Here is a 56,873-nt window from a genome sequence, read left to right as displayed (position 1 = left end):
CCATCCCGCACGGCGAGCGCCTGTCGGGCACCGCCGAGCTCGCCAGCCGGCACATGGCGTTCGTGCCTGTCATCGGCGGCATCCTGATGGGGCTCACCATCTACTTCGTCCGCCGCGGCAAGCTGCGCCATCCCATCGACCCCATCGAGGCCAACGCGCTTTATGGCGGGCGCATGTCGATGACCGACACGCTGGTCGTTGCCGTGCAGACGATCCTTTCCAGCGGCTTCGGCGCATCCGTTGGGCTGGAAGCGGCCTATACGCAGGTCGGCTCGGGCATCGCCTCCAAGGTTGCCGCCTTCCTCAATCTGCGCCGGGGGGACGTCCGGCTGCTCGTCGGCTGCGGCGCGGGGGGAGCGATCGCCGCGGCCTTCGGCGCGCCCTTGACCGGCGCATTCTACGGCTTCGAACTGATCGTCGGCATCTATACGGTGGCGAATGTGGCTCCGATGATGGCCGCCGCCGTCTCCGCCACGCTGGTGGCCGGATATCTCGGCGCGCCGCCCTTCCCCATCGAGCTGGGCGATTTGCCGCCCATGGAAGCGCGGCAATATGTGCCCTTCCTCATTCTCGGCCTCACCGCCGGCGGGCTCTCCATCGCCATCATGCATCTGGTATCCGTTGTCGAGCGCCTGTTCACCAAGCTTGCGATCAGCAACACCCTGCGCCCCGCCATCGGCGGCTGCCTCCTGGGGCTGCTTGCGCTCCTGACCCCGCAGGTGCTTTCCAGCGGCCATGGCGCATTGCACCGGGAATTGACGATAGATTATGCGCTGCCGGTCATCTTCGCGCTTTTCCTCCTAAAGGTCCTCGCATCTGCCATCTCCCTCGGATCGGGTTTTCGCGGCGGCCTGTTCTTCGCCTCCCTGTTCCTGGGCGCGCTGGCGGGCAAGATTTTCGCCGGGATCATGGCCGTCGTCTTCCCGGCAATGAGCATCGATCCGACCGTCGCGGCGGTCGTCGGCATGACTTCGCTGGCGGTCGGCGTCGTGGGCGGGCCGCTGACCATGGCCTTCCTCGCGCTGGAATCCACCGGCAATCTCGAGCTTACCGGCGTCGTGCTGGCGGCGGCCATCATGTCGGCCATGCTGGTGCGCGAGACCTTCGGCTACTCCTTCTCCACCTGGCGCTTCCATCTTCGCGGCGAGACCATACGCAGCGCGCAGGATATCGGCTGGATGCGCAGCCTGACCGTCGGGCGCATGATGCGCAAGGATATCCGCACGGTGTCGAGCGACCTCACGGTTGCGCAGTTCCGCAAGGAAATACCGCTCGGCTCCGTCCAGCGCGTCATCGCCACGGAGCCGGGCAAGGTCTATGCCGGCATCCTGATCGTGGCCGAGGTCCACGCCCTGCCCCCTTCCCCCGAAGCGCAGGAAAAGCCCGTCTCCGAGATGCTGCGCTACGGTGACATCATGCTGAAGCCGACGATGAACGTGAAGGAAGCCGCCGAGCTCTTTTCCCGGTCCGGAAGCGAAGAGCTTGCCGTCGTAGACGATTTCACCCACCGCAAGGTGCAGGGCCTGCTCACGGAGGGCTATCTTCTGCGCCGCTATGCCGAGGAACTGGACAAGGCCAGAAGGGATATGTCGGGAGAACGCTGAAAATACCCGGTCTGGATAATGGAAAGCGCTCTTCTATATGAGTCCAGATAGAAAATCGCAGCGAGGTAATCATCATGCGGTATTTCAGCAAGGCGCTCACGGCCCTGGTCGTTCTAGGCAGCGTGACGCAGGCGCAAGCCGTCCTGCCTGCTCCAACAGGCGAATATGAGCAATTGCAGCATCGGCTGCTCACAGGCCTGCCAACGGCAGCAATCGTCGACCTCGGCAAATGCCAGATGAAGGGCGGCAAAAAGCCCGAGGCAATCGGGCCGATTGGCGGTCTCCTCATCCGGGATTTCATGATCATGCGCGGCCCCCAACCCAATATCGGGTTTTCCGACGATCATCTGACCGTTATGCCCGACGGGACGCCGGTTCTCGAGGTCATCCAGTACCGTGTCATGCCCGATGATACGGCGACCATCACGGCCAACCGGTTTTCACCGGGCGATTACAAGAAAATCTCCAAGCCGATGGTCTTCAACTGCCATGTGGGCACCGCGCTTCGCTTCGGGCCGAAGCAGCACGGGATTATCCCCGCCGAGAACGGCTGAGAATCAGCTATCATGGGAAGCATCCGGCCTTCGGGCCGGGTGCTCTATAGCATGATCCCGAAAAGTTGCAGACTTTTCGGGATCATGCGTAAAAACAAAGAGTTAGGGCGTGATGCCCGCACGGGTTTAATCGCATCACGCTCTAGTCGTTTCCAAGGGATCACGACATGGATGGCCTTCTGGCGGAAATCATGCGCTCGCTCGGTTTCCTGACCCGCCTGCCCATACCCCCCGCCTGGTTTGAAGGCCATAATGGATCGCTGGCGGAAAATGCCCGCGTGTTCCCACTCGCGGGCGCCCTGATCGCCCTGCCCGCCGCCTTCGTTCTTGTTGTCGCGAGCCAACTCCATCTCCCCCCCACAGTTGCCGCTCTCCTCGCCATCGGTATCCTCACCTCCATCACCGGCGCGCTGCATGAGGATGGCCTTGCCGATGTCGCGGACGGTTTTTTCGGCGGAGCGACAGAGAAACGGCGCCTCGAGATCATGAAGGATTCCCGCATCGGCACCTTCGGCGGCCTTGCGCTCATCCTCTCGGTCGGCTTGCGCACGCTGCTCCTTGCCGCGCTCGCCGAGCGGGCCGGTCCCGGATATGCCGCCCTCGCCCTGATCGGCACCGAAGCGGCAAGCCGCGCGGTCATGGTCGGCATGTGGCATAAGCTGCCTTCGGTGCGCCCCGGCGGCGTCGCCGATGCCGCGGGCGCACCCGACGAAACGGCAGCCTATTCCGCCCTTCTCACCGGCTTCCTCGCCCTTGCGGTGACCTTTGTGCCGACTGGCGGCATCGGCGGGCTGCTAACCGCGATCCTGCTTTGCGGCGCGGCGAGCTTCGCTTTCGTCAATCTCTGCCGCGACAAGATCGGCGGCCAGACCGGCGACACGCTGGGCGCGGCGCAACAGATCGCGGCGGTCGCGCTGTTGATAGGGCTTGTCATGATGGCCTGACGCCATCACATTGATATTTCGGGAAATTGATGAAATCTTCGCGATTTCGTGCGAAGAACAACCGAAGTATTTATTGGACCGCGATGGATTCTATCGAATCGCCCTGCATTCTCGTCTGCTCGATAGACGCCCGCACCGGCTATTGCTTCGGTTGCGGCCGCACGATCGATGAAATCAGCACATGGTCGGCAATGACGGCGCAACAGCGCCGCGAAATCATGGGCACACTTGCCGCCCGGCTCGAAACCGTGGAGCGCAAGCCCCGGCGCGAGACGCGGCGCTCCCGGATGGCGCGATTGAAGCAGGGGCACGAGGCATGAACCGGCTTTTCTGGATCATAGTCGCCGTCATAGGCGCGGTCGTGCTGCTGCTGATGGCGAACAATGATAGCGGCACGACGCTCGGCCTCGCCAATGACGCGTTCGCTCAGGCCGCCTATCTCGGCATATGGGGCATCGTCCTCGCCGCCGCCCTGCTCGGCTCCCGCATCCCCTTGAGCGATTTCGCCCGCTCCATCGCCATCTGGGTGGTTATCCTCCTCGCGCTCGTCGCCGGCTATCAATATCGCTACGAATTGCAGGACGTCGCCAACCGCATCACCGCCGGTCTCGTCCCAGGCAGTCCCATCTCCAGCAAGGACAGCGGCGGCAATTTGACGGTCACGCTGGCAAAATCCCTCAACGGCCATTTCGAGGTCAACGGCCGGGTGAATGGCGCGCGTGTCTCCTTCCTCGTCGATACCGGCGCATCGATGGTGGTGCTGTCCAAGGACGACGCGAGGCGCGCGGGCATCGACACCGCCGACCTCTCCTATTCCGTACCGATCATGACCGCCAATGGCGGCACCCGCGCCGCGATGGCCACCGTAGACACGCTTGAGATAGGCGACATCACCCGCCGCAACGTCCGCGTTCTGGTGACCCAGGACGCAGGGCCCATCGGCAGCCTGCTCGGCATGAATTTCCTCGATACTCTCCGCAGCTTTTCGGTGGAGGGAGACCAGCTGATTTTGACGGATTGAGGCTGGCCTCCTGCCACCTGGAAGTATATTTTCCCTGCAGGCCTTGCAGCCATGAGTCGAAGGCCCGTATCGATTATTTATGGTGGGGGATTTTATGAAGCTGAAGCCGGTACTTTTTATCGTACCTTTTCTGGCCGCAGCCTGCGCCACGAGGAACATGCCGGACGAATTCCGGACGGACATTTTCTACGGTGAAGCGCTGTATTTTCAGTCGCGGTGCCCACAGTACAAATCCGTGAACATGGAGAGCGCGGCTCTAACATACTGTCTTATCAGCAAAACACTGAAGATCAATTGCGATGCAAAGACGCTTTATGAGCGCTTCTTCCTGGAGTCCAACAAAGTCAAAAATCTCAGTACGATAAAGTACGGAATGATGCCAGACCATAAGGTTTGCGAAATTGCTGAAAGCAAGTACGGAAAAAATGGCACTGTCTTCAAGAGACTATTGCAGCCCTGAGTGAGGTTTTAGCTGCCTCCACAGCCCCCACCCCGATCTCCCCAAACGCCTTGCGGATAACCCCGCTGTCGGCGTCAGGACGCGTGGCTTCGCTGGACAATATCTGTCGCCAGCGCCTTGCGCCGGGCATGCCCTGGAACAGCCCGACCATATGCCGCGTCACATGCGAGAGCCTGCCGCCGCCAGCAATATGCCGGTCGGCATAATCGCACATGATTTCGATGAGGTCAGCCATCTCCACGGGCGCGCGTTCATCGCCATAAATCCGCCGGTCCACATCAACAAGCAGGCCGGGATTGTGATAGGCGGCGCGCCCCAGCATCACGCCATCGACATGGGCGAGATGGTCGACCGCTTCGTCAAGCGTGACGATGCCGCCATTGATGCCGACGAACCGGTCCCGATACTCACCCTTCAGCCGGTAGACGCGGTCATAATCGAGCGGCGGAATATCCCGGTTTTCCTTGGGCGATAGTCCCTGCAGCCACGCCTTGCGCGCATGGACCCAGAGCGCATCGGCTCCGGCCTCCGACACCTGCCGCGCCAGCGCATCGAGCGCCACTTCGGGGTCCTGATCGTCCACCCCGATCCGGCATTTGACGGTAACGGGAATAGCGACCGCCTGCTTCATCGCCTCGACACAGGCCGCCACCAGCTCCGGCGTTTTCATCAGGCAGGCCCCGAACGTGCCGGACTGGACACGATCCGAAGGGCAACCAACATTCAGATTGATCTCGTCATACCCGAAATCCGTCCCGATCCGCGCCGCCTCGGCCAGCTTCCCGGGATCCGCCCCACCCAATTGCAGCGCGACCGGATGCTCCTCCTCGGAGAACCCAAGCAGCCGCTCGCGATTGCCATGAATCGCCGCATCCGCCACCACCATCTCGGTATAAAGCAGCGCCTGCCGCGTCATCTGCCGGTGAAAAAAGCGGCAATGGTGGTCAGTCCAGTCCATCATCGGTGCGATGGAGAGTTTGTGGCGCGGGTATGTGGTCATCCGCCTGAGCTAAAGCGGAACCATGGGAAATTCAAGAGCACGCCAGGCGCAATGCCACGCTGCTATTGCACAATCGGCAACTGCTTGAAGGGATTGGCGAATGGCACATCGAGCGGCTTGAAGTGCCGCTCATTGGCCGTCAGGACGATAAATCCGTGCGCCGCAGCGGTCGCCGCTATCGCAATATCCTCGAACCCTGGATCATGAGCGCGCGCCTTGTCGAGGATCAGTCCGGCATAACGCGCCTCATCAATTCCAAACGGCAGGATACGGCTGGCATAAAAATGCTCCACCGCCGCCAGCCAATGGCGCAGTCTCTCCGCCTTGGTTGCAGCTTTTATTCGAACAGCCCGGACAATGCCGGCTTCTATTTCGGCTATGGTCACAGTCGAAAGATAAAGCCGATCACTATATTGCCGCATCCATGCAGCGAACATCTCGCCGCCGGTCTGGCGTTTGAGCGGCGCTTCCGCCGAGACGACATTGGTGTCGAGAAGGAACAAGATCAAAGCCCGTCTTCGCGCAGCGCACGAGAGGGTTTATGCGACCGTTCTTGTATATCTCCGGGCTCACCGGGAAAGGCCAGCAGGAGATCGGCAAAGCTCGGCACCTTGGAAAGGCGTTCCCATTCGTCGAAAGAAAGGAGCACGGCCTCCTTTCGTCCATGACGGGTAATCACGGTCGGCTCACCCGCGACCGCCCGATCGACCGCAGCGGAAAGCGTTGCCTTCACATCCTTGAGCTGGATTTCTTTCATGGCGGGCCTCCATATGACTACCGGTAGTCATATAATAATACTGACACCATGATCAAGCTTTACACTACCATTCAATGGTTCAAATCTGCCCGCACACCGTCGCGAAGGCAGCCGCCTTCTCCAATATCGCGATGAACCTCTCCCCCGCCACCTCCACCGGCCCGGAATTATCAAGCATGATCGCCCCGTCGCGGTGAGCCATGGCCTTGGCGCTGCGCCTGAGCCGTTCCTCGATCGCCGCTGCGTCCTCGCGTCCGCGCTGCGCGAGGCGGCGCGCCAGCACGTCGGGTGAGGCGTGGAGATGCACCACCCGGACATTGGCGTAGATGGAGCCGATCTCGTCGAGGACGCTGCGCGAGACATTGGCGACAACCACCGCACCGTTTTCCACATGGTGGTCGACGGATTTCGGCAGCGCATAGCGCAGGCCATGCGCGTTCCAGGAGAGGCTGAACGCACCCTTCTCCAGCGCCGCGTCGAAGGCCGCCTCGGTGAGCGTATCGTGCTCCTCCGCGTCGCCGACCGAATCCCGCGTCACGATCCGCCGCACGAAATGGAATTCCGGGCGCCCCTGCAGGCGCTCCCGCGCATAAGTCAGGATGGTGTCCTTTCCCGAACCGCTTGGGCCCACCACGGCGATAAAGACGCCATTGCGCAGGGGGCGCATCTCGTCCAGGGCACGCTCAATGCAACCAGCCGCGATCATATCACCCGCTCCCCTTCGCGCCACACCGTGCGGACGACCGGCACATGGTCCATGGCCTTATCTGCCCCGCCCTTAAGCTCCCTGCGGTCGCTGGCGGGTCCCCCTGCCCCGCCCTTAAGCTCCCTGCGGTCGCTGGCGAGGGCCCCTGCTGCCCCGCCCTTAAGCTCCCTGCGGTCGCTGGCGGGGGCCCCTGCTGCCCCGCCCTTAAGCTCCCTGCGGTCGCTGGCGGGGGCCCTCACCCGCACCAGATCGGCGCGCTTGCCCACCGCGATCTCGCCGCGATCATCCAGCCCCACGGCCTCCGCCGGGTTCTTCGAGACAAGCCGCATGGCCTGTGGCAGCGTGATGCCGTCCACCACATCACCAAGGAAAAATGCCGCCTGCATCAGGCTGAACGGAATGTAGTCGGACGAAAGAATGTCGAGGTAGCCCCTCTCCGCCAGTTCGCGGGCGGAAACATTGCCGGAATGCGAGCCGCCGCGCACCACATTGGGCGCGCCCATCAGCACCGCCAGCCCCGCCCCCTTCGAGGCGCTGGCGGCGCTTACCGTGGTCGGGAACTCCGCCACGCGAATGCCCTGCTCCGCCGCCTCCTCCACATGGGCTACGGTCGCGTCGTCATGGCTGGCAAGCACGATGCCGCGTTGATGGCAGGCTTCGGAGATCGCCTTGCGGTTCGCCGCCGAGTTGCGCATCGAATCGGCCATGCGCCTTTCGCAATATTGCCGGAACTCCTCCTCCGAGGCTTTCATCTTGCGCATGTAATAGACGCGGTAGGCCTCCGGGTCGGCGAACTGCCGCTGCCCGGGCGCATGGTCCATCAGCGACGCCATGCGCACCCGCTCATTATCCTTAAGCAGCGAGAAGGCATCGAGGCAGTCGGGTGCCGAAACCTCGCAGCGCAGATGCAGGAAATGGTCGGCGCGCAGCCGCTTTGCCTCGATGCTGTCCAGAATCGCCCCTGCCAGCACGCGCATGTCCTCGACGCCCACCTCCGCCTCCGCATCGAGGCCGACACGCAGCGCGTCGAACACCGTGGTGATACCGGAAGCTGATATCTGCGCGTCATGCGCCTGCACCGCGGCGACGGGGTTCCAGCGCACCTTCGGGCGCGGCGCGTAATGCCCCTCCAGATGGTCGGTGTGGAGCTCGACGAGGCCCGGCGTGAGGAAATCGCCCTCCATATCCTCGCCGGCGGCAATGTTTCCTTCGGAAATGTCGGCAATCCGTCCGTCACGGATCAGGACGGAGCCCGCCAATACCTCGTCGCCGAGGATGATGCGGGCATTTTTCAGTATGAATTCGTGAGACATATCATGCACTTTTCTTTCAGGCGCTCGGTCGAGCGCAAACCCTTGTCAGGCACTCTTCTTGGGCCGCCCTGCTCCGGTCAGCGGCATGGCCAGCGGATGCAGGGAATGAACCTCGAACGGCGCGCCGGGTTCCGCCTCCACGAACAGCGCCAGATGGTTCACCTCCACCGGCTCGCTCAGCACCGGCTCGAAAAACGTATCCAGCATTCGCGCGACGCGAAGTCTATCCTTCTCCGCGACACGCCCCGTCAATGTCATGTGGAAACGGAAGTCATCGAACACATAAGGATAACCCCACCTGTCGAGATTGCTCAACTGGGAAATACTTAAACTTTCAGGTTTGCGCTTGGTGCGCTCCTTTTCAGTCATCGGCGCGCGGAAGCGGTCGAAGGCGACGACGATATCGTTCGCGAGCTGGTCGAGCTCCGGCACCGCTTCCTCGGGCGTAAGCGCGAAGAAGTCCCCAAGCGCCGTGACATGGAGCCGGGGAATGGTGACGGGCGCGACCGACGAGGCGAAGTGCATCAGCGCAGAGAGAAGATCGCGCTCGGTAACAGTCTCGTGAAGCCGGAAAGGCGCCTTCAGCGTGCTGTGGAAACCGTAGCGGCGCGGCTCTTCCGTAAGTTGCCAAACCTCCTCCGGCTCGAAGGAGCGGATTGCCGGTGCCTTGACGGCTTCGCCGCTGAATGCATTGCGGCCAAGCCAGTTGGCGGCCACTTTCGTCAGCGGATCCCCGGCCGGCGGGGTGAAATAGATCGCATAGCGCATGGTCGAATCCTTGTTCCCCTTTTTGTTACATGCCGAATATGACATGCCAACAAAATCCCGTATAAGCCCCATTGTTTGGGTAGACGCGGAGGACAGACAGTGGGCGGATTTGCATCCATCGGCGAGTGCATGATCGAGCTTTCGGGCGCGGCGGGCGATATGTGGCGCATGGGCTTTGCCGGCGATACGTTCAACACAACATGGTATGTCCGCGCGCTATCGGCCTCCGACTACCCGGTCGATTATGTCAGCGCTTTCGGCGATGATCCTTTCTCGGTCAAACAGCGCAATTTCTTTGCCGAAAACGGCATTGGAACCGCCCGCAGCCCGATCATACCGGGTGCCCGCCCCGGCCTTTATGCGATCACGCTCGACGGTGCGGAGCGCTCCTTTACCTACTGGCGAGCCGACGCCGCCGCGCGCAAGCTCGCGAACGATGATCAAACGCTGGCAGCCAGCCTGAATGGCCGCGACATCGTCTATTTCTCCGGCATTACCCTCGCCATCCTCGCCCCGGCGGATCGCGAAACACTGTTCGGCGCCATTGCAAAAGCGCGCGGCAATGGCAGCCGCATCGCCTTCGACCCGAATTACCGCGCCCGGCTGTGGGATGATATCGAAACCGCCCGCACCGTCATCGGCGAGGCCATGCGGCTCACCGACATAGCCCTCCCCACCTTTCCGGATGAGAAGGATCTGTTCGGAGACGCCTCGCCCGAGGCGACGGCCCGGCGCATAGCAGGCCTGGGCGTCAAGGAAATCGTGGTGAAGGACGGCACCAGCCCGGCCCTGCTGCTGACCGAGGCCGGTGAAGAACGGATACCCGCCGTGACGGCCAAGGCGGTGGATACGACCGGCGCGGGCGATAGTTTCAACGGCGCTTACCTCACCGCGCGGCTGCGCGACTTTGCGCCCACCGAAGCCGCCAAACGCGCCCATGCGGTGGCAGCGCGTGTCGTGGAATTCCATGGCGCGCTGGCGCCGATGGAAGAGGCGCGGGAGGCGTTTGAGGCTTAGAGCCCTCGTTTGATGGAAACGATGATATTTCCTGGGACCCTTCATCCTCGTGGTTCGAGGCGAATTCCGCTGCGCTTCATTCGCACCTCACCATGCGGATGAAGGGTACTGGCGCTCCGGTAGCCCTCATCTTGTGGTGCTCGTGCCCTAAGCTTGTCGAAGGGGGAACGAGCCGCGAACGGATAACGATGTCTCGTTTGGAGAATATTCATCATAAAATCCACAATCTCAACGGGTATAATAAACGCGCTTGCATCTGAAAGTTGATATCGATAATGTAAGCTCGATAATGTTAGAGTGTGTCTACCAAAAGCGGGGACCGGTTCTGAGCAAGACATGCTTAAAAAACAAAAGCCTAAAGCGCGCTGCATGGATGCATTAAACGTAACGCGCCTAAGTATACGCCCGATGGTTGAAACGCCGATATTCTTGGGTTTTATAAATATTCAGGGAGGCCAACATGGCTAACAGTAATACCGAAAATTCTTCCGAAGAAAATAGACCGCCTCTTGCTCCGCAAGATGGCACCCGAGCCACCAACTTGCCAAGAGTGAGTATTTTATATCAAACCGGCGGCATTATCGATACTAATTCGCTTAAGTCGGGAGAGGGGCTTGCGGTCAGTCTGCCCTATCTGGTAAATTATCGCGGCCAGCCAGTTACCTTTCTGTTCTATATGAACGGCTATGTAAGAGGCACGTCCGAAAGAAGAGCGGATGGCCCCCCAAACCCGGATTATATCATCAACACCACGCTCGCCAGTTCGATAGTAAAAACCGAAGCCAGATTACCTCGAGAATATGCCGAAGGTTTTGCCGCAATCGCAACAAAAGTTCCCCCCTACTTGCATTCCTATGTCGATTATTTCATTGGCAGTATTCCGGGAGCTTACATCTACGGTCCTTATCCGACAGCTTCCGTCTTGACAAATACCTGATGCAAGACCTCGCGCGCGGGGACCACGACCGGCGCGCTTATTCTTTGCTGAACCGATACTGCGTCGTCTGCGAATAAACCTCGCCCGGCCTCAGCACCGCCTGCGGGAAGTACGGGAAGCTCGGCGAATCCGGCCATATCTGCGGCTCGAAGCATAGCCCGGCGTAATTCTCATACGGTTTGCCGGTCAGCCCCACCGCAGGCCGCGCCACGGTGTTGCCCGCATAGAACTGCACCCCCGGCTCGGTAGTCGACACATCGAGGCGGATGCCCGATTTCGCGCCCTTCGCCGCCGCGCACCACCTGAGCGGGCCGCGCGCTGCTGCCAGGCAGAAATTATTGTCATAGACCACCTGCGCGCCGTCCCGCTCCCTCCGCACGGCACGGAACTGACGGAAATCATAGTCCGTGCCCTCGACAGGCAACACGCGTCCATCAGGCATCAGCGCTTCGTTGGCAGGCAGATAGGCCTCAGCCCCTATCATTACCTGATGATCCAGAATATCCGCCTCGCCGCCATCGTCGAGGTTGAAATAGCTGTGGTGGATCAGATTGCAGATCGTCGGCTTGTCGGTCACCGCCTCGAGCCGCACCACCAGCGTCCCCTCGGGGCTCAGCATATAGGTGCAGTGGACGTTGAGATTGCCGGGAAAGCCCATCTCGCCGTCTGCGGCGCGGATCGCGAGGGTGACGAAATCCCGCCCCTCGCCCGTCACCCGCCAGACGCGCTTGCCGAGGCCCTTGCGCCCGCCATGCAGATTGTGCTGGCCGAGGAAATTGCGGTCCACCTCGTAAGTCTGGTCGTCGATGGTGAATGTGCCGTTGCGGATGCGGTTGGCCGAGCGCCCTGCAATCGCCCCCATATGCGGAGAATGCGCCGGATAGTCGGCGAAGTCCTCATAGCCAAGCACCAGCGACGGCTCATGGCCCTCCAGCCGCAAATCCTGAACCGCCGCGCCATAGGTAAGCACCTTCGCGGTCAATCCCCCGCCGGTAAGGGTGATGCGATGCACCACCTCGCCATCCGGCGTCTCTCCGAAAATCTCTGATGTCACGATGAGAAAATCCTTTGCAGTGAGATAGTGAGTAGTGAACTGTGAGATAGATGAAGCCTGCTACTTACTATCTCACTATTCCCTATCTCACTTACATCCCCAGCCCGCCAATGCAGACATATTTGGTGTCGAGATAGTCCTCGATGCCCTGATGCCCGCCTTCGCGGCCAAGGCCCGATTCCTTCACGCCGCCGAACGGTGCCTCGACTGTCGTGATGACCCCTTCGTTGACGCCGACCATCCCGTATTTCAGCCCCTCCAGCACCCGGAAGGCGCGGCCGAGATCCTGCGTATAGAAGAAGCTGGCAAGACCATATTCGGTGCTGTTGGCGAGGCCGATCGCCTCCTGCTCGGTCTCGAACTTATAGACCGGCGCGACCGGGCCGAAGATTTCTTCTTTCGAAAAGCGCATATCCTGCTTGGCGTCGGCAATCACTGTCGGCTCGAAATAGGTATGTCCAAGGTCAGACCGCTTGCCGCCGGTCACGATCCGCGCGCCCTTGGCCTTGGCATCCTCGATCAACTCCTCCACTTTCTCGACCGCAACTTCATTGATGAGCGGCCCCTGCTGCGTATCCTTGTCCATGCCGTTGCCAAGCTTCAGCTTTTTGCTCGCAAGCGCGAGCTTTTCGACGAAGGCATCGTAAACCCCGGCCTGCACATAGAAGCGGTTGGTGCAGACGCAGGTCTGGCCGGAATTACGGTATTTCGCCACCATCGCGCCTTCCACCGCCTTGTCGAGATCGGCGTCGTCAAAGACAAGGAACGGCGCGTTGCCGCCCAGTTCCATCGACACTTTCTTGACCGTATCGGCGGCTTGGCGGAGAAGCAGTTTGCCCACTCTGGTGGAGCCGGTGAAGGTGATCTTGCGCACCAGCGGACTGCGCGTCATCTCGCCGCCGATCTCGGACGCGACGCCGGTGAGGATATTGACGACGCCCTTGGGAATGCCCGCCTCCTCGCACAGCACACCCCAGGCAAGCCCGGAATAAGGCGTGTATTCCGCCGGCTTGGTCACGATCGTGCAGCCGGAAGCCAGCGCCGGCGCGATCTTGCGCGCCAGCATCGAGGATGGGAAATTCCACGGCGTAATGGCCGCCACCACGCCCACCGGCGCTTTCGTCACCATGATGCGGCGGTCGGACCAGGGCGATGGGATCGTTTCGCCATAAACCCGCCGCGCTTCTTCCGCGTACCACAGCACATAGGCCGCCGAAGCGCCGACTTCCGCCTTCGCCTCGGCCAGCGGCTTGCCCTGCTCCAGCGTGAGGAGTTCTGCGAGCGCATCCTGATTCTCGATAATCAATGCATGCAGCTTGCGCATCAGCTTCGCCCGCTCGCTGGCGGACGTCTTTTTCCAGCTTTCAAAGGCTGCAGCCGCCGCTTCGATGGCGCGTGCCGTCTCGCCCTTGCCCGATTTCGGCACGGTGCCGATCTTCAGGCCGGTCGCCGGGTTGATAACGTCGATGGTTTCGCCGGAATCCGCCTCCACCCATTCACCGTTGATCAGATTGGCCTGTTTCATGAAATGGCTGGTCTTCTGAAGCATTGCACTTCTCCTTGCGACTTACTTCGAGTCAGGGTGAAACCTCGGAGCGATTCCGGGGATTGTCAAGAAAGGGCCTCGACATAAGAAAAGAGCGGCGCTCACATTCATTTGAAGTGAGAACCGCTCTGATAATTTGTGCTGTATTCAGGATTGTCCAGCCTTTGGGGCGGGATTTTTAGAGCATTTCATGTTTTGATGGAATCGCGAGGCGCCCCCTCTGCCAGCGTTTCTATCAAAAAGTGAAACGCCCTAATAAGTCAGGCCGTAACCCAGATAATAGGGAGCGGCGATGACGCCCTCATTGAGGTTATTGTCATAGCGCCAATAGAGCGGAACGGGCAGTTTGCCCACCGGCTTCAGCTTGCCGATCAGGATTTCCCCCAGTGATTTCATCGATGGGCCGTTCCAGCCGCCATCATCGTAACCCCAGCGGGCATAGGTCAAAAGGCAATTTCTGATCTCATAGTACCAGATGATGTCGTAGGGCGCGAGCAGCGAGACATGCACGACCTTCTTGTTCAACTCATTTTGGGCGCGGAGCATCAGCGCTTTTACCCAACCGATGTCTGCTTCATCCGGGTTCAGACCTTTCGACATCGTGCCCATGACGAATACATCACACCAATTGATATTGGCATTGAGCTCGTTGTCGGTGATGGTATTCCACTTGGCATATTTCACCTGGTATCCGTACGTGTTTAGCGGCTGGGCGATCCCCTCTCCCTGCTCGTGATATGGCGTGTAAATGAAGAACTTCGTCTGGTTGGACCGGAACGGAAGCTCGCCCGTGGCATTGCGCAGGAGCGTGACCGACTTGTCCGCGATCTCCTTTTCGATCCCGGACGGGTCCGCATCGGTCACGGCCGTCTCCACGCCGCCTACGGAGGCGCTGCTGCCGCTGGCAAGGCCGAAGGCGGCTTTGAGGCGGAGAATCCGCTCCACCGATGCGTCGATGTCGGCCTCGCGGAGCGCGCCGCCCCTGACCTTGTCGACCACGGTTTTGATGAACTGGGGGAGACGCGCCATATCCTCTTTTTTGTAGATCCCAATCGGCATCAGCGAAATGTCGACGCCTGCGGCGAACACCCTGTAGATGGCGTCCTCCTCGGTGAAGTAGTTGGTAATCGCGCCCATGTTGAGCGCGTCGGAAACCGTCACGCCGCGGAAACCCAGCTGATTGCGCAAAAGCTCTGTCTGGATGTCACGTGACATGGTAGCCGGGGTGATGATCATCTCGCCGGTCTTGCTCGCCTGGATCGTGCTTTTATCGAGGGCCGGATACTGGATATGCGCCGTCAGCACGAGATCCGGGGCGATACCCTTGTCAATCGCCGCCTTGTAAGGGGCGATATCAATGGTAAAGGCATCTTGCTTATCGCGCGTGATGAGCGGCAGCGTCGTATGCGAATCCGCCCACGCTCCCCCATGCCCCGGAAAATGCTTGTAGGTGGTCATCACCTTTTCGCTGCGTATGCCGGCCGTCAACTGCTCGGCGAGATTTGTTACCGATTCCCAGTTCGCGCCGAATGAGCGCACTTCGATGACCGGGTTATGCGCATTGGTATTGACGTCCACCACAGGGGCGAAAGCCATGTTGATCTGCAGCGACTTCAAGTCCTGCGCCATCCGCTTGCCCTGTTGGTAGGCGAGGCTGGGGCTCGCCCCGCCATAAACCGCCGCGCCAAGCGCCATATTGCCCGAGAAGGACGGATAATAGTGGCGCGGAAGCCGGAACACGTCCCCGCCCTCCTCGTCCGTACCGAGGAAAAGCCGGGTTCCCGTCGGCTTCGTCTGGATCGAAGCAAGCCAGGACGTCAAAGTCTTGCTCTGGGTAGGATCCTTCAGGTTCATCTGGAACAGGATCACCCCACCGATATTGTTGTTGACGAGCAGGGACTGGATATCGCTGTTCGGAGCCGTCAGCTTCTCGCCGTTCCAATACATGAAATCCAGCATGATCTTCTGGCCGATTTTCTCCTCGAGAGTCATCGAGGCGACGATGCGCTTGATATCGTCTGTCGTATTCATGGTCATTCCTCCGTTAGGGCGTCAGGCCGCGGGAGGCAATATAGTCTTCACAACCTTAAAGTGATATTTACGCAGAATATCAATTTATAATTGCATCAACCAAAAATGTGCTCTGCAATTGAAATCCACAGGCCGAGCGTCAGCGCCGAAACGCCTGTCGCGATCACCATGGAAGTGGAGGCGAGCGCCTGCCCCGTTCCGAACCGCGTGGCAATGAGGTAGGAGTTGATCCCCGAGGGAAGCGCGGCGGCGGTGACGGCGATCTTCGCGGTCAGCGGTGGCAGTTGCAGCATATAGGCAACCGCCAGCACGATGGCGGGCATCAGCATGAGCTTCAGTGTCGCGACGAGGCAGGCGGCGCGGACATTGCCGGAAATGCCGAATTTCTTCAGCCCCATGCCCATGGCGAAGAGCGCCAGCGGACCTGCGACGCCCGCCAGCATGTCAATAAGCTTCGCGCCGAATTCCGGCATGGCGAGGCCCGTCAAGCGCCACGCCCAGCCCGCGAGTATGCCGACCACCAGCGGATTGCGCAGCAGGCTCTTGAAAAATGTCGTGACCGTCGCCGCAAGGCTCGTCTCGCCCTGCGCCACCCCGTCGCGCCGCGTGGCCCATTCGTTGAGCGCGATGGAGGCGGCCATCATTGATGGCATGTGGATGGAGATAATGAGCGAGATGGTCGTCACCCCGTCATGCCCGAACACGCCCAGCATCAGCGGCAGGCCGAGATAGACGAGATTGGAGAATGCGCCCGAGACGCCCGCCACCACGCCCGCCCGCCGGTCGCGCCCGAAGAGCGAGCGGACGGCCCCATGCGACACCAGCCACGTTCCCACCACGCCGGAGAAATAGGCGACCCACAATGCCCATGGGGCGCTGCCGTGAAAATCCGCCGTGCTTGTGGTGCGGAAGAGAAGGAGCGGCGTGGAAATGACGAAAACGAATTCCGAAAGCCCGTCCCCCGCCGCCTCGGAAAGCACGCGGAACCGCGCCGCCGCATAGCCGATAAAAATGATGGCGAAGATGATGAATATCGTGCCGGCGAGTCCCATATCCCCGCAATAGAATTTGGCCGGGCCGGATGCAACGGGAAACGAGGGGGAATTTTAGCAAACGCTTTACTCATCGCGCATAGGGTGCGATGCGCGAAGCCCCCTATCGCCTTTCACATCTTTCCCTCAGCCAAGAAAAACGCTAGACACGCGCCGATTGATTACAAAAGACGCCTCTGAAGGGCTTGAGCCAAAAGGATTTGCTATAGTGTCCTCCACCTTCGACAAAGTCGCCGACATCATTTCCGAAACCAGCGAGATCGATCGCGACACGATCACGCCGGAAAGCCATACGATCGATGATCTCGGCATCGACAGCCTCGACTTCCTCGACATCGTCTTCGCCATCGACAAGGCGTTCGGCATCAAGATCCCGCTCGAGAAGTGGACGCAGGAAGTCAACGAAGGCAAGGTTCCGACCGAGGAATATTTCGTCCTCAAGAATCTCTGCGCCAAGATCGATGAGTTGGTCGCCGCCAAGAAGGCCTGACCGGAGCTTGGTCCCGAAAAGTTGCAGACTTTTCGGATAAGATCATGCGACCACTAAAAAGCTCGGGAAACATGCAGAATAACAGAGTCCTCATCACCGGCATCGGCATCGTCTCCTCTCTGGGCGAAGGCCCCGATGCCCACTGGAACGCGCTCACCGGCAAGCCGGAGCCGAAGCTCGATGCCACGCGCTTCGCGCCCTACACCGTGCATCCGCTGGGCGAGGTGGACTGGAACCTGCAGATCCCCAAGCGCAGCGACCAGCGCCAGATGGAAACCTGGCAGCGGCTGGGAACCTATGCGGCGGGCCTCGCGCTCCAGGATGCGGGCATCAAGGACGATGAGGCGCTCTGCGCGACCATGGACATGGTTGTGGCAGCCGGCGGCGGCGAGCGCGACGTCGCCGTCGATACGCTGATCCTCGCCGAGGGCCGCACCAGCAACGACCGCGACGTGATGCTGAACCAGAGGCTCTCCACCGAGCTTCGCCCGACGCTGTTTCTGGCGCAATTGTCCAATCTGGCCGCAGGCAACATCTCCATCGTCCATAAGGTGACGGGTTCGTCCCGCACCTTCATGGGTGAGGAAGCCTCCGGCATTTCCGCTATCGAGACCGCCGCCGCCCGCATCCGCTCCGGCCAGAGCACCCATATGCTGGTAGGCAGTTCCTATAATGCGGAACATTGGAACATGCTGCTGGGCCACGAGCTTGGCGGATACTTGAAATCCGATGGCTGGTCCCCGCTCTGGCAGCGCCAGGGGAGCATGGGCGGCGGGCTCGTCTCGGGATCGGGCGGCGTGTTTCTCGTGTTGGAAAGTGCCGGACATGCCGGCAAGCGCGGCGCGCGCGCCTATGCCGAAATCGAGCAAATTGCCTGCGGGCAGATTCGCCGCGGTCGCGACGACCTGGCTGGGGCCATTGGCGAGATGCTGAAAAAGGTGGCGGGTGGCAGCGAAGCTCCCTTCATCGTTTCCGGCGCATCCGGCGCGCATGAACCGACATCAGCGGAAAAGGCGGCGCTCGACGCCCTCCCCGGCGCCGCCATTCGCGGCATTTCCGGCATCACCGGCCATTTGCGCGAGGCGCAGTTCCCGCTCGCGGTTGCGCTGGCTGCGCTCAGCATTTCCAAAGGCGAGGCCTTCGGCCCGCTGGAGACGAGCGAAAAGCCGCTGGACCAGCCCCTGACCGCCGCCATCGCCACCACCATCGGCGTTACCCGCGCCGAGGGTGCGGCTCGTCTTGTGAAAGCTTGAGGGAGAAAGCAGATGGCGAAATATACCGATCATCTTGGCCGTCCGATCGTTGCCGTAACCGGCATCGGCATTGTCTCCTCGCTCGGGCAGGGCAAGGCAGACAATTGGGCGGCGCTCACCGGCGGGCGCTCCGGCATCCACGAGATCACCCGCTTCCCCACCGAGGGCCTCAACACCCGCATTGCCGGCACGGTCGATTTCCTGCCCGAGAGCAGCGCCGGCGCGGTGCCGCTCTCTGAAAAGCTCGCGGCGCTCGCCGCCGAGGAGGCCATTGCGCAGTCCGGCTTGTCCGTGGGCGATTTTGGCGGCCCCCTCTTCCTCGCCGCTCCGCCGGTCGAGCTCGACTGGAAAGACCGCTTCGCGCTCGACCTCGCCACGGTCGAGGATGGCGAGGCGAGCTATGAACGGATTCTCGCCGCTTGCCGCAAGAATCCGAACCGGGATTTCTTCAACTCCACCCAGTTCGGCTATATTGCCGAGCGCATCGCCGACAAATTCGGCACACGCGGCCTGCCGATCACGCTTTCGACCGCCTGCGCCTCCGGCGCGACGGCCATCCAGCTGGGCGTCGAAGCGATCCGGCGCGGCGAGAGCGACCGCGTGCTCTCCATCGGCACGGACGGCTCGGTTTCCGCCGAGGCGCTGATCCGCTTCTCCCTTCTTTCCGCCCTCTCCACGCAGAACGACCCGGCGCACAAGTCGGCAAAACCCTTCTCCAAGGACCGCGACGGCTTCGTCATGGCCGAGGGCGCGGGTGCGCTGGTGATGGAATCGCTCGAAAGCGCCCTCGCCCGCGGTGCGGATATCCTCGGCTTCCTCACCGGCTGCGGCGAGAAGGCCGACGATTTCCACCGCACCCGTTCCAAGCCCGACGGCTCACCCGCCATTGGGGCGGTGCGGGCGGCGCTCGCCGATGCGGGCCTCACCACCGACGAGATCGACTACATCAACGCCCATGGCACCTCGACGCCCGAAAACGACAAGATGGAATATCTGGCGCTTTCCACCGTCTTCGCCGACCGCATCGGCTCGATCCCCACATCGTCGAACAAATCGATGATCGGCCACACCCTGACGGCGGCAGGCGCGATCGAGGCAGCCTTCTCGCTCCTCACCATCCAGACCGGCACGCTGCCGCCAACCATCAACTATGACCATCCCGACCCGACGATCCTGCTCGACGTGGTGCCGAATGTGAAGCGCGAGCAGCAGGTTTCGACCGTGCTCTCCAGCTCCTTCGGCTTCGGCGGCCAGAACACCTGCCTTGTCATGGGCTCGAAACCGGTCCTTTAGTATCTGTCAGAACTCAACTGAAACGCTGTTAAGAAAAGTGCATAGTCCTGCCGTCATCCTCGGGCTTGTCCCGAGGATCTGCCATAAGGAAAAAGATAAGCGATTACCGTACTGACGAATTAAACCACGGCAGATTCTCGGGACAAGCCCGAGAATGACGGCGAAAGAGGCACTGTTTCAAGCTAGTCCTGACAAACTCTAGGGGCAATAAGGGAATGGCTGAATAGGGAAAACCAACATGCCCCCTACTCCCTTCTCAAATGAAGAAAGACTCATGCGCGCATTACAACTCATCGAAGACCGCCGTCTGGAACTGACCGATATCGCCCCGCCCCCCGCCCCCGGCATTGGCGAGGTGACGGTGCGCATCAAGGCGGTGGCGCTCAATCATATCGATGTCTGGGGCTGGCGCGGCATGGCTTTCGCCAAGCGCAAGATGCCGCTGGTGATCGGCGCGGAAGCCTCCGGCGTGGTGGAATCCATCGGTCCCAACGTGGCGGGCATCCGTCCCGGCCAGCTGGTGTCGATCTACGGCGCGCAGACCTGCGGCCTCTGCCGCCCCTGCCGCGAAGGCCGCGACAATCTCTGCGAGCACGTCTCCGGCGTCCACGGCTTCCATCTCGACGGCTTCGCGCAGGAGAAGGTCAATCTCCCCGCCCGCCTGCTCGTCCCCGCCCCTCCCGGCGTCGATGAGATCGGCGCGGCGGTTGCGCCCGTAACCTTCGGCACGGTCGAACACATGCTGTTCGACAATGCCAAGCTGGAGCCCGGCGAAACGATCCTCATCCAGGCCGGCGGCTCCGGCATCGGCACGGCGGCGATCCAGCTTGCCAAGAAGATGGGCTGCACGGTCATCACCACGGTCGGCTCCGACGACAAGATCGAGAAGGCCAAGGCGCTCGGCGCGGATCACGTCATCAACTATCGCGAGGACCGCTTCGAAGGCGTCGTTCGCAAGCTGACGAAGAAGAAGGGCGTCGACGTGGTATTCGAGCATGTCGGCGCGGACACCTGGGCCGGCTCCATGCTGAGCCTTAAACGCGGCGGCCGCCTCGTCACCTGCGGCTCGACCTCGGGCGTCTCCACCAATATGAACCTGATGATGCTCTTCCAGCAGCAGCTGAAACTGCTCGGCTCCTTCGGCTGCCGCATGGAAAACATGGCAGACGCCATGCAAAAAATGGCGCGCGGCATTGTGCATCCGGTAATCGATACGGTCGTCGGCTTCGACGACATCGACACGGCGCTGAAGCGCATGGAAGGCCGGGATGTGTTCGGCAAGATTATTTTGCGTGTGGATTGAGTGGGGCTTTTCGGTTTGCGTCAAGCGTTGAACACCCCCCTCTGCCCTGCCGGGCATCTCCCCCACAAGGGGGGAGATTGGCTGACATGGCCCGCTGCTCTCCCCTTGCGACGTTTGCGATTGGTGACGCGCGTTCATGAAGGCGTAATCTCCCCCCTTGTGGGGGAGATGCCCGGCAGGGCAGAGGGGGGTGAGCGCCAACGACAGAAAACGCGCACCCCATGCTAAAGCTCAAACTCATCCTCTGGCGCTACTGGCAGAAGCTGCGGCTTGCCAATTACTGGCTATGGGCGCAGGCGGTGTTTGCCGTGCTTGGCCTGCTGCGCCTTCTGCCCGCCCGCAGCGCCATCGAGTTCGCCGCCAGAACGGGCCGGCTGCTCGGCCCTTACGTGCCGCGCCATCGCGTGGCGGTCGAGAATCTGAAAAACGCCTATCCTGAAAAGACACCCGCCGAGATCGAGGCCATCGCCCGCGACATGTGGGACGGCATGGCGCGGCTTTTTGCCGAATATATCTTCCTCGACGCGGTTTTCGACTACGATCCCGACGCCACCGAGCCGGGCCTGATCGAAGTCCAGGGCCGGGAAATATTCGAGCGTCTGCGCGACGAGAAGAAGCCGCACATCTTTTTCACCGCCCACACCGGCAATTTCGAATTGCTGCCCGTCTGCGCCGCGACCTTCGGCCTCAACGTCACCGCCCTCTTCCGCCCGCCCAACAATCCCTTCATCGCGAAGAAGGTCTTGCAGGCGCGGCGCACCAATATGGGCCATCTGGTGCCATCAAAGGCGGGTGCCGCCTGGTCCCTCGCCCATGGGCTCGGCGATGGCGGCAATGTCGGCATGCTGGTGGATCAGAAATTCCGCCGCGGCGTGCCCTCCACCTTCTTTGGCCGTCCGGTGCGGACCAATCCGCTTCTCGCCAAGCTCGCCCGGCAGTTCGATTGCGACGTCTACCCCGCCCGCTGCATCCGGCTCCCCGGCGGACGCTACCGGCTTGAGCTTCACGAACGCATGGAACTGCCCCGCGACGAAAAGGGCCAGATCGACGTCGAAGCCACCGCGCAATTGCTGAACGATACGGTGGAAGGCTGGGTGCGCGAATATCCCGGCCAGTGGATGTGGTTCCACAAGCGCTGGGGATAGGCGCGAGGGTTGAGCCAATCTCCCCCCTCGTGTAAGGCTGCGCGCAATCCAGCGCGGTTCTTGTTGTGACGGAATAGCCAAGCGCCCTCGCCCTTCGAGGCTCCCCTTCGGCAGGCTCAGGGTCGCACCTCAGGATGAGGGCTACTGCAACGTTGCGGTCCCTTCACCCTCATGGTGAGGTGTGAGCGTAGCGAGCCTCGAACCACGAGGGTGAAGGGCGCACAGTTGGTTCCGTTTAAATATTCTATAGGGGGAGCAGCCATCATGATATCAGCAACCACCCGCAAATATGCGTTTCTCGCGCTGGCCGCGTTTCTCCTGTCGAGCGCAACCGCTGCCGCCCGCTCCGACCTGACGCTGGCTATGGTGCTGGAGCCGCCGCATCTCGACCCAACCGCGAGCGCCGCCGGGGCTATCGACGAAATCCTTTACGCCAATGTCTTCGAAGGGCTCACCCGCATTGGCCCGGATGGCGCGGTTGCGCCTGCGCTGGCCGAGAGCTGGGACATCTCGCCCGACCGGAAGACCTACACTTTCCATCTGCACCGGAATGTCAAATTCCATGACGGCACTGACTTCGACGCAGGCGATGTGAAATTCTCGCTCGACCGCGCCCGCGCGCCGGATTCCACAAATGCCCAAAAGGGCCTGTTCGCCGCCATCGACAAGGTAGAAGTCATAGACCCCGCTACCGTGAAGGTCACGCTTAGGGAGCCTTCCGGCGATTTCCTTTATAATATGGGCTGGGGCGATGCGGTGATCGTTGCCCCCGAGAGCGCCGCCACCAACAAGGAAAAGCCCATCGGCACCGGCCCGTTCAAGTTTGAGAATTGGGCCAAGGGATCGCAAATCACCCTCACCCGCAACGCGGATTACTGGGGCGCGAAACCCGCGCTCGACAAGGCGACCTTCCGCTTCATCCCCGACCCCGCCGCCGCAACTGCCGCCCTGCTGGCCGGTGACGTGCAGGCGTTCCCGTCCTTCCCCGCCCCGGAAGCCGTGCCGCAATTCGAAGCCGATCCGCGCTTCAAGGTGGAAATCGGCACCACCGAGGGCGAGATCATCATGGCTGAGAACAATGCCCGCCCGCCCCTCGACAACCCCATGGTACGCCAGGCCATCGCCCACGCCATCGACCGCAAGGCGGTGATCGACGGCGCGATGTTCGGCTTCGGCACGGCCATCGGCTCCTTCTTCCCGCCGCACCATCCGGCCTATGTCGACCTGACCGGCGAGCGGAAATACGATCCCGACCTGGCGAAGAAGCTTCTCGCCGAGGCCGGCTTTCCGGACGGTTTCAAGACGACGCTGAAACTCCCGCCCCCGGTCTATGCCCGGCGCGGCGGCGAGATTATCGCGGCGCAATTGCAGGTGGTCGGCATCGAGGCTGAGATCATCCCCATCGAATGGGCGCAATGGCTCGATCAGGTATTCAAGGGCAAGGATTACGACCTCACCATCATCTCCCACACCGAGCCGAACGACCTCAACATTTTCGCCCGCGACGATTACTACTTCAACTACCGCAGCCCGGCCTTCAAGGCGCTGATGACCGAGATTGCGGCGACCGAGGCGGGGCCGGAACGCAACGCGCTTTATGGAAAGGCGCAGAAGATTCTCGCGGATGACGCACCGGTGGCGTTCCTGATGCAGTTCCCGAAAATCGGCATATGGGACGCGAAGCTTGAGGGCATGTGGAAGAACTACCCCATCCCGGCGAATGATTTGACGGCGGTGAAGTGGGCGGAGTGAAGGGGAATAGGCTTAGTTCGTGGCGTGGCGATTGGGCCACCGTAGAGGAATGGATCCCAGTGACAAGCACTGGGATGACGGGGTTGGTACAGCGTTGTACGAAGAAAGACCGTCTTGCCGACGGGACTGTCGAACATTGCCTGCAACAGCCAATCTACCGTCATCCCAGTGCTTGTCACTGGGATCCATTCCTCTACCTCTCCACCACCACGACAGTCTTGAAAGGACATCTGAGCAGCTCCTTTAAAAGAGAAACGGCTGCAGGAGGCATCCCATGCTCCCCCACCTCCTGAAACGCCTCGCCATCTCCTTCGCCACCCTCGCCGTCGCCTCCGTCGTCGTCTTCGCCGTCCTGGAAATCCTCCCCGGCGACCCGGCGCGGCTGATGCTGGGGATCGGCGCGAGCGAGGATGCGGTGGCGGCGCTGCGTGAGCAGCTGGGGCTCAACCAGCCGCTCGTCCTGCGCTATCTCACCTGGGCCGGGCACATGCTCTCAGGCGATTTCGGCCGCTCCTACACCTACGCCGTGCCGGTCGGCCAGCTCATCGCCGAGCGCATCGCCGTATCGCTCCCCCTCGCCCTGATGGCGATCGCCCTCTCCACAGCCATCGCCATCCCGGTCGGCCTCTATGCCGCCAATCGCTATGGCCGCGCGTCGGATATGACGATCATGGGCGTCAGCCAGCTCGGCGTCGCCATCCCGAATTTCTGGTTCGCGCTGTTGCTCGTCTATGTTTTCGCCGTCAGCCTGCGCCTCGTGCCTGCAGGCGGTTTTCCAGGCTGGAGCGCTGGCATCGGCCCGGCCCTGAAGGCGCTGATCCTCCCGGCCATCGCCCTCGCCCTGCCGCAAGCGGCCATCCTCGCCCGCGTCACCCGCTCGGCCCTTATCGAAACTCTTTCGGAAGACTATATCCGCACCGCCCGCGCCAAGGGGCTGGGACAATGGGCCATCCTCTGCCGCCATGCCATGCCCAACGCCCTGATCCCGGTCCTGACAATCATGGGCCTGCAATTCTCCTTCCTGCTGGCGGGCACTATCATTATCGAGAACGTCTTCTACCTTCCCGGCCTTGGGCGGCTGATCTTCCAGGCCATCACCCAGCGCGACCTGATCGTCGTCGAGGGCGTCATCATGGTGCTGGTTGCCGCCATCATCCTCGTCAACCTGATCGTGGATCTCGCCTATGCACTGGCCGATCCGCGTCTGAGAGACAGAAGATGACCCGCTCCCTGCTCATCGGCCTCGCTATCACGGTTGCCATCGCCGCCATGGCGATAATCTCCCTGATATGGACGCCCTATGACCCGACGGCCATCGACATCGCCGCCAAGCTGCAAGGACCCTCAGCGGCTCATTGGCTTGGCACTGACCATTTCGGGCGCGACCTCCTCTCCATGATCATGGCGGGCAGCCGCAATTCCATCGCCGTGGCGTTAGTGGCTGTTGGCATCGGTGCCGGACTTGGCATCCCGCTCGGCCTTTTCGCGGCGGCGCGCGGCGGCTGGCTCGATGAAATGCTGATGCGCCTCAACGATCTTGTCTTCGCCTTCCCCGCCCTCATCACCGCCATCATGATTACCGCGATCTTCGGGCCCGGCGCATTCAACGCAATCCTAGCCATCGGCATCTTCAACATTCCGGTATTCGCCAGGGTGGCGCGCGGCGGCGCGTTGGCCGTAATGCAACGCGAGTTCATTCTCGCGGCGAAGGCGCTCGGCAAAAGCCTCGGCGGCATCACGCTTCACCACATCCTGCCCAACATCGCGAGCCTGCTGATCGTCCAGGCAACCATCCAGTTCGCGCTCGGCATCCTCGCCGAAGCCGGCCTCTCCTATCTGGGGCTGGGCGCACCGCCGCCGAACCCAAGCTGGGGCCGCATGCTGTTCGAAGCGCAAACCATGATCGGCATCGCGCCGCACATGGCGCTGTTTCCGGGCCTTGCCATTGTCGTGACGGTGCTGGGGCTCAATCTGCTGGGCGACGGGCTGAGGGATGCGCTGGACCCGAAAAAATGATGTGAGACGTCAGTGCCCTATGACACCCCCCTCTGTCCTGCCGGACATCTCCCCCACAAGGGGGGAGATTGGCTGTGAGTCCTGCTTTCGCCAATCAACGAACGTCGGCGATTGTATGCCGTCATCGATGAAGGCCAATCTCCCCCCTTGTGGGGGAGATGCCCGGCAGGGCAGAGGGGGGTTACTGTCCCGCCGACATTTGAAAGCGAAACGCCCTAAAACACCAACCCCGCCACCCCGAGCACCAGCACGATACCGGCAAACACCGTCATCGATACCCAGAACAGTTTCAGCGCCGCCCCGATATCCTCCGCCCCCAGATCATGCCGCCCTGCCCCATTCACCATCGGCTCATTGACGATCTCCCCTCCATAAACACGCGGCCCGGCCAGCGCCACATCCAGCGCCCCGGCATAGGCCGCCTCCGGCCATCCCGCATTGGGCGAGCGGTGCAGGCGGGCGTCGCGCATCATCACCCCGAACGAACGTCGCGCCGCGCCGCGCCCGCCATGGATCGATGCGACGAGCGCGATCAGGCAGCCGGTGAGCCGTGCTGGTATCCAGTTCGCCGCATCATCGAGCTGCGCCGCGAACCGCCCGAACGCACGATAGCGCGGGTTGAGATGACCAATCATCGAATCCGCCGTGTTGAGTAGCTTATAGGCGAACAGCCCCGGCAGGCCGAGCAGCAGATACCAGAAGGCCGGCGCGATGATCCCGTCCGAACTGTTCTCGGCAAGGCTCTCGACAGCGGCGCGGCTCACTCCGGCCTGATCGAGCGATTGCGGGTCGCGCCCGACGATCATCGCGACGGCGCGGCGGCCTCCATCCAGCCCCTCCTCGCGCAAGGCGGTGGCGACGCGCGACACATGGTCGGCAAGGCTCTTCTGCGCCAGCAGGATCGCCACCAGCGCAATTTCGATGAGCGCGCCCAGCCAGGAGAGTTGCCGGAGGAAGGTCTGCAGCAGCATCCCCGCCACCACCGCCGCCAAGAGCAGCGCGACGATCGTCCAGATGCCGAGCCTCTCCCGCTCTGCCTCGCTCTGGCGGGCATCATTATAGCGCTTGTCGATGAAGGAGATGGCGTTGCCGAAGAGAACGACCGGATGCGGCACCTTGCGCCACAGCCATTCGGGATCACCCAGAAAGCGGTCGAGAACAAGCGCGAGAAACAGGATAATCAGCTTTATTTCCATGGGCTTACCCCAAGAACCGGACCAATGTGGCAACAATATGCAAGCAGGGCTTATGCATCCCGCAATGTGTCTTCAAGTCGGCGCAACTGTGACTCATCGAGGATAAGTCCGATGCGCAGCCAGTCCGGCGCATAATCGAATTTGCGCGTCAGGATATGCCGCCGGCAGAGATGCTCGTGCAGCGCATGGGCGTGTGGATGCCGAATGAGCGCAAACAGCGCCGTCCCGCCGAGCTCTTCCACGCCTGCCTGCTGAAGAACATTAGACAGCCCGGCGCGGCGGACAAAAATACGCTCCCGAAACGCGCCCAGAACCGGGCCAGCCTGAAACGCATGAACGGCAATCGCCAGCGCCGGGCCGGAAACCGCCCATGGCCCGAGCCGTTCAGCCAATTTCCGCGCAATGCCCGCGCTGGACACCGCAAAACCCAGCCGCAACCCGGCAAGGCCGAAGAATTTCCCGAAGGATTTCAGCACGATAAGGTTATCCTTCCCCGCCGCCCCCGCAACGCTCACCTCCGGATGCGCATCGGCAAACGCCTCGTCCACCACCAGAAACCCGCCGCGCCGCCCCAGCCGCTCCGCCAGCGCCAGCAATTCACCGACTGGTACGACACGGCCATCGGGATTGTTCGGATTGACCACCACGGCGGCCTTCGCCGTCGCCGGAACGGAACCAATATCCGCGCAAGGCACCACCGCCCACCCCGCCCGCACGAAGGCGGCGTGGTGCTCCTGATAGGTCGGCGACAGGATGGCGACTTCGCCGGGCGAAACCAGTTCCGGCACGATCTGGATCAGCGCCTGCGTGCCTGGCGCGGCGATGATCGCAGCACCGTCAGCCGTGCGATAATAGCCCCGCGCCGCCGCGAGCGCCCGGGTCAAAAGCCACTCATCCGGAAGCCTGTTCCAGATATCGGGCGCGATGTCAGGCAGGGGGAATGCCTCCGGATTGATGCCGGTGGAAAGGTCGAGCCAGTCTTCCCGCGCGCCGCCGAAGCGCGCAATCGCCCGGTCGAGCGCCCCGCCATGCTCGATGGTCATAGGCCGTCTCCGGCCATGTCGATCACATGCATGTAGGAGCCGGCCACGGAGCCGACGCGCAGTCCCGCCTCGCCCAGATCCTCGTCCAGCGCATCGGCAACCCGGAACAGGCGCTGCGCCGCCCCCTCCCGCACGATGCTGGCATAATGGAACTCATGGCCGCGCAGCGGCACCTGCCAGGGCGAGCCGGCAAGCGGCGTCAGCTTGCGGTAGCCCAGATGCAGCTTGCGGCGGGCAAAGCTCGTCTCGACAGGCAAAAGGCCCAGCATTTCGTGCCGCCGCCCTTCTGCGTCCTCCAGCCCTTCGCCCAGCACCATATAGCCGCCGCACTCGCCATAGATGGCAATGCCCTTGGCCGCCGCCTGCCGCAGCCCCTCACGGAAGGTCCTTGCTGCAGCAAGCCGGCCGCCATGCAGTTCCGGATAGCCGCCCGGCAGGTAGATCGCATCCGCCTGAATGTCAGGCGCTTCATCGGCGAGCGGCGAGAAGAAACTCAAGGCAGCCCCGCGCCTGCGCCAGCCGTCGAGAATATGCGTATAGGAAAAGGCGAAGGCATCGTCGCGCGCCACCGCGATGTGCTGGCCCGGAGCATGATCCGGAAAAGTTGCAGACTTTTCGGATAAGGTCATTGCGTTCTGCCCCAAGGGCGGCAGCCGCGGCACATTGGCGGGCGCAGGGTCCGTATGAGCCTGCCGCGCAATGTCTTCGATATGTTTCAAATCCAGCCGCTCGCCCATCACGCGGCCCGCATGGGCGATGAAGGCTTCGAGATCGCCATGCTCGCCCGCCTGCACGAGGCCCAGATGCCGCTCCGGCAAAGCCAGCTTCTCATCACGCGGGATCACGCCCAGCACGCAGATGCCCAAGGGCTCCAGCGCCGCCCGCAGCATCGCCTCGTGCCGCGCGCTGCCGACGCGGTTCAGCACCAGCCCTGCGATGAGGATATTCGGCCGGAAATCGCGAAATCCTTTGACCAGCGCCGCCACCGATTGCGACTGGCGGCTGCAATCCACCACCAGAATCACCGGTAAGCCCAGATGCACGGCAAGGTCCGCCGCCGAGCCCGTCCCGTCGACGGCCCCGTCGAACAGCCCCATCATCGCCTCCGCGACGAGCAACTTGTCGCCCTGCGTCATGCGCGAGGCGAGCGCGCTTAAAAGATCAGGCCGCATTGCCCAGGGATCGAGGTTGAAGCACGGCGCGCCGCTCGCCGCCGCATGAAAGGCCGGATCGATATAGTCAGGCCCGGCCTTGGCGGGCGCAAGCGCCACATCCCGTTCTTTCAGCGCGCGCAACAGCCCGAGCGTCACCGTCGTCTTGCCCGAACCCGAGGACGGCGCGGCGATCAGAAATCCCTTCATTTGCCTGTCTGTTCCATTTCACCAGTGGGGATAGAAGAGATAAGGCCGCTTGCCGCCCCCATCCAGTCGAGCGTTTCGCGTAACCTTACCACTTCACCAATGACGACGACCGCCGGCGGTTCCAGCCCGGCCTCCGCCACGTCGCTTTCCGCGCGCGCGAGCGTTGTCACCAGGACCCGCTGGTTCGCCATGGTGGCGTTGCAGATGAAGGCGGTCGGCTCGTCGGGCGAACGGCCTGCATCGATCAGCCGCTGCGTGATGAGGGCGATATGCTTCATCGCCATATACATGACGATAACGGGGGAGCCCTTGGCCGTCGCCTCCCAGTCGATCGTGTCGGGAACGACACCGGTCGCGTCATGGCCGGTAAGGAAGGTAACGCTGTGATTGATCTCGCGCATCGTCGCCGGAATGCCCGCATAGGCCAGCCCGCCAATGCCGGCGGTAACGCCGGGTACGATCCGGAACGGGATTCCGTTTTCCACCAGCGTCAGCGCTTCCTCCCCGCCGCGCCCGAAGATGAACGGGTCGCCGCCCTTGAGCCGCAGCACTCGCTTGCCCGCCCGCGCCAGCTCCACCAGCCGCAAGGAGATGTCGCGCTGCTTCGGCGAAGGCTTGCCGCCGCGCTTGCCCGCATATTCCAGCACCGCGCCCTCCCGCGCCAGCGCCAGGCACTGCGCATCGACAAGCGCGTCATAGACGATCACATCCGCCTGCTCGAGCCCATTGACGGCATGGAGCGTGAGCAAGCCCGGATCGCCCGGCCCCGCGCCGACCAGCCAGACATGGCCCGGCTCGAAGATTGGCAGGCCCATGCGCGTCCTCGTTGCGATCATACAGCGTCTCCCGATGCCCAAGTGAGATAGTGAGGTAGTGAACAGTGAGTTAGTAGGCTTTTTCCCTACTCACTATCTCACTATTCCCTACTCACTATTCCCCATTCGCTCTATAAAGCCTCTATGAACGACGAACCAGATGCCGGAACAAGAAAAACCGGCGATGAAAAAGCCCTGCGGCGCGGCTGGACCACCGGCGCCTGCGCCACTGCCGCGACCAAGGCGGCTTTGACGGCGCTCATCACCGGTGAGTTTCCCGATCCCGTCGGCATCATCCTGCCCAAGGGCGAAGTGCCCTATTTCGCGCTCGCCATCGAAAGCCTTGGCGACAGCTATGCCATGGCCGGCATCGTCAAGGACGCGGGCGACGACCCCGATGTCACCCACGGCGCGACCATAATCTCCACCGTCTTCCCCGCCCCGCCCGGAAGCGGCATCCTCTTTGCCGCGGGCGAAGGCGTCGGCACCGTCACCCGCCCCGGTCTGCCGATCCCGCCCGGCGAGGCGGCGATCAATCCGGTGCCCCGCGCCATGATGCAGGCCGTCTGCGAGGAAATCTGCGCCGAATATGGCCTCCCCGCCGATCTGATGATTACAATCTCGGTGCCCGGCGGTGAGGAAATCGCCAAAAAGACCTGGAACCCGCGCTTAGGCATTATCGGCGGCATCTCCATTCTCGGCACCACGGGCGTGGTCCACCCCTTCTCCTGCTCCTCATGGATACATTCCATCCATCGCGGCATCGATGTCGCCCGCGCCGCCGGACAAAAGCATGTGCTGGGCGCGACCGGCTCCACCTCCGAGGACGCGGCGCAGAAAATCTACAACCTGCCCGACTTCGCGCTCCTCGACATGGGCGACTTCGCCGGTGGATTGCTCAAATATCTCCGCGCCCACCCCATCGACCGCCTCACCATCGCCGGGGGCTTCGCCAAGCTGACCAAGCTCGCCCAAGGCGCGCTGGATCTGCATTCCTCCCGCAGTCAGGTGGACATGGGCTTCCTCTGGACGGAGGCGGAAAAGATCGGCGTGCCCGCTGACATGAAAGAGCGGATTCTTTCTGCCAACAGCGCGCTGGAAGTGCTTGAAATGACTCAAGGCTTGGGTTTCGACCTCGCGCGCCCGATAGCGGTCGGCGCGCGCAATACGGCGCTGGAAGTTTTGCGGGGAGCGCCGGTGGAAGTGGAGATCATTGTGACGGACCGGAAGGGGAAGGTGCTTGCGCGGGTTTGAGCGGAAAAAGCATTCCATGATGACATGGAGAACTCGGCGGGACAGCGCCCCCCTCTGCCCTGCCGGGCATCTCCCCCGCAAGGGGGGAGATTGGCTGGCACGACGATCACCGTCCATTCTGCAACGTTTACAATTGGCACCGAGCATCTATGAAGGCGCAATCTCCCCCCTTGCGGGGGAGATGTCCGGCAGGACAGAGGGGGGCGCTGTCCCGCCAGCGTTTCTTATGTAGGACATGCCCCCCACCATCCTCATCCTCGGCGGCACCACCGAAGCGGCGGAACTGGCAAAACGCCTCGCCCCCCTGCCATTCCGAATCATCACCTCCCTCGCCGGTCGCACGCGTGATCCGGCGAAGCTCGACGGCGAGGTGCGCAGCGGCGGGTTCGGCGGTGTGGAGGGGCTTGCCCGTTACATCGAAGCGGAGGGCATCGACATCATCGTGGACGCCACCCACCCCTTCGCCACACGCATTTCTCCCAATGCCGCGAAGGCAGCCGAACTAACCGGACGCCCCATCATCCGCCTCGAGCGCCCGGCATGGCAGAAAACCCAAGGCGACGACTGGCATGAAGTCTCCTCGCTGGACGAAGCCGCCGCCGCCATCCCGGCAAAGCAAGCCCAGGAAAAGTGTGAAGCGGTTTTCCGTCCGGGCTTGCGCCCAAATAAAGCCAGTCGCGTTCTCCTCGCCCTCGGCCGCCAGCACATCGCCGGCTTCGCGACACGGCCCGACGTGCATTTCGTCGTGCGCATGATCGACCCTCCGGAGGCGCCGCTCGCGCTCGCCTCCCATGAACTGGTCCTCGCCCGCCCCGGCAATGTCGAGGACGAAACCGCCTTCCTGCAGGACCGGCGGATCACCCATATCGTCTGCCGCAATTCCGGTGGCAGCGCCGCCTATGCGAAGCTGGAGGCTGCGCGGGCATTACACATCCCCGTCATCCTCATCGCCCGCCCCCCGCAAAATTTCGCGAATGCGGTGGGCGATGTGGAGGCGGTGCTGGCGTTTATCGGTGCCCAGCGCCCTCGTGGTTCGAGGCGAATTCCGCTGCGCTCCATTCGCACCTCACCATGAGGGTTCCTTAAGCGTCAGCGCCCCTTCACCCTCATCAAGTCAGTTTGCCGTGGATAGCCCCTCACCCTTACCCTCTCCCCGCACGCGGGGCGAGGGGGACATTCGCGCTGCCGCGCCTTCCTTATCCCCTGCACCTGGCGGAAAGGAACAAGCGAAAACGTCCATGTCCCCCTCTCCCCGTAATTCACGGGGAGAGGGTAAGGGTGAGGGGCTATCCGCGACATTCCAGCAACCTCTCCTGAGGTGCCCTGGGTTTGTTGGAGGGCGAGGGTGAAGGGGGTCGCCATGGCGCATGACAAAGGGTGCTACGAACCCCGTAGCGAGTGCACATGATCCCTATGATAAAGCGCTGAATCCCGGAAATTTTGCGGATCGAGTCCCCGCCCCACAAAAATCATCGCCGTGCGGCTGAGCTTCGCCGCCTCCACCTTCTCCGCAATATCCCGCAGCGTCCCCCTGATGAACTGCTCATCCGGCCAGCCGACACGATAGGCGATGATGACAGGGCAATCTTCCCCATAAAGCGGGGTCAGTTCGCGCTCTATATAGGTGAGGTTGCGGATCGAAAGATGGATCACCAGCGTCGCGCCCGATTTGCCCAGCGTCGCCAGATCCTCGCCCTCGGGCATGCCTGAGGATTTCATCGAGGTGCGCGTCAGGATCACCGTCTGGTTGACTTCCGGTATCGTCAGTTCCTGTTTCAGCGCGGCGGCGGCGGCGGCGAAGGCGGGCACGCCGGGGGTCACGTCGTAGGGAATGCCCAGTTCATCCAGCCGCCGCATCTGCTCGGCAATCGCGCCATAGATCGACGGATCGCCCGAATGCACCCGCGCCACATCGTGCCCCGCTTTGTGCGCCGCCTCCAGTTCCGCGATAATCTCGTCGAGCGTCAGGCTGGAGGTATCGACCACCCGCGCATGGTCCGGCGCGGCCGCCACCACCTCCCGCGGCACCAGCGACCCGGCATAAAGGCACACCGGGCATCGCTCGATCAGCCGCAGGCCCCTGACGGTGATGAGGTCTGGCGCGCCAGGGCCGGCTCCGATGAAATGGATGGTCATGAGTGGGAATTCCTATTGATCATACGTTGCGCCAAACACCCCCCTCTGCCCTGCCGGGCATCTCCCCCACAAGAGGGGAGATTGGCCTTCATCAAGGTTGGCCCTCAATTCTCCAACGTCGGCGATTAGCGAAAGCGGAACTCCCAGCCAATCTCCCCCCTTGTGGGGGAGATGTCCGGCAGGACAGAGGGGGGTGCGGTGCTACAGCGCCAAACCTGCAAACATTATCATCCCGCCAAAGCCACCGCCACCGTCACGCCCTTCCCCCGCATCTTCGGCACGATCAGCCTGGCGCCGCCCCCCGCGCCCGCCAGCGCCGCGCTTTCCGCCACTCCATGACAGCCCACCGCCCGATACACCGCCTCGGAGGGATTGATGAGCCGAGGCGTCTCCTCCTCCAGCCGCGCGGCATCGAAAAACACGATCTCGCATCCGAAATGCTCCGCCAGCGCGCGGATCGCAGGCTCGTCCCGCTTTCTGTCCAGCGAGAAAATGCCGCCGAGTGCATCGCGGTCAAAGCCAGACTCCCGCAAGGCCCGCTCCGCCAGCGCGATCATTTCCGCGCTGTCCGCACCGCGTTCGCACCCAATGCCCAGCGCCAGAAACGGCGTCGTCCCGCCATTTCTTTTTGACATATCAGGGGTCATTTCGGCCCAATACTGTTTCTGCTAAACTTCGCATTGCGAATCGGTTGTTTTTGTACGTGTCTACTGTTTTGCGATCACTTTTATGTAACCGGCTAAGAGGGGTTTATCTGGCTGGTTACTGTTTATCCACTTGGAATATTTTCCCTGGAGGGGACCGTCATGAATCTCACCGCGCCTACGCAGATCATCTTCTTCCTCAGCCTCATCATCGCCATCCTGGCGCTGCTGGCCTTCTACGGAGTGTTCTCGTTCATTCCGCTCGCCTCGTTCTGGATCCTGCTGGTGGCCTATATCGTTCTCGCCGCCGGCTGCCTGTTCAAGGGCGTTTGATACCGAATGCGGGCGGCTCGCGCCGCCCGCTCTTTTTCTAGAACTCAATCCCCTTCTGCGCCTTTACGCCCGAGCGGAAGGGATGCTTGATCATCTCCATCTCCGTCACGAGATCGGCGAACTCGATCAGTTCGTCCTTGGCGTTGCGCCCGGTGATGATCACATGCTTCATGAAGGGCTTCTCCTTCAGCACCTCGATCACTTCCTCCACCGGCAGATAATCATATCGTAATACGATATTCAGCTCGTCGCAGAGCACCATGTCGTGCTCCTCGTCGAGAATCATTTTCTTCGCCTGCTCCCACGCATCGCGCGCCATGGCGATGTCGCGGGCGCGGTCCTGCGTTTCCCAGGTGAAGCCTTCGCCCATGGCGGAAATCGTCACGAGCTCAGGGAATTTCTCCAGCACCGAGCGCTCGCCCGTCTCCCAGGAACCCTTGACGAACTGCACCACGCCGATCTTCATGCCATGGCCGAGCGCGCGGAAAACCATGCCGAAACCGGCGGTCGATTTGCCCTTGCCCTTGCCGGTATGGACGATCGTCAGGCCCTTCTCATCCGTCTTGGTGGCGAGGATCTTGTCCCGCGCGGCCTTCTTCTTCTTCATCTTATCGGCATGGCGAAGGTTCAGTTCCTCTTCGCTCAAGCCCAGCAGTTTTTCTGATTTTTCAGCCATTTGGCATCGCTCCCTGACTCATTTTATTAGAATTCGCTATTTCACTTAAATCGAAACGAGCGGAGTTCGAACGCGGCGCCCACAATCCGCGGTCGATCGCCTGCAACAGCTTTTCCGCCATTTCGGCCAGCGCCGCCGGGTTCTTCTCCTCAAGGAATTCGCGCACGTCGTTGTCGGCCAGCAAGGACTGGTAGACGGCCTCGAAATGATGGTTTTTGACCGCCCCGGTCGTCGCGGCGAAGGCATAGAGGTAATCCACCGTCGCAGCCATCTCGAACGCGCCCTTGTAGCCGTGCCGCATCACCCCGGCGATCCACTTCGGATTGACGACGCGCGCCCGCACCACCCGGCCTACCTCCTCCTCCAGCGTACGGATCACCGGCCGCTCCGGGCGCGAATGGTCGTTGTGGTATATCACCGGACGTTTGGCCGTGAGATGTTCGACGGCGACGGCCATGCCCCCCTCGAATTGGTAGTAATCGTCGGAATCGAGAAGGTCGTGCTCGCGATTGTCCTGGTTCTGGACCACCGCCTCGACCGATTTCATCCGCTCCTCAAGCATCCCGCGCTCGGCCTTGCCCTCCTCGCCCGCGCCATAGGCATAGCCGCCCCAGACGAGCCATGCCTCGGCAAGGTCGCTCCGCTCCCGCCAGCCATTCTCGTCCATCAGCGCTTGCAGGCCCGCGCCATAAGCGCCGGGCTTGGAGCCGAACACGCGATAACCGGCCTTGCGCCGCGCCGCCTTCTCATCCTCGCCCTCCGCCCTGAGCCGCGTCTCCTCGCGCCGCATCCGCGCGGCGATGGGGTTATCCTCCTCGTCTTCACCGAGCGCACCAACCGCCCGCACGGCTTGATCGAACAGCGCGATCTGGTCCGGGAACGCATCGCGGAAGAAGCCGGATATGCGCAGCGTCACATCCACGCGCGGACGCCCCAGCATCGCCGGCGGCACGATCTCATAGCCGGTGACCCGGCGCGAGGCCATGTCCCACACCGGCTTGACGCCGATCAGCGCCAGCGCCTGCGCGATATCGTCGCCGCCAGTGCGCATATTGGACGTTCCCCAGGCGGTGAGCCCGAACGAGGTCGGCCATTCGCCATGATCCTGCGTGTAACGGGTGATCAGCAGTTCCGCCGATTTCTTGCCCAACTCCCACGCCGCCGGTGTCGGCACGGCGCGGCTGTCGATGGAAAAGAAATTGCGCCCCGTCGGCAGCACATCCGGCCGCCCGCGCGTCGGCGCGCCTGACGGGCCGGGCGCGACGAAACGGCCATCGAGCGCGGTGAGGAATGCGTCCATCTCCGCCTTTCCGCAGGCTTCCACCACGGGCCGCAAATGGGAGGCGATACCATCAAGCACCGCGCGCGTGGCAGTCCAGTTTTCCGGACAGGCCACTTCGCCCGCCGCCAGCTTGGCAGCCAGAAGTTCGATCCGCTCCACCGTATCGCCGGTGATGCGCCATGGGTCGGATGAGACGGCTTGCAGGATTTGCGGCTTGGGCCCGGTCCATGGGGCGGCCATGTTGCAATCGAGGGGGTCGAAGGTCGTGGAATGCCCCTCACCCTTACCCTCTCCCCGCGCGCGGGGAGAGGGTGGCATGGACGTTGCAGCCACTCCCTCTTCCCCCTGCACCTGGCTGAAAGGCGGGGCAAAAACGTTCACGTCCCCCTCTCCCCGTAAGTCACGGGGAGAGGGTAAGGGTGAGGGGCTATCCCCAGCGCTCACAGCAATCCCCGCATCCCGCGCAATCGCCCGCTGCAAACTCATGTCCGCATCGTTCAGCGTACCGCGCGGCACCCGCGCCAGCGCCACGAGCAAATCCGTCAGCAGCCGCCCTTCCGGAGACTGCCCGAACACATGCAGCCCATCGCGGATCTGCATTTCCTTCAGGTCACACAAATAGGCGTCGAGCTTTTGCAGCGCCAAATCCTCGCCGTCGTGATCGTGAATCCCCGCATCATGATCGAGACCGATATCGCGGACTAAATCCAATATCTGCCCTTTCAGCCGCCGCAGCCGCCGCGGATCGACACCGGACGCCTCGTAATATTCGTCCACCAGCGCTTCGAGGTCCTTGAGAGGCCCGTAGCTTTCCGCCCGGGTCAGCGGCGGCGTCAGATGGTCGATGATCACGGCGGCGGAGCGGCGCTTGGCCTGCGTGCCCTCACCGGGATCGTTGACGATGAAGGGATAGACATGCGGCACCGCGCCCAGCACCGCCTCCGGGTAGCAGGTCTCTGACAGCGCCAGCGCCTTGCCCGGCAGCCATTCGAGATTGCCATGCTTGCCCATATGCACGATGGCGTCCGAGCCATACGCCTCGCGCAAATAGGCGTAGAAAGCAAGATAGCCATGCGGCGGGACGAGATCGGGCGAGTGATAGCTGTCCTTGTGATCGATATTGTAGCCGCGCGCCGGCTGGATGCCGACCAGCGTCTCGCCGAACCGCGCCAGCGGCAGCGCGAAGCCGCCAATACGCTCAAGGAAGAACGGATCGGCCTCAGGCTGCCCCCACCGCGCGGTCACTTCATCCTGAATCTTTAGAGGAAGCTTTCCTAGGAAGTGCTTATATTGATTCAGGGAAAGCGTTTCGCGGATTTCGCGGCCATCCGTCGCCGCATTGGTCGGCCCGGCCATGAGATGGTTGATCAGCGCATCGCCGCTATCGGGCAGATCGGCCACGGGATAGCCCGCCGCCCGCATCGCCTTGAGCGCTTCCATTGTCCCCGCCGGGGTGTCGAGCCCGACGCCATTACCGAGCCGCCCGTCGCGGTTGGGGTAATTCGCCATGACGATGGCGACCCGCCGTTCCCCCGCCGCCTTGCGCCTGAGCCGCGCCCAGCGAGCGGCAAGCTCAGCCACAAATACCACCCGATCTCCGCGCGGCTCATGGGTGACGATATTGGCCTCGACCGCCTCGTCATAATGCCGCGCCGACTTGAACGAAACGGCGCGCGACAGCACGCGGCCATCCACCTCCGGCAGCGCCACATTCATGGCGAGGTCGCGGGCGGAGAGCCCCTGCGGCGAGGCTTCCCACGCTTCTGCCGCCGAACCGGAGAAAATCGTCTGCAGCACGACAGCGCCGCGCTTTTCCAGCACCGTCGGCTCGCGGTCCATACCGGGCGCGGAAACCGCAAAGCCGGTGGCGTTCAGGACCACATCGGGCGGCATCCCGGCAAACACCGAATCCAGTGTCGCCACTGATACCGGGTCCTTGAGGCTCGACACGAACACCGGCAGCGGGTTTAGCCCCTTGTCCGCCAGCGCCTCCACCAGCGCCTCGACGCCCTTGGTCTGCCCGCTCTGGACGAGGGCTCTGTAAAAACAAATTGCAACGATAGCGCCATTATCACCCCCCTCTGCCCTGCCGGGCATCTCCCCCACAAGGGGGGAGATTGGCTGGGAGGGCTCTTGGCTCTCGTCCTTCAACGTTTGGGATTGACGTGAACCCAGATGAAGGCCGATCTCCCCCCTTGTGGGGGAGATGTCCGGCAGGACAGAGGGGGGTGTTGCAGCCCACTGCCCTCTCACCTCCTCCACCGAAACCACACCCCGCCCCGGCCACCATATCCCGGCCTTGAGCAACGGCGCAGCCTCCGCCGGCTTCTCGCCACGCCCCAGCAGCGCCGCGCAATAATCCAGAAATCCCCGCGCGTTCTGCGCCCCGCCCTCGATCAGATAATGCCAGAGCGCATCGCGATCGTCAGGCGCGACGGTGGAGAACCGATGCAGCCCCGCATCCGGCTTGTCGTCGCCCGGCAGCACGGCAAGCTTGATGCCATGCGTCACCGCACAGGCGTGCAGCGCCTCCAGCCCATAGGGCCAATAGCTCTCCCCGCCGATGACCCGCACGACGATAAGGCGGGCGTACCGCGCGGTACGCTCAATGTATGTATCGACAGACATCGGATGCGACAGCGCCATGATGCTGGCAAGCCGCAGCGTCAAGCCGCTCGTGGACGCATGGGCCGCAGCCAGGCTCGCCAATTCCGTATCCGCCGCTGAAAGGAACAGCATATCGCCCGGCGACTGACCAAGATCGATCGCCTCGCCGCCTTCGGCGATGGTTCCTTTCTGGGCTAGAAGAAGATGCATTGAGGCCTCTCCTTCTGTTGCCATGGCTTTACCGAAACACCCCCCTCTGCCCTGCCGGGCATCTCCCCCTCAAGGGGGGAGATTGGCTGACACGAAGCGCCGCCCTCATCCTGTGATGTTTGAGATTGGCGCCAAGCGTTGATGAAGGCGTAATCTCCCCCCTTGAGGGGGAGATGTCCGGCAGGACAGAGGGGGGTGAGATCGACGAGCATATAAAGTCCTAATTACGCAGCAGCTTTCACAGCCCGCTCAATCGCCGCCGCATCGATATCATGCAGCCCGATCACCACCAGCCGCGAGGCCCGCTCTTCGTCCGCGCCCCAGGCCCGGTCGAAATAATGCTCGATACGCGTGCCCACCGCCTGCACCACCAACCGCATCGGCTTGCCCGGCACATCGACAAACCCCTTCAGCCGCAAAATGTCATGCGCCGCGATCACGTTCTTCAGCTTCTCGACAAACGCCTTCGGCTCCGCCACCGGACCGAGCCCCACGACGAAGCTCTCGAACTCGTCATGATCGTGCTCCTCGCCCGCCTCATGCTCCATCTCGTGGTGCGACTTGCGGTTGTTTATATCGGCTTCCGTGCCGACGCCGAGGCCCAGCAGCACATCCGCGCCGAGCTTGCCGAAGCTCGCAGGCACCATGTTCGGCACGCGGGCGGCACGGGCGGCGACGTCCTCGCGCACCTTCTCAAGCTGCGCCAGATCAATGAGGTCCGCCTTGTTGAGCACGATCAGATCGGCAGCGCGGATCTGGTCCTCATAGAGTTCTTCCAACGGGCTTTCATGGTCGAGCGCATCATCCTCGGCGCGCTGCGCATCCACCTTGTCGTGATCGTCGGCGAAGCGGCCCTCGGAGACGGCGGCAGCGTCGATGACGGTGATGACGCCATCGACCGTCACCTGCGTCTTGATCTCCGGCCAGTTGAAAGCGGCGACAAGCGGCTGCGGCAGGGCAAGGCCCGATGTTTCGATGACGATATGGTCCGGCCGGTCAGGCCGGTCGAGCAGCTTGGTCATGGTCGGGATGAAATCATCCGCCACCGTGCAGCAGATGCAGCCATTGTTGAGCTCGATCACATCCTCCTCGCGGCACGTCTCGATGCCGCAGCCCTTGAGAATGCCGCCATCGACGCCCAGATCGCCGAACTCGTTGATGATGAGCGCGATGCGCTTGCCATTGGCGTTCTCGAGCAGATTGCGGATCATCGTCGTCTTGCCAGAGCCCAGAAAGCCGGTGATGACGGTTGCTGGTATCTTTTGTCCCTGCATGGGAAATTACCCTTTCAGTTTCAGCGGCAATCCCGCCGCTATGAAATAAACTTCGCTGGAGGCCGCTGCGACCGCCTGGTTGAGCCGTCCGGCATGGTCGCGAAACGCCCGCGCCATTGCGTTATCAGGCACGATGCCGAGGCCTACCTCGTTGGAGACGAACAGCACCGTACCCGGAAGTTCGGCAATAGCCGCAACAAGCCGAGCGGTTTCATCGGCAAGGTCGCGCCCCGCCATCATGAGATTGGTGACCCAGAGCGTCAGGCAATCCACAAGCACCGCCCGCCCCTCGCCCGCATGGGCTTGCAGCGCACCGGTGAGATCGAGCGGCTCCTCGACCGTGCACCAGATCACCCCGCGCCGCTCCCTATGCAGCGCAATCCGCTCCCGCATCTCGTCGTCATAGGCTTGTCCCGTGGCGATATAGACCGCCGCGAGGCCGGATTGTTCGACCATGCTTTCAGCGAAAGCGGATTTGCCCGAGCGCGCCCCGCCGAGGACGAAAATGGTTGTTCCGGGCATCGGTTAGAGCCCTTCACTTTCAGCAGGAAGCGGCGGCGCCAAGACACTCCCCTCTACCCTCCTGAGCTTTAGTCGAAGGGCGGGCATCTCCCCCACAAGGGGGGAGATCGGCTGTGATATACGGGTTCGCCAATTGTTGGCGTTGCAAGATAAAGCGCCGTCATCGATGAAGGCCAATCTCCCCCCTTGTGGGGGAGATGTCCGGCAGGACAGAGGGGGGTTGCCTCGCGCTTCCATCGAAGGCCCTATCCTTCCAGTTCCGCCGCCGCATAACGCTGCAACAGCCAGCCGAGCGCCAGCCCCAGCACCGCCCACATGAAAAGGTTGGTCGCCAGCGACGCCACCGCATATTGCGAGGCGATGAGCGCCGGAACCGGCGAGGCAATGTCTTCCGGATGCGGCGCGCCATAGAGATGCGGCAGCACGATCAGGACGAGGCCGAGCACCCTCGCCCAGATCTCGTGCCACAGCACGATGAGGTAAAGCCCAATGGCGGAAAGGAGCACCGTCACGACCCACCACAATTGCCGCTCGCTCAGATCGGCGGCGGGCATCGCCGGCAGTTCGGGCGCAAGGCCTAGCGACGGCGCGAAGGCGAAGACGAAGAACCCCGCCAGCCCCCAATAAATGCCATTGCGCGCCGTAATGCGCCGCCCCAGAAGCAGCGCCACACCGCCGAGCGCCAGCGCAAAGCCCGCGCCCGCCACCAGATTGGCGAGAATGGTGTTGCCAAGGCGTCCGAACGGCAGCTCCGCCCCGCCTTCCTCCGCCGCGTCGGAATGGTCATGCGGCGCGGCCTCCGGCCCATGATGGTGACCGCCTGAGGCGTCCTCATAGGTCTCCGCCTTGACGATCAGCGGAACGGTTTTCAGATACATTGCGGGCGTGACGAGAAGCCCGGCGAAAAGCCCCGCAACAAGCGTGGCCAAGAGATAACGGATATACATGCGATCCCCTTTGAAGCGGGACTGATGCCTTGCAAATCATATTGAACATTGGCGGGACAGCGCCCTCTCCTGTCTGGCCGGATTGCCCCTCACCCTTACCCTCTCCCCGTGAAGAACGGGGAGAGGGAGGCGTCAACGCTGCCGCCTCTCCCTTTTCCCCTGCACCTAGCAAAAAATGGGGCGAAAACGTCCGTGTCCCCCTCTCCCCGCGCGCGGGGAGAGGGTAAGGGTGAGGGGCAATTCCAGCAACCCAGAGAGGTCTGCCTGGCGTCCGCATTTGTTCATTTATGAATGAGTGCAAGCCCAGTCGGCGCGGCTTCGATCCCGTTAAGTTTCACATCAATGGCACGGAAAGCCATACGAATGGCGCGTGTCGTGCGCCGAATCGTGCAGCGTGTCGGACTGAGCGAGCCCGACGCCATAGATGAGGAAAGCGCCGAGAAAGAGCGAGACGGCAGCCGTCGTCAGCCGGGTGGCGAGCGGCAGGGAAAGCGATTGGGAAATTTCAGTACGTGCAGCCATGACAACCTCCGTGCAGGCGCTGGAGCATGATCCCGAAAAGTTGCAGACTTTTCGGAAAAGATCATGCGTCCGAATCAAGGGGATGAACTCCCCTTGGGTGGCGGGCACCATTGCCCTCATGCGCCCGGCAGGTCTCCTGGCTCGCGGGTCAGAAGATCGGCGCCGCCTTCCCGGTTTCCCAGTGGCCGGCCGGGGGCTATCCCGGCGCATGGCATCGATCCTATCCGCTCTACAGTCGCGGGGTCGGCTGCGATATGGACGCCCGGCATGGGTCCGTCCGTCGCATTCCCTTTTGATCCCTAGGGCTTCCGCCCTCAGGAACCGAACGCAATGGCTGCACAGTATGTTTTATGGCTGTTGCCGTCAATGACGCAGCACGCTTGCGCCCGCCTTTATGCAGGCCGCCTTGCTGGCGTCGCGCCGGCTTCCCGTGCCCTCTTCCGCGGCGCGCTCGAAGGGAATGCGAAAGCCGAAGGGCGGAAAATGCACCCCGCCCCGCTCGGTCCAGTAGCCGTCGAGGTCGGCGCGCATCCGGCAGCGCCGTTTGGCCGCACGCTGGTTGATGGCGTGACGGGCATTGGACACCGCCATGAGGTAGGATACGGCGCTGCGCGTCATCATGCCCCTGAGCGCCAACAGCACCGCATCCTTGGGCCTGAGGCCGCCGAGATCGCGCGTGGCTGATATCACCGCCCGCTTCGCCTCCTCTCCGCGCGGCCCCTGCATGCCGCCAATGACGATGCTATAGGAGCCGCCGCCCGCCCGAGTGAAGATGAAGCTCGCCATGCAGAGCGCCATGCCGTCCTCGGACCGCTTCAGGCACAGCGAGAACGCCCCTTCATGACGGCAGCCGCAATTCTCCGCCAGCGAAAGCTCCAGCCGGTAGGCTTGGTCGCGCCCGGCCACAGTCCCCGCATTCACTGTGCCGCCCTGCCAGAGCTTGTCCAGTGCTTTCGGCCGCAGGATTTCGCCGGCGATTTCGAAATGCTGCATCAGCAGGTCGAGCTTCTCGCGCCGCGGCATCCGGTAGACCAGAAAGGTCGAGAGCGATTTGCGCAGGATATCGTCATGCGGCGGCACCCGCGTCTGGTATTCGCTGAAGGCCGAGAGAAACCGGAACCAGCGCAGCGTCAGCCGCGGAAAGATCAGAGAGCGCAGCCAGAAGGCCGCCGCTTTTCTCACCCGCAGCCGGAAGCCCAGGCCCGCCGCCTGACGCAAGATCGGATTGATGAGCGGCTCTTGCCAATGGCCGGCGCGCCCTTGCCTATGCATCAACATGTATCACCATTCAGAAAAGGAAAATTGGAGCGCCTGTCAGTTGGCCCTTTGGCCGAACAGCGCGCGGCGAACCGGAAGCCCTGTCCGGCGGATGACGCCATCGATCCTGCCGGCGTCAGGCGCGATGCGGCTCCACAGCCAGGCCATCGCCCATAACGTGCCGAACCATGCGATCAGCACGTCCGACAGGAAATGCGCGCCGAACAACACCCGGTTGAGCGCAACAACAAGTAAAATGGGTGTGAGCACCATTCCCACGCTGCGGCGCAGAGCGACGGGAACGAACACCAGCACCGACAAAGCCGCCGCCGCCAGCGCCGCCTCGCCTGACGGAAACGAGCAGCTGCGGCTGCAGAAGCCGGCGAATTGCCAGACCGGGGAAAACTCCGCCGCTCCGCCGAATTCGACAATGCCGGTGGGGCGCGACCGTCCGATGAAGCTCTTCCCCGCCTGCACCAGCAATCCCGGCCCGACCGCGAAGCTGGAAATCACGAAGAGCGCCTTGTGTGGAGCCAGAAACTCCATTCGGCGGGGCGAAAGCGCACAGGCGACGAGGATAACGACCATCAGCGGCAGCAGCCAATAAGGCACCGCGCGATTGAAATCCCGCAAAGCCTTCAGAAACGGACTGTCCGCCAGCGGAAACATCACCTCATCCGCAACGAGGCGCGTCACCGCCAGATCGAGGCCAGGGAAGATAATGAACACGAAGCTGACGGCGAGGAGTATCAACCCCAGCCACGCCGTGACGGGCGCGGCCTCATTCCAATGCCGCCTGTCATATAGTCTGGACGTCGTTTCCCGCATATCGAACACCTCGAATGGTTGGCTCGGCAGCGGTGTGGGCGCGCATTGTCAAGAAACGGCCAAGGGCTAGTCGATGAATGGTCAATAGTGAACGGTGAATGGTAGGCGGAAGGTTCCATTCACGCTATCAACGGGACGCAACGAACGGAGCTACAATCACGTGGACAACAGTCTCGTTCTGATCGTCGAGGATGAGCCGGAGATCGCCCGGATACTGGATGCCTATCTGGTGCGGGAGGGTTATCGCACGGTACGGGCGGCGGATGGCGAGACGGCCTTGCAGCATCACGCGCTGCTGTCCCCGGACCTAGTGCTGCTCGACGTCCGCATCCCCAAGCTCGACGGTTTCGGCGTGCTCGCTAGGCTGCGCCAGGCAGGCAACACGCCGGTCATCATGGTGACGGCGCTGGCCGAAGACATCGATCGCTTAAGCGGGCTGCGGCTGGGCGCGGATGATTATGTGGTAAAGCCCTTCAACCCGCAGGAGGTCGTCGCGCGGGTCAAGGCCGTGCTGCGCCGTGCCCGGGGTGGCGCGCAGGAGAGCGTCCGCCGCTTCGGCGAAATCGAGGTGGATTTCCATGCCCATGCGGCGTTCGTGCGTCAGGGCGACACGCGCCAACCTATCCCCCTGACGCTGAGCGAGTTCCGCATCCTCGCCCACATGATCCGCCGCCCCACCCATGCCTTCGACCGGGCCGACATTCTCGATGCCTGCCTGCCGGAGAGCGACGCGCTGGCCCGCACGGTCGATACCCACATCTCCAACCTTCGCCGCAAGCTGGAAGAACTGGGGCAGAAGGGCCTGTTCCCCGCCGTGCGCGGCATCGGTTACCGCTTCTCGGAGCCCAAATGAAAACGCGCGCTCTGCCGCTGGCAAAAGCCACGGCGCTCGTCACCGCGGCCATGCTGCTCCTCAGCGTCAGCCTCACCTATCTGGGCGTGAACTGGTACGCCAACCATCTGGAAGATGCGATCGTCGACAGCCTGCCGCCGCGAATGGCGGATACCTACCGCGCTGTAAACAATGGCGGGGTGCCCGATGCCGCGGCGCTCCAGGAATTGCTCCGCCATCTTTCATCCGTCGATGGGGCCGTCGATTTCGACAAGCCCACCGATTTTGAGCTCCAGATGTCAGTGTTGGTGTGCAGCCTTCTGTCGGCCATCCTGTGCAGCCTGATCGGCGTCTGGCTTGCCCGGCGAATTGCCCACCCGCTCCAGAAATTAGCCGATGCGGCGGAAAGCCTGAAATCCGGCGATTTTTCAGCCCGCGTCGGCGCATCGCATGCCAACACGCGCGAGGTGGCGAGCCTAGTCGAAAGCTTCAATGCGCTGGCGGTCAGCCTTGAGACGATGGAAAAACGCCTTCGCTTCAACAATATGGCCGTGGCGCATGAATTGCGCACGCCGGTGACGATCCTGCGCGGCTCGATACAGGGAATGCTCGACGGCGTGTTCCCGACCGAGCCCAAAACCCTGTCGAGCCTGCTCACCCAGGTCGAAAGCCTCTCCCGGCTCATCGAGGATCTGCGCACCCTGTCGCTGGCCATTGGGCAGAAGCTGGTGATCGACCGGCAATCGCGTGATATCGCCAAGGAGGTTGAAACCGTCCTCGACTCGGCCCGATCGATGCTCGATGCAAGCGGCCTGGCCGTCGAAACCCGCCTCGCCCCCGCGTCCGCTCCGGTCGATCCCGAGCGCATCCGCCAGGCCGCCCTCGCGCTTCTGCAAAACGCCTGCCGTTACGCCGCCGAAGGCAAGCGCCTGCACGTCGAGACCGGCGCGCTTCCAGACGGCCATATCATCATCCGCCTCACCGACCACGGCCCCGGCTTTCCCCCGGATATGGACCTTGCCGCCGCGGACCCCTTCTGGCGCGGCGACCCCTCCCGCTCCCGCGCCACCGGCGGCACCGGGCTCGGCCTATCCGTCGTCCGCGCCATCGCCACGGCACATGGCGGCACGCTCCGGCTGGAGAATGGAGAACATGGCGGGGCGGTGGTTACGGTGGTGCTGCCGGGTAAAGATTGAGAGGCAGGGCAGAGGGGGCGCTGTCCCGCCAACATTTCTATGGACACACTACCCCAGCCCCAGCAACCCCTCCACATCCAGACACCCCGCCAACTCCTCCGCCACCTCATCCAGCGCCTGCTCCACCTGCGCGCGATAAGACACAGTACCGCCGGTTACGCCGAGCGATCGTAAAAATTCCGCTCGGAATGCATCGGAGCCGAACAGCCCGTGCAGATAAGTCCCGAAAACCCGGCCATCCGGCGACACCGCTCCGTCAGGAACATTGTTCAGGATAATGGCAGGGCGCGTGCAGTCGGGCCCGGTGGTGCGGCCGAGATGGATTTCATAGCCCTCGAGCGGCACGTCGAACATCACCGAGCGCGCCGTCGAATTACGCACGGTCTTTTCCGGCTCCATGACAGTCTCGATATCGAGCAGGCCCAGCCCCTCGATTTCGCGGATGTCGCCTTCGATCCCCTCGGGGTCGCGCACCATGCGGCCCAGCATCTGGTAGCCGCCGCAAAGGCCGACGACATGACCGCCGCGCCGCAAATGCATCTGCAGGTCGCGGTCCCAGCCATTCTCGCGGAACCGCTTCAGATCGCCTATGGTGGACTTCGAGCCGGGGATAACGACGAGCCCGGCATCGGCAGGAAGCCGCTCGCCGCTGCGCACCATCACCACCTCCACCTGCGGCTCGGCCTTGAGCGGATCGAGATCGTCGAAATTGGCGATACGGTCGAGAACAGGCACGGCGACCTTAAGCGCCCTGCCCTCGCCCTTCGCCAGCCGCTCCAGCACCACCGAATCCTCCGCCGGCAGGCGCGAGGCGGCTTTCAGCCACGGCACCACGCCGAAGGAACGCCAGCCGGTGAAGCGCGTAATCGCGGCGAGGCCGTCATCAAATAGCGAGACGTCACCACGGAACTTGTTGATGAGATAGCCCGCGATCATCCGCCGGTCTTCCTCGGGAAGAATCGCATGGGTGCCGACGATGGAGGCGATGACGCCGCCGCGATCGATATCGCCAACCAGCACCACCGGCACGCCCGCCCGCGTCGCAAACCCCATATTGGCGATATCCCCGGCGCGAAGGTTGATCTCCGCCGGCGAACCCGCCCCTTCCACGATCACGAGGTCGGCCCCGGCGCGCACCTCGTCCCAGGACTGCATCACCGCTTCCATCAATCGGGGCTTCAAAAGCTGGTATTCGCGGCCCTTGGCCTGCCCCGCCACCTTGCCTTGAACGACGATCTGGCTGCCGGTTTCCGATTGCGGCTTCAGCAACACGGGATTCATATGCACCGAGGACGGCACACCGCATGCCATCGCCTGCAGCCATTGCGCCCGCCCGATCTCGCCACCATCGTCGCTGACGGCGGCATTGTTCGACATGTTCTGCGGCTTGAACGGGCGCACTTTCAGCCCCCGGCGCACCGCCCACCGGCACAGCCCGGCGACCAGCACCGTCTTGCCGACATCCGAACCCGTTCCCTGCAACATGATGGCGCGCGTCATGCCGATTGCCTATCCCAAACGTCTCACCCTGCCTAGAGAGCAAGCCTTCATATGATTCAACTGCTTGCTTCGAAAATGGGAATTCTATAAACCTCAGATTGCAATAAATATTGTAAACCACCCTGAATTTCATAAATCGATAATCGGAGGAATCATCATGAATATCAAAAGCGCACTTTCTATCGGGAGAAAAAGTACCAACTTCTGGAGAGGAGCCATCTTCGCCATCTCGACCTTGATGAACCCGCAAATGGCTGCCGCGGGAATCATTCAACCCACGGAAACAAATTACGTTAAGCTGTTTTTCACGGGGGCTAAAAGTGACGGTACATGCGGCGGTTCGTTTGTAGCCTGGGATCTGGTGCTTACTGCCTCTCATTGCCTCAAGAATGATTGGCAGTCCGTCTATTATCAATTCGGCTTCTGGTTCTCGTATAGCGATAGTATCCAACGTAACGACAGCACTCCGAATTTCATCAAATTCGATCAGCATGGCGTCCCGGTGGATCTGGCTTTGATAAAATTGAATACGCCGGTTTACGGCCTGCTTGGCACGGTGACTGCTCGAATTGTCGATCAGGAGGCATGTGCATATAAGAACGTCCCCATGCACGTTTTTCTACGCATGAGAGGCATTAAAGATCCGTGGCCACAATCTGAAATGGATGTCAGGGATGTCACCATTGAGAGCATTGGTGCATCTCGTCTAGCAAGCGGCACCGCATTGATCGCAAACGGCAGGATTGGGATTGAAGGAGATTCAGGGGGGCCATTGATGCTGACTCAACAAGACCCCCTACGAACCGCGCCCATACAAAGCGGAGTTTTAAATGGTAGCAGCGGCGTAACCAACATGACCTATTTCGCCGCATTGTGCAAATATTCCAATGACATCAAGAGATTTGCAAAACAATTGGGGAGCAGCATTCCCTAAGCTGGCTGGCCAGTAGAGCGGGAGGGCCAGGCCGGTCGCGCTCGACGGAGCCGACAGCGAAAAATTTCAAAAAACGACCGGATTCAGATTTGCTTAAGCTCTTGCTAACCTGACGGTAACGATGTGGCGCTAGAAAGGAACTCAAGACGGAAGCAACGCCGTCCCCGCTCCGGATAAGGTACTGCGTACCGGAGCTGAATCTCTCGCTGCCGCAGCGTTTCCGCGACAGCGCCATGCGTAATTTGGCAAGGCCGTGCTCTCCTCCGGGACGCACGGCTTTTGCCGTTTCAACGACTTCATTTTCGGATAAGTCGGCGGGACAGCGCCCCCCCTCTGGGCTGCCGCCCATCTCCCCCGCAAGGGGGGAGATTGCGCCTTCGTGGACGCATGAAGCTACTCACATATGTTGCAGAATAGAAAACCGTCATCGATGCCAGCCAATCTCCCCCCTTGCGGGGGAGATGTCCGGCAGGACAGAGGGGGGCGCAGTCCCGCAGGCGTATCCAACTTGCTTTTCACGAATCGTCACGCGCGCGCCGACGCAAAAAATCACAGTCGAAAATTGTCCAATTTCGCTTTCGCAAGCGGAATTATCATAGGAATATCCTGGTGCGGCGATTTGGCGCGATGCCGCTCGTCAGCCAGCCGAACCGCGCCACACCACGGACACCCGCGAGAGCAGAGATCGCGAACGGTTGTCGTCCGCGCACGGCTTGCTCCGCTCGGTTGAATTCCAGGCGATGTGAACGCGGCCGTTCCTGTTGAAAACGTAAAGCATTGCCGCACTCCGGGGCGAATTTATCGGTGGCTGCTGCAATGCGCCAATTTTCGCGCCGCGGCTGCTGCAAACTCGCCGCGGCCTGTCGCATTTAGGCTAGTCTGACGCGATTTCCGGCACCTCGATATCGCGCTTTGCTGCGCCTGCCCAAAAACCTTTCAGCCGCCCTTGCAGCACAAAAATCGGGAGGATCGGCCTTGAGTTTCCGGTTTCGATGGCCAATGCTTGGGACAGATGCCGTTGAGCGGGGCGCTTGTGACGGCATTTATTCGTGCTCGACTGGAGCGCGTCGCGAACGGGATACTATCCGTCGCTATCGAGACGCTAATTCGCCAAGCGAGGAGTTTGCATGACCTTGGGAAAAAATTGTCAGCTGGCCGCACGGCACGCCAGCGGACGCAATAAATTTTCGTGCTGTCGCAAATGGGAGACTACCTGATGAAGAAGCTGCTTGCTTCCACGATTCTGGCTGCCGGTATCGTGGGATTTGCCAATATGGCCTCCGCCGCAGAATGCGGCAATGTCACCATCGCCAGCATGAACTGGCAGTCGGCCGAAGTGCTGGCCAATCTCGACAAGATAATCCTGGGCGAGGGCTATGGCTGCTCCGCCGAAATCGTCGTCGGCGACACGGTGCCGACCATCACGTCCATGATCGAAAAGGGCCAGCCGGACATCGCGCCCGAGGGATGGGTGGACTTCCTGCCGGATGTGGTTGCCGAAGGCACGAAGCAAGGCAAGATCGTCTCCGTCTCCAAGGCGCTCTCTGAAGGCGGCGTCTCGGGCTGGTGGATTCCGAAATATCTGGCCGACGCCCATCCCGACATCAAGACGATTCCCGATGCGCTGAAGCATCCGGAACTCTTCCCCGCCCCCGAAGAGCCCGGCAAGGGCGCGGTGTTCAACGGTCCGTCCGGCTGGGGTGGCACGCGCGTCACCACGCAGTTCTTCAAGGCTTATGGCGGCGAAAAGGCGGGCTTCGTGCTGGTCGATACCGGCTCCTCAGCTGGCCTGGATGGCTCCATCGCCAGGGCTTACGAGCGCAAGCAAGGCTGGATGGGCTTCTATTGGGAGCCGACCGCGCTGCTCGGCAAATATGACATGGTCAAGCTCGGCCACGCCGCTTCCTTCGACGAAGCGGAATGGAAGCGTTGCAACACGGTCGAATCCTGCAACGACCCGAAGCCGAACGAATGGCCCAAAGATAATGTCGAGACGCTCGTCACCAAGGGCTTCGCCGACCGCGCCGGCCCTGCGCTCGATTATTTGAAGGCCCGCTCCTGGTCCAACGCCACCGTCAACAAGCTGCTCGCCTGGATGACCGATAACCAGGCCACCGGCGAAGACGGCGCGAAATATTTCCTCAAGAATAATGAGGATGTGTGGACCAAGTGGGTCACGCCGGAAGCTGCCGAAAAGATCAAGGCGGCGGTGAAGTAAACTCCGCACCCTCCCTCCCCCTTGAGGGGATTGAGGAGCGTTCGGCCGAAGGCCGAGGAAAAGCCAACGATTTGGCTTTTCCAGCAACGAACCCCGCGTTAGCGGGCGGATGGGGGTGGTGACGTTTGCGCTTGCTTCGAAGACCCTAGCGCAAACGTCGCCACCCCCACCCGACCCTTCGGGCCTCCCTCCCCGCAAGGGGGAAGGAAGGCGTCGCTGCTAAAGGAGAACCACCACCCAATGGAATGGCTGACCCGCTTCCCTCATCTGGACGACGCGACGCTCACCGCGTTGAAGAAGTCGATCGATGAGGGCTTTCGAGCGTTCACGCGCGCTTATGGCGACAGGATCGAGGCATTGTTCGATCCGCTGCAATATTTCCTGATCCAGTCCGAGCGTTTCATGACCGGAACGCCCTGGCCCATCATCCTCGCGCTCATCGCGGGCATCGCCTGGTTCGCCAGCCGCAGCTGGAAGATCGTGGCAGGCACGGTCGTCACCCTCCTCCTCATCGGCCTCTTCGACATGTGGACCGACACGATGAAGACGGTCTCGATGATCTTCGTCTGCACCGTGCTCTCCATCGCCATCGGCATCCCGACGGGCATTCTCATGTCCCGGTCCGACCGTTTCCAGAGGATCATCAATCCCGTGCTCGACGTGATGCAGACGATGCCGAGCTTCGTCTATCTGATCCCCGTGGTGATGCTGCTTGGTATTGGCCGCGTTCCGGGCCTCATCGCCGTCGTCATCTATGCCATTCCGCCGATCATCCGCTTGACCAATCTGGGCATTCGCCTCGTGGACAAGGATGTGCTGGAGGCCGCCGACGCCTTCGGCTCGTCAAGCTGGCAGAAGCTCAAGAATGTGCAGATGCCGCTGGCGCTTCCGACCATCATGGCCGGGATCAACCAGACCATCATGATGGCGCTCGCCATGGTCGTCATCGCCTCCATGATCGGCGTGCAGGGGCTGGGCCAGCCGGTGCTGAAGGCCATTTCCAACCAGTATTTCACGCTCGGCATCTTCAACGGCCTCGCCATCGTCGGCATCGCCATCATCTTCGACCGGGTTAGCCAGGCCTATGGCAAGCGCCTGCAAAAGCATCTGGAGACGATCCATGGCTGATATTCAGGCGACAGGGATAACAATCCGCAATCTCTACAAGATTTTCGGACCCAACCCCAAGGCGCATATCAACGCCGTCAAGCAGGGCATGTCCAAGACGGAGCTGAACGCCCGCCATGGTCATGTGCTTGGCCTCAAGGACATCAACATCGACATGCCCGCCGGGTGCATCCAGGTGGTGATGGGCCTGTCCGGCTCGGGCAAATCCACGTTGATCCGCCATATCAACCGCCTGATCGACCCGACCGCGGGCGAGGTGCTGGTCGACAATACGGATGTGGTGAAGATGAATGAGGGCGAACTGCGCCAGTTCCGCCGCCACAAGACGGCGATGGTGTTCCAGAAATTCGCGCTGCTACCGCACCGCACCGTGCTGGAAAACACCGTCTACGGGCTGGAAATCCAGGGTGTTCCCCGGGCGAAGCAGCTCGAGGCGGCAAGGCGCTGGATCGGGCGCGTCGGATTGGAAGGCTTCGAGGACAGCTATCCCAACCAGCTATCCGGGGGCATGCAGCAGCGCGTCGGGCTGGCGCGGGCGCTTGCCAACGACGCCCCTATCCTCCTGATGGATGAGGCGTTTTCCGCGCTCGACCCCCTGATCCGCATGGACATGCAATCGGTCCTCCTCGATCTTCAGAAGGAAATCCGAAAGACCATCGTCTTCATCACCCATGATCTGGACGAAGCGCTACGCCTCGGCGACCGCATCGCCATCCTGCGCAATGGCGAGATCGTGCAGCAGGGCACCGGGCAGGATATCGTGCTGAAGCCCGCCGACGATTATATTGAAAGCTTCGTCAAGGAGGTCAATCGCGGCCGTGTCATCCTCGTCGACGCTGTCATGACGCCGGGCATTCATAACGAAAGTGCGAGCCTCCCCTCCGTCCCCACCGGCACGGTCCTTGAACAGGCCGCGCGAATCATGGCGAAGGAGCGCGTTGGCGAACTCCATATACGCGACGCGGACGGAAAACCCGTCGGCCATGTCGATATGCAAAGCATTCTTTCCGCTATGGTGACGGGATATTAAGAAAATCCTATTGAGTTTCGGCTTCTTCTTGTAGTTCTTTACACTTAAGCTTCCATTTTACTTCGGCTGAGCTCGTGAAATCCAGGAGGCCACGCTCGAAATCCATTAAACATTATTCACCGTTCACTATCGCGCTATCTTGCCACGCCATTGTCATTCCGCCGTTGTAATCCCGCCAGGATTCTGGGAAAAGGCGGGCTTGCGGGTTATGATTGGAGCAGGGGCATATTAATCTCCTGAATGGCATGATGCATTCTACAGGATCGGCGGCGTTCATGAAACCGGACGAGACGATATCGACGGCCTCTCCCCGGCGCGTGCTCGGCATGCATCCGGCGCTGCTGTTCGTCCTGATGTATTTTGCTTTTCAGGCCGTTTTCGTCACCTTCGTTTCCAACGGCGCGGGCCTCGACGATGCCGAACAACTCGCCAATATCGGCTATCTCGCCTGGGGTTATGGCGGCTCCCAGCCTCCCCTTTATACATGGATCAGCAGCTTGGCGACCGCAATTCTCGGCACCAGCCTCCTGACCCTGCAGATCGTCAAGTTCGGCCTGCTTGCCAACATGTTCGCCAGCGTCTATGGCGGCATGCGCCTGCTGGGCCTGCCGCGCAACGTAGCAGCCGCGGGAATGCTCGGCCTGTTCCTCATTCCCCAGATCGGCTGGGAATCGCAGCGCGCGCTGACCCACTCCGTCGCCGGCACCACGGGCTGCGCCTGGGCGTTCCTGGCCTTTGCGTGGCATATGCGGTCGCGCACCAGCCTCTCGGCGGGACTGTTCGGGCTGGCGATGGCCGCCGCCTTGCTTGGCAAGTTCAATGCCGGCTTCTTCATCGCAACCCTCATGATCGCCGCGCTGACAGTTCCGGCCTATAGAACCGCTCTTCTTTCGCGCCAGACCTTCATTTCCATAGGCGTGTTTGCCATCCTTCTTGCGCCGACCGCTCTCTGGATGCTGAATCACAGAAACAGTGTCCTCGCCCGCTCGGGCAAGTTCGAGATCGGCGCCACGGGCAATTTCCTGCTTGACCGCGTGGTGGGGCTGGGGCGCCTCCTGGAGGTCAGCCTTCTCTTTGCCGCCCTCGCCCTCGTGGTCGCACTTATTGTCTACGCTCTTCATCGCGGCAAGAGAACGCCCTTCCCCGCCCCCTCCATCCCGCTTCCGGGGGAGCTTTTCCTGTCGCGGATCATCATTGTCGGCCTTGTCCTGGTGTTCGTCGGCGTTGCCCTGACCGGGGCGACCAATGTCAAGGACCGCTGGCTGCAGCCGGTGTTGTTTCTGCTTCCCGCCTGCCTCGCCTGGCTCCTCTATCATTATCGTTTGCGGGAGCAGGCGCTACGCGATTTCAGCATTGCAAGCATTGGCTTTGCCTGTCTGGTAACGCCCATTCTGGCCGTCAACCTGACCTATGGCAGCAGCCGAAACGATCCGCCCATCGGTCAACTCGATTATGCCCAATTGTTCCGGCAGGTGCACGAAGCGGGTAATTTTTCCACGGTTCTGGCCGATTATCCGCAAATACCCGGCAATTTCCGGCTGTTGGACCCATCGCTCGGGGTGGCATATCCCGAGGCGCCGGATATCGCCACGCGGCTTGCCAGGCCCCTGCTCGTGCTCTGGTTCGGTGGCGACACGCCTCCGCAAAAGCTCATGGACATCCTCCAGGCGTCGCATATCATGCTCCCTGCCGGCAAAATCCGCAGCACGAATATTGCCTATCGCACCCGTCCGGACATCACGGTCCCGGTGCACTACATCATCATTGATTGATCCATCGGAAAGAATATGAACGCCATTTTGCCGAACGTTCTCACCGACCTCATCGCTGAAAAAGGCGTCCTGCTTGCCGATGGCGCGACGGGAACCAATCTCTTCGCCGCGGGGCTGGAATCGGGCGAGGCGCCGGAACTCTGGAACGAGAGCAACCCGGAGAAGATCGAGGCGCTGCATCAGGGTTTCATCGACGCCGGGGCGGATATCATCCTGACCAATTCCTTCGGCGGCACGCGGCATCGCCTGAAGCTGCACCACGCGCAGGACCGGGTATTCGAGCTCAACAGACAAGCGGCGGAACTCGCCCGCGCCGTCGCCGATAAGGCTGGACGCAAAGTCATCGTCGCCGGCTCCGTCGGCCCGACAGGGGAACTGCTGGTGCCGCTCGGCGCCCTCACCTATGAGGACGCGGTCGCCGCATTTAGGGAACAGCTCGAAGGGCTGAAGGCCGGCGGCATTGACATCGCCTGGATCGAGACCATGTCCGCTCCCGATGAAATCCGCGCCGCCGCCGAGGCTGCGATTTCGCTGGACCTGCCTTATGTCTATACCGGCTCGTTCGACACCGCCGGCAAGACCATGATGGGTCTGCACCCCAAGGATATCCATCAGGTCGCCGACGGACTGGCGCAGAAGCCCGTGGCGGTCGGCGCCAATTGCGGCGTCGGCGCGTCCGATATTCTCTCCTCGCTTCTCGATATGACGGGTGCGGACCCCGCTGCCACCATCGTCGTCAAGGGCAATTGCGGCATTCCTGAATTTCGCGGCTCGGAAATCCATTATTCCGGCACGCCGGACCTGATGGCGAACTACGCTCATATGGCGATCAATGCCGGCGCGCGGATCATCGGCGGCTGCTGCGGCACCTCCTTCGCCCATCTCGCCGCCATGCGCCAGGCGCTGGACAATCACACCCCAGGCCCGCGCCCGACCATCGAAACGATCGTCGAAGCCATCGGCCCCCTGCGCAACAAACCCGCCGGAAATGACGCCGACACGCCCCGCCGGGAGCGGAAGGGACGGCGGGGGGGCTTAGAAGGTTCATTTTAAATGTCGGCGGGACAGCGCCCCCCTCTGTCCTGCCGGACATCCCCCCCTTCTCCGCCGTCATCCTCGGGCTTGACCCGAGGATCCCAGGCTTAGGGGCGGGGACGGTAATATCTCTCCCCACGGGATATTGAATTATTAACCCCGATATTGTTCGCTTCCGGTCTGGATTGCGTCAGTGAGGCGAAAAGGTCAGTGCCCCTCAGCCGTGGATCCTCGGGTCAAGCCCACTGCTGTCCGGTTTAAATTTCTGGACAAGGTGCATGACATTGATTCTACTCGCTTTCAGA

The 56,873-nt window shown here is 62.0% G+C and carries 52 protein-coding genes, 1 pseudogene and 1 riboswitch (1 of these 54 running past the window's edge); of the genes and pseudogenes, 27 read left to right on the top strand and 26 right to left on the bottom strand.

The genetic code is table 11. The features are described 5' to 3' along the window. The 6 genes from IEX53_RS04655 to IEX53_RS04630 form a co-directional block, all read left to right on the top strand. A protein-coding gene (locus IEX53_RS04655) for a chloride channel protein (RefSeq protein WP_188821954.1) crosses the window boundary here: on the top strand, positions 1 to 1,604 show its 3' portion. 172 nt of this gene lie to the left of the window's left edge; only the last 1,604 of its 1,776 coding nucleotides appear in the window; the start codon falls outside the window, past its left edge; it ends in the stop codon at positions 1,602 to 1,604. A gap of 74 nt (positions 1,605 to 1,678) precedes the next feature. Next, positions 1,679 to 2,158: a VirK family protein gene (locus tag IEX53_RS04650; protein ID WP_188821952.1), complete on the top strand. Its 480-nt coding sequence runs from the start codon at positions 1,679 to 1,681 to the stop codon at positions 2,156 to 2,158. A 167-nt stretch (positions 2,159 to 2,325) separates the two neighbouring features. After that, entirely contained in the window at positions 2,326 to 3,102 is a 777-nt protein-coding gene (locus IEX53_RS04645; protein WP_188821950.1) for an adenosylcobinamide-GDP ribazoletransferase, read from the top strand. 92 nt (positions 3,103 to 3,194) lie between these two features. After that, the gene (locus IEX53_RS04640) at positions 3,195 to 3,422 is read left to right on the top strand and encodes a DUF1289 domain-containing protein (RefSeq protein WP_188822430.1); all 228 of its coding nucleotides are present in this window, start codon (positions 3,195 to 3,197) and stop codon (positions 3,420 to 3,422) included. Further along, complete coding sequence (locus tag IEX53_RS04635; RefSeq protein WP_188821948.1) at positions 3,419 to 4,123, top strand: TIGR02281 family clan AA aspartic protease; 705 nt, start codon at positions 3,419 to 3,421, stop codon at positions 4,121 to 4,123. Before IEX53_RS04640 ends, IEX53_RS04635 begins: the two co-directional genes overlap by 4 nt. A 94-nt stretch (positions 4,124 to 4,217) precedes the next feature. Beyond that, a complete protein-coding gene (locus IEX53_RS04630; protein ID WP_188821946.1) occupies positions 4,218 to 4,583 on the top strand; it encodes a hypothetical protein in 366 nt (121 codons plus the stop codon). On the opposite strand, the gene dusA is transcribed toward IEX53_RS04630, so the two are convergent. From dusA to IEX53_RS04600, 6 genes and pseudogenes are all read right to left on the bottom strand, one after another. Continuing rightward, positions 4,561 to 5,583, bottom strand: a complete 1,023-nt coding sequence (dusA, locus tag IEX53_RS04625) for a tRNA dihydrouridine(20/20a) synthase DusA (RefSeq protein WP_188821944.1) — start codon at positions 5,581 to 5,583, stop codon at positions 4,561 to 4,563. The two genes, IEX53_RS04630 and dusA, sit on opposite strands and share 23 nt — an antisense overlap. Positions 5,584 to 5,645: 62 nt before the next feature. Beyond that, positions 5,646 to 6,086, bottom strand: a complete 441-nt coding sequence (locus IEX53_RS04620) for a PIN domain-containing protein (RefSeq protein WP_188822428.1) — start codon at positions 6,084 to 6,086, stop codon at positions 5,646 to 5,648. Between the two features lie 2 nt (positions 6,087 to 6,088). Further along, the gene (locus IEX53_RS04615; RefSeq protein WP_188821942.1) at positions 6,089 to 6,340 is read right to left on the bottom strand and encodes a type II toxin-antitoxin system Phd/YefM family antitoxin; all 252 of its coding nucleotides are present in this window, start codon (positions 6,338 to 6,340) and stop codon (positions 6,089 to 6,091) included. A 79-nt stretch (positions 6,341 to 6,419) separates the two neighbouring features. After that, the gene (gene phnN / locus IEX53_RS04610; RefSeq protein ID WP_188821940.1) at positions 6,420 to 7,046 is read right to left on the bottom strand and encodes a phosphonate metabolism protein/1,5-bisphosphokinase (PRPP-forming) PhnN; all 627 of its coding nucleotides are present in this window, start codon (positions 7,044 to 7,046) and stop codon (positions 6,420 to 6,422) included. Positions 7,047 to 7,207: 161 nt separating this feature from the next. Further along, a pseudogene (locus IEX53_RS04605) lies at positions 7,208 to 8,359 on the bottom strand (alpha-D-ribose 1-methylphosphonate 5-triphosphate diphosphatase); the annotation flags it as partial. A 45-nt stretch (positions 8,360 to 8,404) separates the two neighbouring features. Beyond that, a complete protein-coding gene (locus IEX53_RS04600; RefSeq protein ID WP_188821936.1) occupies positions 8,405 to 9,127 on the bottom strand; it encodes a DUF1045 domain-containing protein in 723 nt (240 codons plus the stop codon). 99 nt (positions 9,128 to 9,226) lie between these two features. Between IEX53_RS04600 and IEX53_RS04595 the strand changes: the two genes are divergently transcribed. Together IEX53_RS04595 and IEX53_RS04590 are read left to right on the top strand one after the other, a co-directional pair. After that, positions 9,227 to 10,144 carry a sugar kinase gene (locus IEX53_RS04595; RefSeq protein ID WP_188821934.1) on the top strand — a complete coding sequence of 306 codons (918 nt, stop codon included), beginning with the start codon at positions 9,227 to 9,229 and terminating at the stop codon, positions 10,142 to 10,144. A 460-nt stretch (positions 10,145 to 10,604) separates the two neighbouring features. Beyond that, the gene (locus tag IEX53_RS04590) at positions 10,605 to 11,081 is read left to right on the top strand and encodes a hypothetical protein (RefSeq protein WP_188821932.1); all 477 of its coding nucleotides are present in this window, start codon (positions 10,605 to 10,607) and stop codon (positions 11,079 to 11,081) included. A gap of 37 nt (positions 11,082 to 11,118) precedes the next feature. Here the strand turns inward: IEX53_RS04590 and IEX53_RS04585 are convergent, their stop codons facing one another. From IEX53_RS04585 to IEX53_RS04570, 4 genes are all read right to left on the bottom strand, one after another. After that, positions 11,119 to 12,135, bottom strand: coding sequence for an aldose epimerase family protein (locus IEX53_RS04585; protein WP_188821930.1), 1,017 nt, complete (start codon positions 12,133 to 12,135; stop codon positions 11,119 to 11,121). 91 nt (positions 12,136 to 12,226) lie between these two features. Beyond that, positions 12,227 to 13,684 (bottom strand): NAD-dependent succinate-semialdehyde dehydrogenase, encoded by a 1,458-nt coding sequence (locus IEX53_RS04580; protein WP_188821928.1) that lies wholly within the window; start codon positions 13,682 to 13,684, stop codon positions 12,227 to 12,229. 249 nt (positions 13,685 to 13,933) lie between these two features. Next, on the bottom strand, positions 13,934 to 15,712 hold the full coding sequence (locus tag IEX53_RS04575; RefSeq protein WP_188821926.1) for a glycoside hydrolase family 3 protein: 1,779 nt from the start codon (positions 15,710 to 15,712) through the stop codon (positions 13,934 to 13,936). Between the two features lie 95 nt (positions 15,713 to 15,807). After that, positions 15,808 to 16,764: an AEC family transporter gene (locus tag IEX53_RS04570; protein WP_188821924.1), complete on the bottom strand. Its 957-nt coding sequence runs from the start codon at positions 16,762 to 16,764 to the stop codon at positions 15,808 to 15,810. Between the two features lie 208 nt (positions 16,765 to 16,972). Between IEX53_RS04570 and IEX53_RS04565 the strand changes: the two genes are divergently transcribed. The 8 genes from IEX53_RS04565 (at position 16,973) to IEX53_RS04530 (ending at position 26,016) form a co-directional block, all read left to right on the top strand. Then, positions 16,973 to 17,254 carry an acyl carrier protein gene (locus tag IEX53_RS04565; protein ID WP_188821922.1) on the top strand — a complete coding sequence of 94 codons (282 nt, stop codon included), beginning with the start codon at positions 16,973 to 16,975 and terminating at the stop codon, positions 17,252 to 17,254. Between the two features lie 71 nt (positions 17,255 to 17,325). Continuing rightward, the gene (locus tag IEX53_RS04560; RefSeq protein WP_188821920.1) at positions 17,326 to 18,507 is read left to right on the top strand and encodes a beta-ketoacyl-ACP synthase; all 1,182 of its coding nucleotides are present in this window, start codon (positions 17,326 to 17,328) and stop codon (positions 18,505 to 18,507) included. 12 nt (positions 18,508 to 18,519) lie between these two features. Further along, entirely contained in the window at positions 18,520 to 19,800 is a 1,281-nt protein-coding gene (locus tag IEX53_RS04555; RefSeq protein WP_188821918.1) for a beta-ketoacyl-ACP synthase, read from the top strand. 274 nt (positions 19,801 to 20,074) lie between these two features. Next, positions 20,075 to 21,103 carry a zinc-binding dehydrogenase gene (locus IEX53_RS04550; protein WP_188821917.1) on the top strand — a complete coding sequence of 343 codons (1,029 nt, stop codon included), beginning with the start codon at positions 20,075 to 20,077 and terminating at the stop codon, positions 21,101 to 21,103. A gap of 221 nt (positions 21,104 to 21,324) precedes the next feature. Beyond that, positions 21,325 to 22,248, top strand: a complete 924-nt coding sequence (locus tag IEX53_RS04545; RefSeq protein WP_188821915.1) for a lipid A biosynthesis lauroyl acyltransferase — start codon at positions 21,325 to 21,327, stop codon at positions 22,246 to 22,248. 264 nt (positions 22,249 to 22,512) lie between these two features. Continuing rightward, the gene (locus IEX53_RS04540; RefSeq protein WP_188821912.1) at positions 22,513 to 24,000 is read left to right on the top strand and encodes an ABC transporter substrate-binding protein; all 1,488 of its coding nucleotides are present in this window, start codon (positions 22,513 to 22,515) and stop codon (positions 23,998 to 24,000) included. Positions 24,001 to 24,274: 274 nt separating this feature from the next. After that, complete coding sequence (locus IEX53_RS04535) at positions 24,275 to 25,222, top strand: ABC transporter permease (RefSeq protein ID WP_188821910.1); 948 nt, start codon at positions 24,275 to 24,277, stop codon at positions 25,220 to 25,222. Next, a complete protein-coding gene (locus tag IEX53_RS04530; protein ID WP_188821908.1) occupies positions 25,219 to 26,016 on the top strand; it encodes an ABC transporter permease in 798 nt (265 codons plus the stop codon). The genes IEX53_RS04535 and IEX53_RS04530 overlap by 4 nt, the downstream gene beginning before the upstream one ends. 215 nt (positions 26,017 to 26,231) lie before the next feature. Here IEX53_RS04530 and cbiB read toward each other — a convergent pair whose 3' ends face one another. Genes cbiB through cobA form a run of 4 tightly spaced genes read right to left on the bottom strand, consistent with a single transcriptional unit; the run spans position 26,232 to position 30,452 of the window. Continuing rightward, a complete protein-coding gene (gene cbiB, locus IEX53_RS04525; RefSeq protein ID WP_188821906.1) occupies positions 26,232 to 27,212 on the bottom strand; it encodes an adenosylcobinamide-phosphate synthase CbiB in 981 nt (326 codons plus the stop codon). 50 nt (positions 27,213 to 27,262) lie between these two features. Further along, positions 27,263 to 28,255, bottom strand: a complete 993-nt coding sequence (cobD, locus tag IEX53_RS04520; RefSeq protein ID WP_188821904.1) for a threonine-phosphate decarboxylase CobD — start codon at positions 28,253 to 28,255, stop codon at positions 27,263 to 27,265. Beyond that, complete coding sequence (locus IEX53_RS04515) at positions 28,252 to 29,616, bottom strand: cobyrinic acid a,c-diamide synthase CobB (protein ID WP_188821902.1); 1,365 nt, start codon at positions 29,614 to 29,616, stop codon at positions 28,252 to 28,254. Before IEX53_RS04515 ends, cobD begins: the two co-directional genes overlap by 4 nt. Next, positions 29,613 to 30,452 (bottom strand): uroporphyrinogen-III C-methyltransferase, encoded by an 840-nt coding sequence (cobA, locus tag IEX53_RS04510; protein WP_188821900.1) that lies wholly within the window; start codon positions 30,450 to 30,452, stop codon positions 29,613 to 29,615. Before cobA ends, IEX53_RS04515 begins: the two co-directional genes overlap by 4 nt. 123 nt (positions 30,453 to 30,575) lie before the next feature. Between cobA and IEX53_RS04505 the strand changes: the two genes are divergently transcribed. Both IEX53_RS04505 and IEX53_RS04500 read left to right on the top strand, forming a co-directional pair. Further along, on the top strand, positions 30,576 to 31,685 hold the full coding sequence (locus tag IEX53_RS04505; RefSeq protein ID WP_188821898.1) for a cobalt-precorrin-5B (C(1))-methyltransferase: 1,110 nt from the start codon (positions 30,576 to 30,578) through the stop codon (positions 31,683 to 31,685). Positions 31,686 to 31,920: 235 nt separating this feature from the next. Beyond that, on the top strand, positions 31,921 to 32,760 hold the full coding sequence (locus IEX53_RS04500) for a cobalt-precorrin-6A reductase (RefSeq protein WP_188821896.1): 840 nt from the start codon (positions 31,921 to 31,923) through the stop codon (positions 32,758 to 32,760). 305 nt (positions 32,761 to 33,065) lie between these two features. On the opposite strand, the gene cobM is transcribed toward IEX53_RS04500, so the two are convergent. Together cobM and IEX53_RS04490 are read right to left on the bottom strand one after the other, a co-directional pair. Beyond that, complete coding sequence (gene cobM / locus IEX53_RS04495; RefSeq protein WP_188821894.1) at positions 33,066 to 33,821, bottom strand: precorrin-4 C(11)-methyltransferase; 756 nt, start codon at positions 33,819 to 33,821, stop codon at positions 33,066 to 33,068. 227 nt (positions 33,822 to 34,048) lie between these two features. After that, a complete protein-coding gene (locus tag IEX53_RS04490; RefSeq protein WP_188821892.1) occupies positions 34,049 to 34,456 on the bottom strand; it encodes a cobalamin biosynthesis protein in 408 nt (135 codons plus the stop codon). A gap of 171 nt (positions 34,457 to 34,627) precedes the next feature. Here IEX53_RS04490 and IEX53_RS04485 point away from each other — a divergent pair, with 171 nt between their 5' ends. Continuing rightward, positions 34,628 to 34,798, top strand: a complete 171-nt coding sequence (locus IEX53_RS04485) for a hypothetical protein (RefSeq protein WP_188821890.1) — start codon at positions 34,628 to 34,630, stop codon at positions 34,796 to 34,798. 37 nt (positions 34,799 to 34,835) lie between these two features. On the opposite strand, the gene cobO is transcribed toward IEX53_RS04485, so the two are convergent. The 8 genes from cobO to IEX53_RS04445 form a co-directional block, all read right to left on the bottom strand. After that, positions 34,836 to 35,474: a cob(I)yrinic acid a,c-diamide adenosyltransferase gene (gene cobO, locus IEX53_RS04480; RefSeq protein WP_183430368.1), complete on the bottom strand. Its 639-nt coding sequence runs from the start codon at positions 35,472 to 35,474 to the stop codon at positions 34,836 to 34,838. Next, entirely contained in the window at positions 35,467 to 39,573 is a 4,107-nt protein-coding gene (gene cobN, locus IEX53_RS04475; RefSeq protein ID WP_188821888.1) for a cobaltochelatase subunit CobN, read from the bottom strand. Before cobN ends, cobO begins: the two co-directional genes overlap by 8 nt. Before the next feature lie 224 nt (positions 39,574 to 39,797). Next, positions 39,798 to 40,847, bottom strand: a complete 1,050-nt coding sequence (gene cobW / locus IEX53_RS04470; protein ID WP_188821887.1) for a cobalamin biosynthesis protein CobW — start codon at positions 40,845 to 40,847, stop codon at positions 39,798 to 39,800. 6 nt (positions 40,848 to 40,853) lie between these two features. After that, entirely contained in the window at positions 40,854 to 41,369 is a 516-nt protein-coding gene (gene cobU, locus IEX53_RS04465) for a bifunctional adenosylcobinamide kinase/adenosylcobinamide-phosphate guanylyltransferase (RefSeq protein WP_188821885.1), read from the bottom strand. Between the two features lie 245 nt (positions 41,370 to 41,614). Then, the gene (locus tag IEX53_RS04460) at positions 41,615 to 42,316 is read right to left on the bottom strand and encodes a CbtA family protein (RefSeq protein WP_188821883.1); all 702 of its coding nucleotides are present in this window, start codon (positions 42,314 to 42,316) and stop codon (positions 41,615 to 41,617) included. A 339-nt stretch (positions 42,317 to 42,655) separates the two neighbouring features. Beyond that, positions 42,656 to 42,838, bottom strand: a complete 183-nt coding sequence (locus tag IEX53_RS04455) for a CbtB domain-containing protein (protein WP_188821881.1) — start codon at positions 42,836 to 42,838, stop codon at positions 42,656 to 42,658. Between the two features lie 109 nt (positions 42,839 to 42,947). Then, positions 42,948 to 43,179, bottom strand: a riboswitch (cobalamin riboswitch). 22 nt (positions 43,180 to 43,201) lie between these two features. Further along, positions 43,202 to 44,110 carry a DUF535 family protein gene (locus IEX53_RS04450; protein ID WP_236016039.1) on the bottom strand — a complete coding sequence of 303 codons (909 nt, stop codon included), beginning with the start codon at positions 44,108 to 44,110 and terminating at the stop codon, positions 43,202 to 43,204. A 42-nt stretch (positions 44,111 to 44,152) separates the two neighbouring features. After that, positions 44,153 to 44,923 (bottom strand): phosphatase PAP2 family protein, encoded by a 771-nt coding sequence (locus IEX53_RS04445; RefSeq protein ID WP_210311622.1) that lies wholly within the window; start codon positions 44,921 to 44,923, stop codon positions 44,153 to 44,155. Between the two features lie 160 nt (positions 44,924 to 45,083). Here IEX53_RS04445 and IEX53_RS04440 point away from each other — a divergent pair, with 160 nt between their 5' ends. Both IEX53_RS04440 and IEX53_RS04435 read left to right on the top strand, forming a co-directional pair. After that, positions 45,084 to 45,776, top strand: coding sequence for a response regulator (locus IEX53_RS04440; protein ID WP_188821879.1), 693 nt, complete (start codon positions 45,084 to 45,086; stop codon positions 45,774 to 45,776). Continuing rightward, positions 45,773 to 46,951 carry an ATP-binding protein gene (locus tag IEX53_RS04435; RefSeq protein WP_188821878.1) on the top strand — a complete coding sequence of 393 codons (1,179 nt, stop codon included), beginning with the start codon at positions 45,773 to 45,775 and terminating at the stop codon, positions 46,949 to 46,951. The genes IEX53_RS04440 and IEX53_RS04435 overlap by 4 nt, the downstream gene beginning before the upstream one ends. A gap of 48 nt (positions 46,952 to 46,999) precedes the next feature. On the opposite strand, the gene IEX53_RS04430 is transcribed toward IEX53_RS04435, so the two are convergent. Further along, complete coding sequence (locus tag IEX53_RS04430) at positions 47,000 to 48,451, bottom strand: cobyric acid synthase (RefSeq protein WP_188821876.1); 1,452 nt, start codon at positions 48,449 to 48,451, stop codon at positions 47,000 to 47,002. Between the two features lie 157 nt (positions 48,452 to 48,608). Between IEX53_RS04430 and IEX53_RS04425 the strand changes: the two genes are divergently transcribed. Continuing rightward, positions 48,609 to 49,385 carry a trypsin-like serine protease gene (locus IEX53_RS04425; RefSeq protein ID WP_188821874.1) on the top strand — a complete coding sequence of 259 codons (777 nt, stop codon included), beginning with the start codon at positions 48,609 to 48,611 and terminating at the stop codon, positions 49,383 to 49,385. Positions 49,386 to 49,978: 593 nt separating this feature from the next. Here IEX53_RS04425 and IEX53_RS04420 read toward each other — a convergent pair. Then, positions 49,979 to 50,254, bottom strand: a complete 276-nt coding sequence (locus tag IEX53_RS04420; protein ID WP_188821872.1) for a hypothetical protein — start codon at positions 50,252 to 50,254, stop codon at positions 49,979 to 49,981. A gap of 347 nt (positions 50,255 to 50,601) precedes the next feature. Here IEX53_RS04420 and IEX53_RS04415 point away from each other — a divergent pair, with 347 nt between their 5' ends. From IEX53_RS04415 to bmt, 5 genes are all read left to right on the top strand, one after another. Next, the gene (locus IEX53_RS04415) at positions 50,602 to 51,603 is read left to right on the top strand and encodes an ABC transporter substrate-binding protein (RefSeq protein WP_188821870.1); all 1,002 of its coding nucleotides are present in this window, start codon (positions 50,602 to 50,604) and stop codon (positions 51,601 to 51,603) included. A 240-nt stretch (positions 51,604 to 51,843) separates the two neighbouring features. After that, on the top strand, positions 51,844 to 52,731 hold the full coding sequence (locus tag IEX53_RS04410; protein ID WP_188821868.1) for an ABC transporter permease: 888 nt from the start codon (positions 51,844 to 51,846) through the stop codon (positions 52,729 to 52,731). Beyond that, the gene (locus IEX53_RS04405; RefSeq protein ID WP_188821866.1) at positions 52,724 to 53,761 is read left to right on the top strand and encodes a quaternary amine ABC transporter ATP-binding protein; all 1,038 of its coding nucleotides are present in this window, start codon (positions 52,724 to 52,726) and stop codon (positions 53,759 to 53,761) included. The genes IEX53_RS04410 and IEX53_RS04405 overlap by 8 nt, the downstream gene beginning before the upstream one ends. Before the next feature lie 275 nt (positions 53,762 to 54,036). After that, a complete protein-coding gene (locus IEX53_RS04400) occupies positions 54,037 to 55,533 on the top strand; it encodes an ArnT family glycosyltransferase (RefSeq protein WP_188821864.1) in 1,497 nt (498 codons plus the stop codon). Positions 55,534 to 55,548: 15 nt separating this feature from the next. Beyond that, positions 55,549 to 56,586, top strand: coding sequence for a betaine--homocysteine S-methyltransferase (gene bmt, locus IEX53_RS04395; protein ID WP_188821862.1), 1,038 nt, complete (start codon positions 55,549 to 55,551; stop codon positions 56,584 to 56,586). Positions 56,587 to 56,873: the final 287 nt, after the last annotated feature.

The organism is Paramesorhizobium endophyticum (assembly GCF_014640615.1).
GTDB lineage: Bacteria > Pseudomonadota > Alphaproteobacteria > Rhizobiales > Rhizobiaceae > Paramesorhizobium > Paramesorhizobium endophyticum.
This window is presented reverse-complemented; position numbering and strand designations above follow the sequence as displayed.

Excerpts from the sequence above, each read along its gene's own strand:
- IEX53_RS04445 (WP_210311622.1), bottom strand. The coding sequence starts at position 44,923 with ATGCGGGAAACGACGTCCAGACTATATGACAGGCGGCATTGGAATGAG.
- cobD (WP_188821904.1), bottom strand. The coding sequence starts at position 28,255 with ATGACCATCGAGCATGGCGGGGCGCTCGACCGGGCGATTGCGCGCTTC.
- IEX53_RS04650 (WP_188821952.1), top strand. The coding sequence starts at position 1,679 with ATGCGGTATTTCAGCAAGGCGCTCACGGCCCTGGTCGTTCTAGGCAGC.
- IEX53_RS04430 (WP_188821876.1), bottom strand. The coding sequence starts at position 48,451 with ATGACGCGCGCCATCATGTTGCAGGGAACGGGTTCGGATGTCGGCAAG.
- IEX53_RS04505 (WP_188821898.1), top strand. The coding sequence starts at position 30,576 with ATGAACGACGAACCAGATGCCGGAACAAGAAAAACCGGCGATGAAAAA.
- cobN (WP_188821888.1), bottom strand. The coding sequence starts at position 39,573 with ATGCATCTTCTTCTAGCCCAGAAAGGAACCATCGCCGAAGGCGGCGAG.
- IEX53_RS04435 (WP_188821878.1), top strand. The coding sequence starts at position 45,773 with ATGAAAACGCGCGCTCTGCCGCTGGCAAAAGCCACGGCGCTCGTCACC.
- IEX53_RS04485 (WP_188821890.1), top strand. The coding sequence starts at position 34,628 with ATGAATCTCACCGCGCCTACGCAGATCATCTTCTTCCTCAGCCTCATC.
- IEX53_RS04420 (WP_188821872.1), bottom strand. The coding sequence starts at position 50,254 with ATGCGACAGGCCGCGGCGAGTTTGCAGCAGCCGCGGCGCGAAAATTGG.
- IEX53_RS04530 (WP_188821908.1), top strand. The coding sequence starts at position 25,219 with ATGACCCGCTCCCTGCTCATCGGCCTCGCTATCACGGTTGCCATCGCC.
- IEX53_RS04515 (WP_188821902.1), bottom strand. The coding sequence starts at position 29,616 with ATGAAGGGATTTCTGATCGCCGCGCCGTCCTCGGGTTCGGGCAAGACG.
- IEX53_RS04575 (WP_188821926.1), bottom strand. The coding sequence starts at position 15,712 with ATGAATACGACAGACGATATCAAGCGCATCGTCGCCTCGATGACTCTC.
- IEX53_RS04570 (WP_188821924.1), bottom strand. The coding sequence starts at position 16,764 with ATGGGACTCGCCGGCACGATATTCATCATCTTCGCCATCATTTTTATC.
- IEX53_RS04555 (WP_188821918.1), top strand. The coding sequence starts at position 18,520 with ATGGCGAAATATACCGATCATCTTGGCCGTCCGATCGTTGCCGTAACC.
- IEX53_RS04600 (WP_188821936.1), bottom strand. The coding sequence starts at position 9,127 with ATGCGCTATGCGATCTATTTCACCCCGCCGGCCGGGGATCCGCTGACG.
- IEX53_RS04630 (WP_188821946.1), top strand. The coding sequence starts at position 4,218 with ATGAAGCTGAAGCCGGTACTTTTTATCGTACCTTTTCTGGCCGCAGCC.
- cobO (WP_183430368.1), bottom strand. The coding sequence starts at position 35,474 with ATGGCTGAAAAATCAGAAAAACTGCTGGGCTTGAGCGAAGAGGAACTG.
- IEX53_RS04490 (WP_188821892.1), bottom strand. The coding sequence starts at position 34,456 with ATGTCAAAAAGAAATGGCGGGACGACGCCGTTTCTGGCGCTGGGCATT.
- IEX53_RS04400 (WP_188821864.1), top strand. The coding sequence starts at position 54,037 with ATGAAACCGGACGAGACGATATCGACGGCCTCTCCCCGGCGCGTGCTC.
- cobU (WP_188821885.1), bottom strand. The coding sequence starts at position 41,369 with ATGCCCGGAACAACCATTTTCGTCCTCGGCGGGGCGCGCTCGGGCAAA.
- IEX53_RS04450 (WP_236016039.1), bottom strand. The coding sequence starts at position 44,110 with ATGCATAGGCAAGGGCGCGCCGGCCATTGGCAAGAGCCGCTCATCAAT.
- IEX53_RS04425 (WP_188821874.1), top strand. The coding sequence starts at position 48,609 with ATGAATATCAAAAGCGCACTTTCTATCGGGAGAAAAAGTACCAACTTC.
- cobM (WP_188821894.1), bottom strand. The coding sequence starts at position 33,821 with ATGACCATCCATTTCATCGGAGCCGGCCCTGGCGCGCCAGACCTCATC.
- IEX53_RS04535 (WP_188821910.1), top strand. The coding sequence starts at position 24,275 with ATGCTCCCCCACCTCCTGAAACGCCTCGCCATCTCCTTCGCCACCCTC.
- bmt (WP_188821862.1), top strand. The coding sequence starts at position 55,549 with ATGAACGCCATTTTGCCGAACGTTCTCACCGACCTCATCGCTGAAAAA.
- IEX53_RS04580 (WP_188821928.1), bottom strand. The coding sequence starts at position 13,684 with ATGCTTCAGAAGACCAGCCATTTCATGAAACAGGCCAATCTGATCAAC.
- cobA (WP_188821900.1), bottom strand. The coding sequence starts at position 30,452 with ATGATCGCAACGAGGACGCGCATGGGCCTGCCAATCTTCGAGCCGGGC.
- IEX53_RS04410 (WP_188821868.1), top strand. The coding sequence starts at position 51,844 with ATGGAATGGCTGACCCGCTTCCCTCATCTGGACGACGCGACGCTCACC.
- IEX53_RS04545 (WP_188821915.1), top strand. The coding sequence starts at position 21,325 with ATGCTAAAGCTCAAACTCATCCTCTGGCGCTACTGGCAGAAGCTGCGG.
- IEX53_RS04560 (WP_188821920.1), top strand. The coding sequence starts at position 17,326 with ATGCAGAATAACAGAGTCCTCATCACCGGCATCGGCATCGTCTCCTCT.
- dusA (WP_188821944.1), bottom strand. The coding sequence starts at position 5,583 with ATGACCACATACCCGCGCCACAAACTCTCCATCGCACCGATGATGGAC.
- IEX53_RS04455 (WP_188821881.1), bottom strand. The coding sequence starts at position 42,838 with ATGGCTGCACGTACTGAAATTTCCCAATCGCTTTCCCTGCCGCTCGCC.
- IEX53_RS04405 (WP_188821866.1), top strand. The coding sequence starts at position 52,724 with ATGGCTGATATTCAGGCGACAGGGATAACAATCCGCAATCTCTACAAG.
- IEX53_RS04615 (WP_188821942.1), bottom strand. The coding sequence starts at position 6,340 with ATGAAAGAAATCCAGCTCAAGGATGTGAAGGCAACGCTTTCCGCTGCG.
- phnN (WP_188821940.1), bottom strand. The coding sequence starts at position 7,046 with ATGATCGCGGCTGGTTGCATTGAGCGTGCCCTGGACGAGATGCGCCCC.
- IEX53_RS04590 (WP_188821932.1), top strand. The coding sequence starts at position 10,605 with ATGGCTAACAGTAATACCGAAAATTCTTCCGAAGAAAATAGACCGCCT.
- IEX53_RS04645 (WP_188821950.1), top strand. The coding sequence starts at position 2,326 with ATGGATGGCCTTCTGGCGGAAATCATGCGCTCGCTCGGTTTCCTGACC.
- IEX53_RS04550 (WP_188821917.1), top strand. The coding sequence starts at position 20,075 with ATGCGCGCATTACAACTCATCGAAGACCGCCGTCTGGAACTGACCGAT.
- IEX53_RS04415 (WP_188821870.1), top strand. The coding sequence starts at position 50,602 with ATGAAGAAGCTGCTTGCTTCCACGATTCTGGCTGCCGGTATCGTGGGA.
- cobW (WP_188821887.1), bottom strand. The coding sequence starts at position 40,847 with ATGCAGGGACAAAAGATACCAGCAACCGTCATCACCGGCTTTCTGGGC.
- cbiB (WP_188821906.1), bottom strand. The coding sequence starts at position 27,212 with ATGGAAATAAAGCTGATTATCCTGTTTCTCGCGCTTGTTCTCGACCGC.
- IEX53_RS04460 (WP_188821883.1), bottom strand. The coding sequence starts at position 42,316 with ATGTATATCCGTTATCTCTTGGCCACGCTTGTTGCGGGGCTTTTCGCC.
- IEX53_RS04500 (WP_188821896.1), top strand. The coding sequence starts at position 31,921 with ATGCCCCCCACCATCCTCATCCTCGGCGGCACCACCGAAGCGGCGGAA.
- IEX53_RS04635 (WP_188821948.1), top strand. The coding sequence starts at position 3,419 with ATGAACCGGCTTTTCTGGATCATAGTCGCCGTCATAGGCGCGGTCGTG.
- IEX53_RS04540 (WP_188821912.1), top strand. The coding sequence starts at position 22,513 with ATGATATCAGCAACCACCCGCAAATATGCGTTTCTCGCGCTGGCCGCG.